Origin of the sequence: Leptolyngbya sp. FACHB-321 (assembly GCF_014695975.1) — a bacterium.
GTDB lineage: Bacteria > Cyanobacteriota > Cyanobacteriia > Leptolyngbyales > Leptolyngbyaceae > Stenomitos.
Map to the genome: position 1 here is coordinate 1 of NZ_JACJPI010000059.1, position 57,671 is coordinate 57,671.

The following is a 57,671-nucleotide window of genomic DNA, read 5'->3' on the forward strand; positions in this document are numbered from 1 at the left end:
GCCCAGCTTCAATCGGTGCCCATTGGCATTACGGGTGAACTCTACATCGGTGGCGTTAATGTTGCCAGAGGCTACCTCAACCGTCCTGCACTCACCGCAGAGCGCTTTCTTCCTGATCCATTCTTCAAACTTGGGAAAAACCACCCCACTCTCCACTCCCCACTTCCCACTCCCCACCTCTACAAAACCGGAGACCTTGCCCGCTACCGTCCCGATGGTGCCATTGACTATCTCGGTCGCATTGACCATCAAGTGAAGCTGCGCGGCTTTCGCATTGAACTCGGTGAAATTGAAGCCGTCCTCGCACAACATCTAACAGTGCAAACGGCGATCGTCATTGATCGCGAAACAGCTTTGGGTGACAAACAACTCGTTGCCTACGTAGTTGCCCTGCCGGGACAGACGATCGTGCCCCACGACTTGCAAGCCTTTCTCCATCAAAAACTGCCGGAATACATGGTTCCTACTGCCGTTGTCACGCTAAATGCACTGCCAGTCAACGCGAATGGGAAGCTCGATCGCAAGGCGTTACCAGCACCGGAACAGATGCCATCTGAACATCCGTTTGTTGCACCGCAAACGCTGACAGAGAAAGCATTAGCAGGCATCTGGCAGGACGTTTTGGACTTGGAGCAAATCAGCATCCACGACAATTTTTTGGAACTCGGCGGACATTCGCTGCTGGCAACGCAGGTCGTCTCGCGATCGCGCAGCCTCTTTCAGGTCGATGTCTCGCTGCGCCATTTGTTTGAATCTCCGACTATCGCTGCACTTGCCACGGTCATTGAACAGCTTCAAAGCAGTAGTTCCCCCGTGCCAACGATCGGCGCAATTTCTCGGAGTGCCCGACGAGTCAAACGATCGTCCTTGCAATAAATGTCTTAGTGGGCATTTGGTGAATGTGCTGGTTTGGACGATCGCAACCAATCAATTTTTTAAGTGGTATCAGGAGCATGGGCATGGTAGTTGACGTGAACAACAATTCTCACTTTGAAGCTTTGGAAGACGATTCATTGGAAGACGACGTTCTCATCTTTCCCATGTCGTTTGCTCAACAACGATTGTGGTTTTTGGATCAACTGATTCCTGATAGTGCGCTGTACAACTTGCCGTTGGTAGTACGGCTACAGGGAACGCTGGATGTCGCAGTGCTGGAAAAAAGCCTTGACGAGATTGTGCAGCGACACGAAAGCCTGCGAACAACCTTTGCCACAGTCGATAGTGAACCTGTACAGGTCATTGCGTCGATCGTGCCCTGGCAGCTTCCAATGATTGAGTTACAGCACTTGTCGGAGGACGATCGTCAAACAGAAGTACAACGCCTCGCCGCCGCAGACGCACAACAGCCATTCGACCTCAGTACTGGACCGTTGATGCGAACAACCCTGCTGCACCTGGCTTCCACCGAGCATGTGCTGTTGCTGACCATGCACCACATTGTTTCTGATCTGTGGTCGTTCAACGTGCTGTTTCAGGAATTGTCTGCCCTTTATGCGGCGTTTTCTCAAGGCAAACCCTCACCACTGCCAGAACTCTCGATTCAATACGCAGACTTTGCTCAATGGCAACGCGACTGGCTTCAGGGAGACGTGCAGAACAAGTTACTCAAGTACTGGACGCAACAGCTTGGCGGCAATTTGCCCATTCTGGAACTGCCGACCGATCGTCCTCGCCCCGCCATTCAAACCTTTCGGGGTGCAACCCATTCCTTTGTGATTGGCGATCGCCCACTCGCTGCCTTAAAAATCGTGGCACAGCGGGAAGGGGCAACCCTGTTTATGACCCTTCTAGCAGCGTTCAAAACATTGCTGTATCGCTATACGGGACAAGACGATATTTTGGTCGGTTCACCCATTGCCAACCGCGATCGGGTTGAAATTGAAAATCTCATTGGCTTCTTTGTGAATACCCTTGTGCTTCGCACCAGTCTTGCGGGTAATCCCAGTTTTCAAACGCTGCTGAGGCGCATCCAGCAAGTCACCTTAAACGCCTATGACCATCAGAGCTTGCCCTTCGAGCAATTAGTAGAAGCGCTGCATCCACAACGGAGTCTGAGCCAAAATCCGCTGTTTCAGGTGATGTTCGTCTTTCAAAATGTGTCGGTTTCAACCCTAACGTCTGATTTGACGCTCAGTTTTGACCCGATTGAAAGCCCTACATCCAAATTTGATTTGACCTTTGCTGTTGAGGAAGACGCCGACACTCTCAACATTGAGATTGAGTACAGCACAGATTTATTTGATGCCGCGACAATCGATCGCATGGCAGGACATTTTCAAACCTTGATCGAAGGAATTATCGCCAATCCCAATCAATTGCTCTCTGAACTGCCCCTACTCACCCTTGCTGAACAACAACAGTTGCAAACCTGGAACCAAACCCAGGTGGATTATCCGCTCGACATTTGTTTGCACCAGTGGGTCGAAGCCCAGGTCGAACGCACTCCAGATGCAATCGCCGTTAGCTTTGAAGGACAACAGCTTATTTACCAGGAATTGAATCAACGGGCAAACCAACTCGCTCACTATCTACAAACTCTCGGTGTGCAACCCGATGTCCTCGTCGGCCTCTGCGTCGATCGCTCCCTGGAGATGGTCATCGGACTCCTCGCCATCCTCAAAGCCGGTGGAGCGTATGTCCCCTTCGACCCCAGCTACCCATCCGAGCGTCTGGCGTTCATGCTCGACGATGCTCAAGTGCCGCTTTTATTGACGCAAGCGCATCTAGTCGATCGGCTCCCGCCCCATCAAGCACAGATGCTTTGCCTCGACATCGATTGGCATCAACTGGCTCAAAGCTCAACTGAGAATCCCGAAAGTGGCGTGACGGCTGACCATCTTGCTTATGTTATCTACACCTCGGGTTCCACGGGCAAACCCAAAGGTGCGATGAACACCCATCGGGGCATCTGCAACCGCTTGCTGTGGATGCAGGCGGAGTATCAGTTAACGGAGGGCGATCGCGTCCTGCAAAAAACGCCCTTCAGCTTTGATGTCTCGGTGTGGGAATTCTTCTGGACGCTGATGAGCGGTGCTTGCTTGGTTGTGGCGCGACCAGAGGGACACAAAGACCCTGCCTATCTGGTGCAATTGATTGCCGCACAGCAAGTTACCACCCTCCACTTTGTTCCCTCCATGCTGCGGGTGTTTCTGGAAGAACCCAACATAGAAAGCTGCTACACCATCCGACAGGTGATGTGTAGTGGTGAAGCGCTGCCAGTGGACCTCCAAACCCGCTTCTTTGAGCGCTGCCACGCGCAGTTGCACAACCTGTATGGACCCACTGAAGCGGCTGTTGATGTCACTTTCTGGCACTGTCAACCCGAAGACCAGCAGCGCTCCGTGCCCATCGGCAGACCGATCGCTAACACTCAGATGCACATCTTGGATGCCCAGCTTCAATCGGTGCCCATTGGCATTACGGGTGAACTCTACATCGGTGGCGTTAATGTTGCCAGAGGCTACCTCAACCGTCCTGCACTCACCGCAGAGCGCTTTCTTCCCGACCCCTTTGTAAGCAATTCCCCCACTCTCCACTTCCCACTCCCGACTCCCCACCTGTACAAAACTGGAGACCTTGCCCGCTATCGTCCCGATGGTGCCATTGACTATCTCGATCGCATCGACCATCAAGTGAAGTTGCGCGGCTTTCGCATTGAACTCGGTGAAATTGAAGCCGTCCTCGCACAACATCCCGATATTCAAGAAGCGGTTGTTGTCGTTCAAGAATCCTTTGGAACCAAACGTCTGATTGCCTATCTAGTGACCACACTCCTACCCGATCGCATTCCGGTGCAACTGAAGTGTCTGGCAATTGTGAATGGGCTTCCCCCCGTCAGCGTGAACACAACAGATTTATCCTTTGATGGCACCTGTTTGATGGGCATTACGGCAGATGGAAAACCCGGTCACGCGGTTCAGTTACGACTTCAGCTACCCGGAACGACGGAGGAACAACAGTTAGAGGGAACGATCGTGTGGCAGCAAGGCAACCAAGCTGGAATTAAGTTCAATCTCACCCCAGATCAGCAATGCTTACTGCGACACAGTGTTGAATTCCTTTTTGAAGCTCAAGGTTTTCTCAAAACGCTACAGCGCCGTTTGAATCGCAACTTACGAGATTTCTTGAACCAAAAATTACCGGATTATATGGTGCCTGATCGCTTTGTGCTGCTGCGATCGATGCCGCTTAATGCCAACGGTAAAATAGACCGTCGTGCCCTGCCAACACCCGAATACGACCGCAGTGAGGCAGAAGTCGCGCTCGCGCCACCTCAAACCTTGATAGAGCAGCAGTTAGCCGCCCTCTGGAGCAAGCTTCTCGGCATTGAGCAGGTGAGCATTCAGGACAACTTCTTTGAGTCAGGGGGCAACTCCCTGCTAGCTGCTCAGTTGATTGCTGCGATTCGAGAAACCTTTCAGGTGAAGCTGCCTGTGCGGTGTATATTTGAGCAGCCGACGATCGCAGGATTAGCTCAACTGATTGAAACTGTCGATCGGAACGGACTCGTATCCATTACACAGACGCTTACCTTGAAGTCTGAAGCCATCTTGCCTCCCGAGATTTCACCTAGCAGAGCGCAGGCATTTGAGATGGATCAGATCTCGCATCCCAAACACATTTTCCTTACAGGTGCAACAGGCTTTTTAGGCGCGTTTTTGCTAAAAGAGTTACTGCAACAGACTGAAGCTCATATCTATTGTCTCGTTCGGGCTGCTGATAATTCTGAAGGGTTGAGCCGCTTACAAACCACGTTGGAGAAATACCAACTATGGCATCCAGCCTTCAATCATTCTCGCATCGTTCCCATTTCAGGAGATCTTGCCCAGCCATTACTCGGTCTTGCGCCTCAAGAGTTTGCTCGATTAGCAGCCCAGATCGATACGATTTATCACAATGGCGCAGATGTCAATTTCTTTAAGTCCTACCAACAGCTCAAAGCAGCGAACGTGTTAGGAACTCAAGAAGTTCTCAGGCTAGCCTGCCAAACTAAAGTTAAACCAGTTCATCACATTTCTACCATTTCAATTTTTGGCAGTACTTACAGTGACGCAACCATTATTCGAGAAGATGAACTGATCGACGGTCATGAAAGCCATCTCGATCTGGGCTATTCTCAAAGTAAGTGGGTTGCCGAAAAGCTGGTGTGGATGGCTCAATCAAGAGGGTTGCCTGTAACGGTGTTTCGAGCAGGCGCGATCGCAGGATCAAGCCAAACCGCAGTCAGCAACAGCAAAGATTTTGAATTCAGTTTCATTCGGGGCTGTATTCAGATGGGAGTGTTCCCTGATTTGGGCACTGAACAACAGTCATTTGTGCCTGTCGATTATGTCAGTCAGGTGATCGTTCATTTGTCCAAACAGCCGCAGTTACTCAAAAAAGCCTTCCACCTGGTACATCCCTGCCCCATTCGTAAAGTAGAGTTCTTTGAACAAATCCAGGCAGATGGCTATCCCCTCAAAAAGCTTCCATATACTCAATGGCGAGAAACCCTTTTGCAGCAAGAACAAACCTCGCAAGACAACGCCCTTATCCCGTTCTTACCTCTGTACAAAGAGGAAAGTGACCAGGATCGCTCTACCTTGTCAATCTCTGATCATAGTGATCCAACGTTTGATTGCCAAAACACCTTAAACGGTTTAGCCAAGACAACTATTAACTGTTTGCCCATCAGCCAGCTTTTAAAGATATATCTGCCTACCGTAACGACTTAGAAAAAATGTGCTGAATCTCAAATTGAGTAAGCCTAGATTATTTGCCATCTATCGGTCTTGGTTCAGTGCTCGTTTGACTTCAGGCTTGCCTATTCAATCACTTGCTACTTGGTAAAGACAAACTGGAGAAGCCTCAGTTGGCAAGAGAAGTTGCTCTGCTAAGTGGGCATTCACAGATGCACCATTGACATGAAAGGCTAGAAGCGCTTGAGGGGCGATCGCCCAGAAGGTAGCAGCGTTGGGTTGGCAACCAGAACAACTGGAGCAATTCATTCAGGCGTTGTTTGAGCAGCCAGACAGGGCTCTGGCAAGAGGCGACTGGTCACTCTTGCTGTTTAAGTTGCAAAGCCAGTTGCCAGGTAAGCATTAGCGCCAGAGGTCTAAGCAGCCCCACTGGCCCATCTAGGCAGAAAGTGACGGTTTTGATATGTATGAACAGAAGGAACGCTAGACAGCGGCTCTCATGATCGGCTGAGCTATTACTGCCCCTCAACGGCTCAACGCTTGACCTCTGTACGCTTCGTTACCTGGATGAGGATGCCTGCCTGCGGGCGAAGGGTCATGGAGGGCAGCGGTGTCAGCCGTTGATCCGGCAACAGTCTGAACTGGTATTTTTGGGCAAAGGTGGCAAGTAACAAAACCGCTTCCATCAGGGCAAAATTCCGACCAATACAAACGCGGGGTCCTTCGCCAAAGGGAAAGTAGACGCCCTTCGGTAACTGCTTTTCCAGGTCGTGCTCCCACCGTTCGGGCTGAAATTGCAGTGGGTTGGTGAAATAACGCGCACTCCGATGCATCACCCAGGGGCTAAAGATAAGAATGTGCTTGGCTGGAATGTGATAGCCAGCCAACTCACAGTCTTGAATGGGAGCACGTGCCAGCGAAAAGAGGGGCGGATACAACCGCAGCGCTTCTTTAATAATCTGCTCGGTGTAGCGTAGCTGAGGCAGGTCTGCCAGAGTAGGGGTGCGATCGCCCAACACCACTTGCAACTCGCTGACCAACTTACTTTCAACAGCGGGGTGCTGTGCCAACAACATCCAGGTCCAGGACAACGCATTGGCTGTCGTTTCATGCCCTGCCAGCATCAATGTGGTCAGCTCATCACGCAACTGGCGATCACTCATCCGGTTGCCGTCCTCATCTTGAGCTTGCAGGAGCAGGGACAATAGATCGCCTGGATCGTTGCCACTCTGACGGCGTTCCTGGATCAGCGCAGCAATGGCTTGATCCATCGTCTGGAGTGCTTGCTTGTAGCGACGATTGATGGGCGTCGGCAAGCCCGTGAGGGGCAGAAACGCTTGTTTACGGCGACTAAAAAACCACTCCATCGCCACTTCTAACGTCTGAGCAATGGTTTGTGCAGCCACGCCTGTCATGTCCACATTAAACAAGGTCTTGGTGACAATGTTTAACGTCAACTGCATCATGTCTTGATGCACATCACGCACTTCGCCCTCTTGCCAGGTCTGCACCATGCGTTCAGCGTAGAACACCATCGTCTCGCCATAGGCAGCAATGCGCTGTTGATGGAACATGGGTTGCATGAGCCGACGCTGACGTGCCCAAAACGCACCTTCGCTGGTGAGCAGTCCCTCGCCCACCAGACTACGCACCGCTTGCCAGGCGGGTGTGCGTTTAGTGAACAGTTCCGGTTGCTTCAGGACTTGCTCAATGTGCTCTGCCTGGGTCAGCAGACAGGCGGAAGAGAAGAGAAACCGTAAAGGCACAATTTCCCCATAGTCGGCGGCACAAGCAGTCAAAAAGCTGAGGGGATCTTTGGCAAAGTCAAACGTATTGCCGAAGAACAGTGAGCCTTTCGGGCGAGAGAGTTGGTGTAGACCTTTGCTCATGGCAGTAGGGAAGCTTGAAGTTGTGACTCTTGCACTTTACCGTCACTGTAAGCGAACTGCTTTCCCGCTGCTAGCTGCTCTTGAAAGACTGACTGCTTAGCATAGCAGCAGAAACAAGCCAGCGTAGCAGCTGATCAATGACAGCCGACAGCAAGTCTAGCGAGCGTTGCTGTCCTCTAAGGTCTCCAACTGCTTCTGGAGCAAACCTTAGGCAAGAAGATGGTATTACCAGAGCGCAAGCCGGATAGCATCGAAGCTTTTTTTGAGCGCTTTCTAGAAGTCAAGTGAGTCATGATCGATGGGACAGAACGACCGATTCAGTGCACGCAAGACCCGCAAGCCCAAAAAGTGAATGACTCAGGGAAGAAGAGACGACATACCCGTAAACATCTCGCCGCTGTCGATGAGAACAAACGAGTCTTGATTTTGAGCCAAGTCTGTAAGGGTAAGTTGCATGATAAACGCTTCTATGATGAAGATGATATTACAGGTAATATCCCGACTGACATTCCAACTGAAGTGGCTTTAGGCTTTCTCGGCTTGCAAAAGGAGTATGACATGCAGAATAAAGTCCCATCCTACGAGCACTATCTGTAGCGGGTATTGAAGGAATTGGTATAACGCTGTTTTTTGCTGTGCTTGCACAGCAAAAAACAGCGCGAACTCAACCCAGAAGCACTTCTAGACGGTGGTTTTAGTTCCTTTGTTACGGAAACGCCAGAGTTTGCTCAATGTAAAGCGGTATACCAAGTGATCGCAGGGGAATACTTAGCTTACTATGTCACTTTTGTTGCTTAGGATGGTTGTTTGGGAGACGAGTACAATAGCAGAGCTACATCAATGCAAAGGCGTTCTGCACTAGTTATCGACTCCCGCTGTCATCCTGTGTCGCACGCCTTATACTGAGACTCTGCTATATGTGTTCCCGTACCGTTAACGTGCTTTTAGTTGAGGATGATGAAGAGGACTACCTCATCACCCGCAGTTTGCTCTCTCAAATCAAGCCGGTAACGTTTGCTCTCGATTGGGTAGCCACCTATGAAGCGGCTTTGGAGAGCATTGCCAACCATCAACATGATGTTTATCTAGTGGACTACCGTCTGGGACCGCATGACGGGTTAGAATTCTTGCAAGCCGCTCTGGCAAATGGTTGCAGAGCGCCAATCATTCTCTTGACTGGGCAGTCGAATGAAGACATCGATTTGGCGGCGATGAAGGCAGGCGCGGCAGACTATTTGGTGAAAGGTCAGATTGATGCTTCACTCCTAGAACGATCGATTCGTTATGCGATTGAACGCAACCGCACCTTAGAAGCGTTGCACAAGAGTGAAGCACAACTGGATGGCATTTTAGGATCGCTTAAAGACGTGGTCTGGTCTGCGACTGCGCCTAACTTTGAGATGCTCTATATGAGCACTGCGGTGCATACCCTTTATGGGCGATCGTCCGGTGAATTTGCGGCTAATCCCAACCTCTGGTTTGAAGTGGTGCATCCCGACGATCGCCCTTGGGTCGAGCACGAATCGCAAGCGCTCTTACACAGCGGTTCTAAAGATCTGGAATATCGCATCCTACAGCCTGATGGCACGCTTCGTTGGGTGCGCGATCGCGCTTATCTAGTCTGCGATGCCGGTTGGAAGACAACGCGCATCAATGGCATCATCACGGACATCACTGAGAGAAAACAGGCAGAGGTCGCCCTAAAGCAGGCTATGCATAAAAACAGTCAGCTTGCGGCGGCAATCTCTCACATTGGCACAGGTGTGACGCTGAGTGATCCAACGTTACCCGACAACCCGGTCATCTTTGTGAACCCTGGCTTTACAGCCATCACGGGTTATACAGCCGAAGTAGCCCTGGGAAAAAACTGTCGCTTTCTACAAGGTCCAGAGACAGACCCCAGCACGACCAATAAACTACGACAGGCGATCGCCCAACGCCAGTCCTTTACAGGCACGCTGCTCAACTATCGTCAGGATGGCACTCCGTTTTGGAACGAGTTGACGCTTAACCCAGTCTTTGGTGACGACGGCACGCTGATTAACTTTGTGGGTTTGCAAACGGATGTCACTGCCCGCAAACAGGCTGAAGCAGCCCTTGAGCGCCTGCGCCGCCAGAACGAGCTAGTCTTAAACTCGGCTGGAGAAGGCATTTATGGTCTGGATTTAGAGGGAAAGCTCACCTTTATTAACCCGGTCGCCGCCCAAATGCTGGGTTGGGACGCTGACGCACTGATTGGCAAACTTATCCCTGGTTTTGTGCATTCGTCGCAGCCGAAGGGAACGCTGCACTGGCAACCAGGTTCGATCGATTCAGCCGCTGACCAATGTTTCCTCCATCACGTTAGAGAGGAGGTGTTCTGGCGCAAGGATGGCTCCAGCTTTTTGGTGGAATACATCAGCACACCAATTCTAGAGCATGGGACGTTAATTGGAACGGTCGTGACCTTTCAGGACATTACGTATCGGCGACAGGCAGAAGCGGCGCTGCGGGAGAGCGAGGAGCGCTATGCCATTGCGGTGCAAGGTGCCAAAGATGGACTGTGGGATTGGAACTTGAAAACCAATCAGGTATATTTTTCGCCCCGATGGAAGTCAATGTTGGGCTGCGAAGAAGACCAAATCGGCAGTAGTCTAGATGACTGGTTTAACCGGATTCATCCAGAAGATTTTGAGCACGTGCAAGCGGCGTTGCTGGCTCACTTCGCGACTCAGACACCTGACTTTGAAAGTGAGCACCGGATGCTGCACCAGGATGATACTTACCGATGGGTACTCTGTCGTGGGTTAGCAGTGCACGACGACGATGGTAAAGCAGTGCGAATTGCAGGTTCCTTGACGGATATCACCAGCCGTAAGCGGACCGAAAAGCAACTACTGCATGATGCACTGCATGATGCACTAACTGACCTAGCAAACCGCGCCCTGTTTATGGATCGATTAGAACGGGCGATCGAACGGGGCAAACGCCATGAGCAGTACTTGTTCGCCGTCCTTTTTCTGGATCTAGATCGCTTCAAGCGGGTGAACGACAGCCTGGGTCACGTGATTGGTAATCAGCTTTTGATTGCGATCGCGCGGCGGCTACAACTCTGTGTGCGGTTAGAAGACACGGTAGCCCGTTTGGGCGGCGACGAGTTTGTTATTTTGCTAGAGGGCATTGAGAGTGCGAGTGATGCGACACGGGTAGCAGAGCGTATTCAAATGGAACTGGCACAACCGTTTCACTTAAGTGGGCACGAAATGTTTGCCACTACCAGCATTGGCATTGCACTAAGTGCAACAGGTTATAAGCAACCAGAAGAGATTTTGCGTGATGCCGATGTTGCAATGTATCGTGCCAAAGCATTGGGCAAGTCTCGCTATGAAATGTTTGATACAAGTATGCACGCGCAAGCAGTCGCACTCCTGCAACTTGAGACTGACCTCCGCCACGCGATCGAACGCCAGGAGTTTGAACTGCACTACCAACCGATCGTCTCGCTTAAAAACAAACAGTTGGTTGGGTTTGAGGCACTAGTGCGCTGGCGGCATCCGCAACGAGGACTGGTTTCGCCAGGAGAGTTTATTCCAGCCGCAGAAGATACTGGTTTGATCGTGCCCCTTGGGTGGTGGGTTTTACAAGAAGCCTGTCGTCAAATGCAGGTTTGGCAGCAGCAGTTTGCGGTCAAACGTTCTCTTAGTATGAGTGTGAACTTGTCTGGTAAGCAATTGACGCAACCAGATGCGGTGGAGCGCGTCAAGCAAAGCTTGCAGACAACCGGTCTTCATCCCAGCAGCTTAAAGCTGGAACTGACGGAAAGTTCCCTGATGGAGCATGCCGAATCGACAATCACCATGCTGCAACAGCTTAAAACCTTGGGCGTTCAGCTAGCGATCGATGATTTTGGGACGGGTTATTCCTCCCTCAGTTACCTCTATCGGTTTCCTGTAGACACCCTCAAAATTGATCGATCGTTTATCAACAAAATGGATGTTGAGCTGGAGAAGCTAGAACTGGTGCGAACCATTGCCACCCTTTCCTGGAATTTAAGTATGGATGTCGTCGCCGAAGGCATCGAAACCCAGCAACAACTCTCACATCTCAAAGCCTTGGGCTGTGAGTACGGTCAAGGCTATCTCTTTTCTAGACCTGTCGATGCGATCGCCACAGAAAAGCTCATTGCAGAACACGCCCAGCGCGAGCAACACGAAGCGATGAAAGCGTGCAAATTTGCTTAAAACGTCAACGGCATATCAGTCCCCTTTTGAAACCCACACAGTGAAACCCATCCAGTTCAGCACATCAGCTTCCCTCTATCTCTACCACCCAGATCTACTACCGCACACGCTTTAAAGGGAACTTCAGTGATACCTTCAAGTTCAGAGCACGACAACGCTATCCCAGCCGATCAGCAATCGCGGGCATTCTTACGAGCATCCCTAGCTTATACCCAAAGCATCTTTGAAACAGTGCGAGAACCACTCGTGGTATTGGATGCTGAGTTGCGTGTGAAAACAGTCAATCATTCGTTTTATCAGACTTTCCAAGTGTCTCCCGCTGAGACCTACGATCGCTTGTTTCACGACTTGGGTAACGGTCAGTGGAACATTCCCTCCCTGCACACTCTGCTAAAGACTGTCCTGTCAGAGAATACGCCCTTTGAAAACTTTGAAGTCGAGCATGAGTTTCAGCAGATTGGACGCAGGACAATGCTGGTCAACGCACGTCAGATTTTTCAGGACACGGCTCAAAGCTGCCTTATTCTGCTGGCGATCGAGGACATTACCGAGCGCAAACAGACCGAAGAGACGTTAAGGCAATTTACTGCCCGACTGGAGCAGAGCAATCGGGAACTGCAAGATTTTGCGTCGGTTGCCTCTCACGACCTGCAAGAGCCGCTCCGCAAAATTCAAGCCTTTGGCGATCTCCTTACCAGCGAATTTGGTTCCTGTTTACCCGAAACAGGGCAACAATACCTGCAACGTATGCAAAACGCGGCAGCTCGAATGCAAACGTTGATCAACGACTTGTTAGCTTTCTCGCGCATTACTACCAAAGCACAGCCCTTTGTCCCCGTTGCTTTAACTAAAATTGCTCAAGAAGTCTTGTCAGATTTAGAAGTACAGATTCAGCGCGTTGGCGGACATGTTGACATTGGATCACTACCCACCATTGATGCTGATCCGCTCCAAATGCGGCAACTATTGCAAAACTTGATCAGCAACTCGCTTAAGTTCCACCAGCCCGATGTGCAGCCTCTCATTACCCTTCAGGCGCAAACGCTCAAGCGACAAGATGCTGCGAACGACAAAGCACCCGTCTCTGAAATCTGTCAAATTCAGGTTTCAGATAACGGTATTGGCTTTGAAGAAAAGTATCTAGACCGCATCTTCACTGTGTTTCAACGGTTACACTACCGGAATGAATATGAAGGCACCGGAGTTGGTTTGGCTATTTGCCGTAAGATCGCTGAACGCCACGGCGGGAGTATTACCGCAACCAGTAAACTAGGAAAAGGCGCAACATTCATTGTTACCCTACCGCTACAGCAATCCCCCACACTTGTTCTACCGTGAGTAATTCTGGCAGACCGATTATTATTCTGATGGCTGATGATGATGAGGAAGACCTCATGTTGGCAAGGAGTGCTTTAGCCGCTTGTCGTTTAGCCAATGATTTACACTGCGTGAGAAACGGGGAAGAATTGCTGGATTATTTATATCGACGGGGTGAATATAGTGATCTCAAGCATTCACCGCGACCTGGTTTGATTTTGCTTGATCTAAATATGCCTCGTAAAGATGGACGTGAAGCGCTGAAAGAAATTAAAGCTGATCCAGATCTGCGGCAAATTCCGATCGTGATCTTAACAACCTCGAAAGCTGAAGAAGATATTTACCGCACCTATGATCTGGGCGCTAACTCGTACATCACAAAACCAGTCATGTTTAATTCCTTAGTAGAAGTAATGCAGAGCTTGGGCAAGTACTGGTTTGAAATTGTTGACCTACCAGTCGGTAGCTCGAACGATTAGGTGAGCAACCAAGTGGTTGAATACTCTCGCCTAAGTGCTTTGCACACGCTTTGCGAACGCAATGTCTTCAACTTCTTGGTCAATCAATTGGCTGGCTTAATCGCTTATACCGACCAAGAGAAGAAGCCCTCCTGAGATCTAGAGTACAAAGGCTTGCCTGAGCCGCCTCTTTCTAACCTCGTCGAACTCGCGTTGATCATAGTTTGATTCAGGTTCAAATCTCAGTCTGAGTCTTAATCTAAGACCGATGCTTGAAGGCTGGTGTGTGCTTTGAAACGGTTTCTCAGCAGGGTTTTGAGCTGAAGTCACCTCTTGCTGTCGATCGCCTAAAAAGGTCGATCGATGATACAATTTAGAGGTACAAGTGATCGCATCTCTACTGGTGCGACCGTCGCCTCTTGGGTTGCGTTTAGAGTCGCTCCCACAGTGGGTACCAGCTTGCGTTTTGGAGCTTTTCGCATATGACTTTTTCCCAGGATACCCCCAACGATCGGATTGTTCCTACCGACTTGCGGAACGAAATGTCACGATCGTACCTGGAATACGCGATGAGCGTCATCGTGGGTCGGGCACTTCCTGATGCGCGCGATGGTTTGAAACCAGTGCATCGTCGCATTCTTTATGCCATGCACGAGTTGGGTTTGTCGCCCGATCGTCCTTTTCGTAAGTGCGCTCGCGTTGTTGGGGATGTCATTGGTAAGTACCACCCTCACGGCGATACAGCGGTGTATGACGCATTGGTGCGGATGGCGCAAGATTTTTCGATGCGATCGCCCCTCATCAACGGGCACGGTAACTTTGGTTCTGTAGATAATGATCCGCCTGCAGCGATGCGATATACCGAGTGTCGCTTGCAGTCGCTCACGACCGATGCCCTGCTGCAAGATATTGAAGCCGAAACCGTTGACTTTGGCGCAAACTACGACGGGTCGCAGCAAGAACCGCTGGTCATGCCTGCCCGCATTCCACAACTGCTGCTGAATGGGTCGTCGGGTATTGCAGTCGGCATGGCGACTAACATTCCGCCGCATAACCTGGGCGAACTGATCGATGGTCTCACTGCGCTGATTCAAAATCCTGATCTGACGGATCTGGAGTTGATGCAGTACATCCCCGGTCCCGATTTCCCTACAGGGGCACAGATTCTCGGTAGAACTGGGATTCGTGAAGCCTATACTACTGGGCGTGGCTCCATCATCATGCGGGGTGTAGCACAGATTGAAACGATCGAGCATCGTGGTCGCCCCGATCGTGAAGCCATCATCATCACCGAGTTGCCCTATCAGACGAACAAAGCTGCGCTGATCGAAAAAATCGCTGAGATGGTGAATGAGCAGCGGCTAGAAGGCATTTCGGATATTCGGGACGAGAGCGATCGTGATGGGATGCGGATCGTCATTGAACTGAAGCGCGATGCCTATCCCCGCGTCGTACTCAACAACCTCTACAAGCAAACACCGCTACAGGCAAACTTTGGCGCGAATATGCTGGCGCTCGTTAACCGCGAGCCGCAGTTGTTGACGCTAAAACATTTCCTGGAAGTGTTTCTTGACTTCCGCATCGAAGCGATTACACGACGTACCCGCTATTACCTGCGTAAAGCCGAAGAGCGCGATCACCTCTTGCAAGGGTTGCTAATTGCACTGAGCAATCTGGATGGCATCATCAACCTGATTCGCCATGCTGCGGATGCACCGACCGCAAAGCAAGAACTGATCGACACTTACGGACTCTCAGAACCACAGGCAGATGCCATTCTGCAAATGCAGCTTCGCCGTCTGACCGCGCTAGAAGCCGAAAAAATTCAACGCGAACATGAAGATTTGCAAGTTCAGATTACCGATCTGCGCGACATTTTGGCACGGCGTGAACGCATTCTCGAGATTATCGTCACTGAAATCACTGAGATTCGTGCTAAGCACGCCACGCCACGCCGCACCATTATTGAACAATCGGAAGACGAACTGGGCGACATTGACCTCATTGCGAACGAGAGAGCCGTCATCCTGCTGACGGAGCAGGGCTACCTCAAGCGGATGCCTGTGAACACGTTTGAATCCCAAAGCCGTGCTACTCGGGGTAAAGCGGGTGCCCGCATGAAGGAAGATGACGGGGTAGAGCATTTTCTCACCTGCTGCGACCACGATAGTGTGCTGTTTTTCAGCGATCGAGGTGTTGTCTATGCCCTCAAGGCATATCAGATTCCTGTCGGGTCACGCACTTCACGGGGTACGCCAATTGTACAAATGCTGCCCATTCCCCGTGAGGAGAAAATCACTGCGTTTATCCCCGTTACCGAGTTTAGCGCTGACGAATATCTGGTAATGTTGACTCGCAACGGCTACATCAAAAAAACCGCGCTGACTGCTTTCAGTAATATTCGCGCCAATGGACTCATTGCGATCTCGCTGGAAGATGGCGATGAACTTCGCTGGGTGCGGCGTGCACGGGTTGATGACAGCATTATTATTGGCTCTAGCTTGGGACGATCGATTCATTTTCGTGCGAACCATGAGCAGTTACGTCCTTTAGGACGGGCAACGCGGGGCGTACGCTCGATGTCGCTGCGCGAGGGCGACCGCCTCATAGGAATGGACATCTTACCCAGTCAAATTGTGGCGGATCTGGCGCAAGTGCTGGAATCGGCTGTGGAGCCAGAGGTTGAGGAACTTAATAGCGAATTAAACGGCGAACTGGTTGAAACTGGCGAAGCTGGGGAAGTTGACCAACCCCTAGCAGCCAGCAGCCAAATGGGTCCTTGGATTCTAGTCGTGACAATGGGCGGCTACGGTAAGCGGGTGCCAGTAGCACAGTTCCGTCTGCAAAACCGTGCAGGCATGGGTTTAGTTGCCACTAAGTTCCGCAAAAAGGGCGATCGCCTCGCTGCACTGCATATCGTTAATGAAGGTGCAGAACTAATGATGGTCACGAATCGGGGCATCATTATTCGCCAGTCGGTTAATGCTATTTCGTCTCAATCACGATCGGCTACAGGTGTGCGAGTACAGCGGCTCGATGAGGACGACGCGATCGCAGCCGTTGCGCTTGTACCGCTTTCTACTGGGGAAGACATTGCACTTCCTGATGAAGCTGTAGATGAGGAGCAAGCAGCAGAATAGAAGCGTTGTAGCCATTAACGGAGCAAGTAAAAGACTGAGGCTGGTGAATTAAGTCATCTGTAGACCTTACAGGTTAGAAGGGCAAGGGTCTTTGGCATAGTAATGCTAAGTCAAGGCTGTGTTCTTAGATAAAATTGCCTTCACTTAATCTGTGTCCCGTTAGCCCTTTATGCCAGAATTGTCAGCGTTCTGACAGAAGCGTTGGTATTCTGAATGTTCAACTGATAGTTGCAAGCTGACTTACTCAATCCAGCATCTCAAACTTTATGCCAACGCTGTTGGTTAAGAACATTCATACTCTAGTCACGATGGATGCAGCGCGGCAGGAGCTTCGCAATGCAGCCATCTTTGTGCACGATAATGTGATTGAGCAAGTGGGGACAACAGCAGCATTACCCCAGACCGCCGACGAAGTTCTGGACTTGCAGGGGCGACACGTTGTTTTGCCTGGTTTGGTGAACACGCATCACCACTTCTACCAAACGCTGACACGGGTTGTGCCAGCGGCACAGAATTGCAGTCTTTTTAACTGGCTGCAAACGCTGTATCCCTTCTGGGCACGGCTCACAGCACAAGGGGTTTACATTAGTGCTCAGATGGCGGCAGCAGAACTCATGCTGTCGGGTTGCACTACTGCCAGTGACCATCTTTATCTGTATCCCAATGACTGCACATTGGATGATGAAATTGAGGCAATGCAGGCGATCGGGCTACGGTTTCATGCCAGCCGCGGCAGTATGAGCGTGGGCGAAAGCCTCGGAGGCTTGCCGCCTGATTCATTAGTAGAGCAAGAAGACGTCATCCTTAAAGACTCGCAGCGGTTGATTGAGCAGTATCACGACAACTCACGCCACTCAATGCTACGGTTGACGCTGGCTCCCTGTTCACCGTTTAGCGTGTCACAGGATCTCATGCGCGAATCAGCCAAACTGGCACGATCGTACGACGGTGTGCGCTTGCATACCCATCTAGCAGAAAACAAGTCGGATGTCAGCTACAGCCTGGAAAATTTTGGCATGATTCCAGGCGACTATGCAGAGTCAGTGGGCTGGCTGGGTGAGGATGTGTGGCACGCCCATTGCGTTCAACTGAGTGACGACTCTATCCAGAAATTTGGCAGAACTGGCACAGGCGTGGCGCACTGTCCCTGTAGCAATATGCGCCTTGCTAGCGGTATTGCCCCCGTCCGCAAACTGTTGGATCACAATGTCCCGGTTGGCATTGGTGCCGATGGTTCCGCTTCTAACGACACTAGCAATTTGCTGCAAGAAGCCCGCCTTGCTTTTCTGTTAGCCCGCGTCCGCGATTGCGACCCCACTGCAATGTCAGCACGGGAAATTTTAGCAGTGGCGACCCTGGGTGGTGCCAGAGTGCTGGGTCGAGATGATATTGGCGCGATCGCCCCTGGTATGTCCGCCGATTTTATTGCCGTTAATGTCGATCGACATCCTTTTGCAGGGGCACATCATGACATCGTAGCGGCACTAATTTTCTGTCAAGTTAACTCCGTAGATTACAGCTTTATCAATGGTAAAAAGGTTGTCGATCAAGGGCAACTTACGACTATTGAACTGCCCACACTGGTGGAAAAACACAACCGAATTGCCCATCAACTGTTAAACCCTACGTAAAAGTAAGTAGGTAGCGTAGGTTAGAGATCTAGCGCGCTAGCGAGCGATCGAGATGCTGAAGCAAGCCCTATACGACGTTTTACACAGTTTTAGGGGTTGCTTAAACAGTCTCTTCCTTAAAGATTGGATAAGGGAACGAGCCCTCAATGCAAAGATTGAGTGATCAAAGCTTTTAATCCGAGCGAAAAATAATTATATACCTATAAGGTAGCGGTGAGTATGCAGGACGTTCAGGCATACGTTTGTTTTTTAAGGAAAAGCAGATGTCTATCAGTCTCTTTGATGCCAACTTTTATCGTGCAGCTAATGCAGATTTAGCAACCTTCAGCAACGAGCAAGCCGCTGCTCATTTTCAAACCTATGGGTTAGGTGAAGGTCGTCGCTTTTCAGCCTTTGCAGATCTCAGCTTCTACCGCGCGAGCAATCCAGATTTAGCAGCGGCTGGCGTGAGTAGTAATCAACAATTATTTGGTCATTTACAAACTTATGGCGTTGGTGAGAACCGCCAATTTTCCCAATTTGTTGATCTCAATTTCTACCTAACACAGAACGCAGATGTTAGTCAAGCTTATGGCGGCAATCGCTTTCAAGCTTTGCAGCACCTGGAAGTCTATGGACTTAATGAAGGGCGATCGTTTTCTAAGTTTGTTGATCTCAATTTCTATCAAGCGAACAATCCAGATTTGCTTGCTGCGGACGCAGGACCAAAACAATTACTACAGCATTTAGAGATTTACGGCTTAGAAGAGGGACGACGGTTTTCTAAGCTCATTGATGTCAATTATTATCTTGCTAATAATCCTGACTTACAAGCAGCAGGCTTAAGCAAGACCCAAGTATACAATCACTTTATGCTTTATGGACAGTACGAATATCGTATTACTGTAGCAACTGCTCTTTATAATCGTTCGTTGGGAGGGCTACCTGACAGTCAGGGTTGGCTCGATTACACTACTTTACGATCGACATCGGCTTTTCCCACTACTGGAAACGGTAGCGAAACATTTACTAGCGGTGGCACCCGGTTTGTCAGCGATGCAGTCAGCTATACGGGCTACAGTAACTACACTGCGAACCTTTCTAACCCCTTTAATCCATCACTAAATCTAGTTAATTCAGCCTTTCCTACACTCGATCGCAATGATGGTTTTAGAATTAACTTTGATGTCCAAATTAATAGTGAAAGTCACAACAATGACAATCGGGCAGGTTTCAGTATTGTAGTGATTAGCGACGATTTGCAAGGTATTGAAATCGGTTTTTGGACTAATCAAATTTGGGCACAGCAAGTTAGTGGCAATGTGTCTACTCGCAGTACTGCTCCGACCGCAAACGCGAATTTAGATACAACTGTTTTCAACAACTACAACTTAGTTGTTCAAGGGAATGCTTACCAACTTTATACGAATGATTTGAAGACCTTGCTTCTGTCAGGCTTTTTGACTGACTATAGTTCCTTTAATCCTCAAGTGCCGGTACTTCCCTTTCCAGTTAACCCTCCTAACCCTTACCAAACGCCTAACCTTTTGTTCTTTGGCGATGACACAACCTCTGCCGGTGCCGATGTCACATTAGGAAATGTTGCGGTTGTACCTGTCGGATAGATTAGTGGAGCGTCTTTAAAGAATGCTTTGAAGGATTAGAGAAGAGATGCACAGTGCCGTGCAATAACTTGGCGTGGATACCTGGAAGTGCTGGCTACCCAATCATCTTTGAGGACAGATGGTACTGAGCTCAACGTTACATTAAAGTCGTTTTATTCCCGTAATTATGCTGAGGTAATCTGCAAAATTATCCTGTTTTAGCTGGTCTTTAATTGTAAGAAGAATTGAAAGGTTTGGCTGTTTGCTGCTAGTTCGATCGCTTTCTGCAACAAGGCTCTGGCTTAAGTAGAGGTAGTATGCCTTAGAACAAAGCCATAGGTGATGAGAGTGGTTGAAGACGTTTAGCGACAGCCCGATCGGAGATTCGCCAGGAGTTGGTATCTGTGAAGACTGGTCAAGGGGCGGGGCTACTGCAAGACAAGCGGCAGCAGGAGCAGGGGTTTACTCTCCTTGAGGTCACGATCGTACTGGTTATTAGCGGCATTTTGGCAGCGATCGCGCTGCCGTCGTTTCTTAATCAGGCAAGCAAAGCCAAACAGATTGAGGCAAAGATGTATCTCGGTACGCTCAATCGTGCTCAACAGAGCTATATACTGGAGCGTACTCAGTTCGCCGATACAGTGAACCACTTGGGCATAGCGTTCCCTAGCAGCCTAAACTACGGCTACTCCATCCGTCTGAATAGCGCGGGCAACCAATACGCCGTTCATGATGCTAAGTCATTAAGTGTTAGTTTGCGTCCCTATGTTGGCGTAGTGGCGATCGCTCAAAGCGGCACTGGTGACGCAAGGATAGAAGTTGTTTTGTGTGAGTCAAAAGCAGCCCAACAGGGAAAAGCGGAACAGCCTGTTATCAACGCTACTTCGGTGAAATGCGCTTCTAGCACTAAGCCTGTAGGACAGTAATGGTATAGCAAAAGGATAAAGGATAAGGGATGAATCGAAACCCTTGCTCAAAGGAAGTTTCAAGGTTTAAGTCTGTCCTAACGTTCGCTTCAACTGCTATAGCTGATTGTTATAGGTTGGTTGTTAGAAGCAAGCGTTGGCTAATAGTAAAACGTAGCGTCGAAAACTCGAAATTCAAAGCTTCGTTCTATCTGCCTCATGCCCCTAACATCTGTTCAATCCACTCGATGCCGCCAACTGCTAGGGCACCAGCGAGCGCAGACGTAAACGCCGACGACAAGGCTGTGACAAAGAGCCACCAGGCAGCGATCGCGACAGCTTTGCGGGTTTCGTTTGCCTGGTGCTGTGCCTGTTGCTGCAACGCTTCAAGGCGACGGTTAGCGGCTTGCTGAACGGTTTCGATCTGGTTGATCGCACTTAGGCGGGCGGCATCAAGGCGATCGGTAATTTGTTGTGCAAAGGTAGTAGAAAGGTCGTCACGAGTGCTAATCAGGGCAGCAAGTGTATCGCGATTTAGCGTGCTCAACTGGTCGCGCAGCGTGTCTCCCAGGGAACTGCTCAGGCTTTCTAGCCCTGCACGAGGGTCAACCAAAACTTGCTGAACGTCTTGCTTGATGCGATCGTAGTCCAGGTCAGGGAGCGGCAGGGAGGCAATCGAGTGACGCAACTGGTCAAGCGTCTTAGCGATAGTAGCCTGAGCCTGCTGCTGTAGGGTTTGGGCTTGGATGATCGCCCCTTGCACCGTCGTTTCTACTGTCTCGACAATCTGGCTAATGTCATCGTTAGCAATGTCGCCTCGCTCAGAGAGTAGTGCCACCAGGCGATCGCGGCTAAGATTTGTTAGATGCTGCCAATCTGGGGCGGTTTCAGAGATCGTTTGAACGCGATCTAACAGGCGTTGTAGAGAGTGTGGCAGGCGATCGAGGCGGAGATCGTCCGGTTCGGCATAGCGTAAATAATCAGTCAAATGGTCTTGCCAGCTTTGCACTTGCCGCTTGCTGCGGAGTGCTAAGCGACGCGGTAGTTTGCCGATGGTGTAGAGCGATCGCTGCACCTGCCGCAATAGTTGCTGTCGTTGCTCCTCTGTCAGATCCGGTCGCTGCTGCACGGATTCAAGCAGGGGTTGCCAATCCAATGAGCCGATCTGACCGAGCCAATCTACGTCTGCATAGTGCTGCTTCAGGTAGCCAAGCAACGCTTGAGGCAGGTCAGTCGCATTGAACGTAGAGAGGTCAAGGTTCTGTAGAAAGTCTTGCAGCAAAGTGAGAACCTGACTACCATCAGATACTTTGTCAGCAACCTTTTGGGGTGCCTCATGCAAGCGGCTCCAGGCTTTTTCTAGCTGCAAAAGCACTCGCTGCCGCTGCTTTTTGGTCAAGTCTGGGTGAGCGCTTAACCACTCTTCAGCCGTAGCGCGATCAAACGATGGCAGGTAGCCTTGCAAGTCAGAAAATTCAACCGCAGTGGCTTTTGTAAGGTGTTTAAGCTGACGCTGGATATCACGGGCGGTGAGCTTCTGGGTGTGATCGCTCACGTATGCGCCCAGAGCTTGCCAGAGTGCGGTTGCCTCTGTTTCTACGGCGGCTTGATGCGCTTGAACCTCTGCCAGTAAGCGATCGACACTGGTTTCAAGCGCCGTTATCAACCCGTCTAAAGCCTTTCCACTCCATTCTCGCTGTTCAGTCAGCAACGCTTCCAGGCGATCGCGGTTGAGGTGATGCAGGTAAGCGCTCCAGCGATCGACCGTAACACCTGACTGATGGAGCAGTGACCGCAGTTTTTCTTGAAGATGCTGTGGCTTTAAATCGGCTTCAGACGCTGCCTGAAGATCGGTCACAACCTGCTGGCTAAAGGCTTGTAACGGGGCTTCAGCAATAGCAGTCTCCAGCTTTTGCAACACGGCTTGTTGGGTTTCTTCTAGGCGATCGACAATTTTCTCTACCTTTTTGGACGACAGATCATCCCGTTGTTCTAGCAGCGTTACAAAAAAGTCTCGATCGATGGCTGAAAGCTGCTGCTGTACGGCAGCGGGGTTTGCTTCTGGGTCGTAAATGACATCCTGGAATTCTGCTTGTACCGTCTTGCGCGTCAGATTCCAGGGGTAAGCATTGAGCAGATAATCTTCAACATCAGCTTTGATCGTGTTGTGGAACGCTGCCTGATCAGTCGTTTCTGCTGACTTAGACGACTGTGTGAATGACTGGAACTGCTGCAAAAGACTGCCAACATCCAGATCTGACAGGTCTACACGATCACGCACAATCCGCGTCAGGCGCTTGAGCAACTGCTGCGGCTCTAGTGAAGTGCTGGTGACTGCTGCGACCTGCTGATCGTCTGCCGCTGCCTGATCATCAGTTGTGGGTGTTTGAGCCGCTAGAAGGCGCTGGAGACGATCGTTGACCGCTTCTGGTGTCAGTTGGTCTGGGTTGGCAGTTTGGAAGAAGGTGGTGAGGTCAGCGATCGCGTTAGGGGCACCCATCACCTCCTGCCATACGCTTTCAAGCTGATCCACGACATCGTTCACATCACGGGTGGAAAAATCAGAGCGACTACTGACTAGCTCTACCAGCGTTTGACGATCGATGCGATCCAGCCCTGTCGCCACGGCGGACACTCCCGAATCAGCCAGAACACTTGCTACTACCTGTCGAATGCTCTGCAAATCAGGCTTAGGCGGTTGTATGGTCTGCACATACTCTCGCAGCGTGGTTTCAAGGTTGCGATCGGTTGCTTCTACCTGATCTTGTAGGGTTGCCAGGCTGGTTTCTGTCGCTGCTATGCGCTTGGTCAAAGCGGCTGGTAGTACGTCTGCTGTTTTCTCTTTTCGCGTTAATGCAGTCGCGATCGTTGTCACTAACGTTTGTACACCCCCACTAATTGCACCAACCAACGTTTCCAATAGCGATCCAGCAGCTTTTGTACTCAGCCAAAGCACGCTCAAAAAATAGCCCGACCAGATGACGACACCGAGAACGGCTCCCAGGGTTGGGCTACTAACAAGGCTTAGTTTCACGGCTAAAAAGCACGCGATGAACAAAACAACATTGACAGTCAAGAGGGTGCTAGCCCCAATAGCAAAACCAAGCTTGCCCGCTGTATTGCTGTTTGTAGTGGTTGCTTCCGGCTCATCATTGGACTGAGTACTGGGCAGATAGCCGATCGCTGTAATGCCAGCCGCCACACCAAAGGTTGTCAACAACAACTGCACAGCAAAGGCAAGCAGCAAGCCTGTAAACAGCGTTGTGAAAACGGGGGCACTCATAGCCAAAAGTGGGGATGCAGCATACATGGTGATGGCGACCATTAGGCGCTAAATACAACAGCCTGGGTAGCACAGCGATCGCCATACCACCCAGGCTGTCAAGTCTTACTTTCAAATTAGCAACCTTAAGTACTTGACTGCCACTTTCCTAAGTAGGAGAACGCCTCAGTATGAAAACGCCTCAGTAGGAGAACGGTAGTAATCAAGCACCAAACGCCCAGTGCTTAAAGAACGCCAGCGTTACTAAGTCCTAGGATGAAACCAGCGCCCAGAATGTGCCCAAAGCTTGTCGTTGCCAACAATTCTGGTACGCCAAACCCTTCAAAGAGTCCGGGTGCTTTGACTGGTAGCGCAGGACCGACACCACGTCGTTGAATGGCAAAACGACCGATCGCGATCGCCAGCAGGTTTGCTGCAATCATGACAATGGCAACGTTGGGCGACCATTCGACGCTTCGTGCAACAGCCGCTAAAGGTGTGTAAAACATTTTGCCTCCTAAAGATTGATACGCTTATAAACAAGAAGGATTATAAAAAGCTCTCAGGAGCGAACCTCTAAAAAAGCTGATTTTGTTTCAAGAGTTAACGAACGTGTCATCTTTCGATACAAGTCATGGGTCTACGAGTCAAAATTTGCGGCATCACTAAACCGGAGCAGGGTCAGGCGATCGCCCAACTCGGCGCGACTGCCTTGGGGTTTATCTGTGCCCAGTCCTCTCCACGCTATGTCTCTCCAACGCAGATTGCCGCTATTGTCTCCACCCTTCCTTGCGATTGGGCGATCAATGAACCGCTGTGCGATCGCATCGGTGTGTTTGTCAACGCCAGCTTGGAAGTACTTTGTCAAACGGTGGCGATCGGCAACCTGAGCGGAGTGCAGCTTCATGGCTCCGAAACGCCTGAGTTTTGCGATCAACTCCGACAACAGCTTCCCAAGGTTGAAATTATCAAAGCCCTACGCATTCGTTCTGAGTCGGATCTTAGCGAGGTCGATGCTTATACTGCCTGCGTTAACACGCTGCTGCTGGATGCTTACGATCCCAGATTGCTCGGTGGCACTGGAAAAACATTGAACTGGCGATCGCTTCAGCAATTTGAGCCAGCTTGCCCCTGGTTTCTGGCAGGCGGGTTGACACCCGATAACGTGCTGGAGGCGCTACGTCAAGCCACGCCGCACGGCGTTGACCTTTCTAGCGGTGTGGAGTACAGTCCGGGCGACAAAAACCTGCCTGAGGTCGCTCGGTTGTTAAGTCAGCTCCAAAGTGGTGGTTTCTGAAGCGTCTTGAGGACAGAACGCTTTTACTGGGTATCCACTCGGCGTTCCAACACTGCTTGCACACCCACTGGCACATTGGTCAGAAAGTCGTACCCGGTTGCCGCTTCGATCGCATCGACAGAAACGCGATAGGTCTGCCAGTCGGTTTCTCTAATGCCCTCAAAGTTAGGCACACTCACCGCAATCACTCGGGTTTGCTCATTGATCGCTCGGCTACCGGCATTGAGGCGATCGAGCACGACAATCACTTTCCAGGTATACGCTGGCACCACAATGCTGCCCTTAGTCAGCACTCGTTTCTTGCCGTAGCCACCAGCCACGATATAGAGTTCCTTGCCCTGCCGCACCAAACTACGGCAGTCGCTTTCCAACTGTTGCCACGGTCCCTGATTATTTGCTTTCGACTGGGGCAGAATGTTGGTCATCAAAAAGGTGGCAGAGTTCGCGTCTGGAGTATTAGTACGATCGCCGGAAGGAGCTAAATGACCGCGATCAAAGCCGCTCCCGTTGTAGTCTGTGGGCAACACTCGATACCATTCTGCTGGCAACTGATCATCTGGGCGAAAATCGTTGCTGCGACGCACAGTGCCCAACCAGGACTCATTCAACTGCCAACTGACCCAATTGGGAATGCGCTTGCTGTTGTTGTAGGACAGCGTATACTCCGGCTTGACCATCAGGTAGTTGTCTGGGCTAAGAGGACTGGCTGTGGCATTGCTGGGGTTGCCCAACGCCAAGTGAACGCTGATAGTAGCAGGCGGTTTGAGCAGTAAGTTACAGCCCACCAGCAGCAGGAGCAGGCACCCGACTGCGGCTAGATACCAACGTGAGCGAATCCTTGCGGCGATCGCCCCTCTCTGCACTTCATAACCCATGCCTGCGTCCATCCCTTGAATCTGCGTGCATTCTACGTACCAACCTAGCTAAAACGCTGCAAGACTTCAGCCGTTGCGTGTCCGGTTTTTGCCCAACTAAACTGGCTGGCTCTAGCAAGGCTGGCTATGCGGAGTTGAGCACGTAAACTCTCATCTGTTGCCAGATCATGCATAGCATGAGCGATCGCAGCCACGTCATACGGATCGATCAAAAGGGCAGCATCACCCGTTACTTCTGGTAAAGATGACAAGTTTGATGTGATCACAGGTGTGCCACACGCCATTGCCTCCAGCGCTGGCAAGCCAAACCCTTCCCATAGACTCGGAAACACCAGTCCGATCGCCTGATTCAGCAATTTCGGCAGTGCATCATAAGCGACGTAATCTAAAAACTTGATTTGCTTGGTTAATTTCAAGGCTTCAATTTGCGCTTTCAATAGTGGCAACTGACGTAGATCGGGTGGACCTGCTAACCAAAATTCATAGTCTGAATTATTGGGCAACTGAGCAAACGCAGCGATCGCGCGTTGGACATTTTTGTACGGTGCAAAACGACCCAGATAAAGAAAGTAGTTCTGCGTTGGCAAGTCTAAAAACTGAAAGTGTTGAGCATCATACGCTAGAGGAATAGACGTAATTTGGCTCGCTGAAATGCCACAAAACTGCACAAGATCCTGAGCGGTTGCATTCGAATTGCAGATAATATGAGCAGCTTGTTTTAAGACTTGAGGAATATAGTGTCGGTTATATAGCGTTGCTGGAGAAAAGCGTTTGGGAAAGTGTAGTGGAATGAGATCATGCACCATGATGACGGAACGACAGTTTGACCATAACGGTGCTTCTGGTAAAGCCGAAAACAGTAGCGTTGAGTTTAGCTTTTGATAGAACTTAGGCAACTGAAACTGTGTCCAGAGCAGCCGCTTTAAGTGACCCTTTAAACCATAGGCAGCCGTTAAATCAGGTGGCGATCGATGCCAGGCATAGCCCTCAATTTTAAACGAACTGACGACATTGGGTTTGAGCGATCGCAACTCTTTGACGATATTAAGGCTATACGTAGAAATGCCCGTTGGCTGTGGCAAAACGGGAGATAGGTTCACCAAAATTGTCATAAGTGCAAACGATCGCTAGAGCTTTTTAACGGCATGAATCCGCTTTGATGGTGTTGGAGCATGATTAATATTTAGAATAAAGCGCAGGATTTTTAGATTAATTGGGCTAGGTGCCTTTAAAGCAGCGATCGTGAATTTAACGATTAAATAAACTCTTAAAACAACTTGTTCCCACAACGGACGATGTTTTTGATAGTAATAAATCTGACTCCAACGATATTCTAACCGCATCCGATCAGATACTTTGCCAACAGAATAACCGCCTAAATGGATGATTGCAACATCAGGGGTGTAAAGCACTTGCCAACCACGAGCGCGCGATCGCTGACATAAATCGGATTCTTCAAAGTACATAAAAAAGGTTTCATCAAACCCATTCAACGTTTCAAAGAGCGATCGACGGATAAAAAAGGCAGCGCCGATCACAATATCCACCGTTTGAACGTGCTGAAATCTCTGTTCGATCGCATCTCGTTGTTGAGGATCGGTGTACTGCTTTAGTTGTTTCAGTGTGTTATACTCGCCAACAATGCTAATTTCATCTGCCACAGAAAGCTGAAAAGTCCCATCTGCGTTTAATAGTTTTGTCCCGATAATACCAACCGATGGGTATTCTTTCATCAGCATTATCAGTGGTGGCAGCACATCGCTGGTAAGCAACGTATCTGTATTCAGCAGAAAGAGAAATTCTCCTTTTGCCTCGGTTGCACCAACGTTATTGCCTGCTCCAAAGCCTCGATTTTCGGCTTGTATAATGAGTTTCACAGTTGGGAAGTGTTGAGCAATTAAGGCAGCACTACTGTCTGTAGAGGCATTATCAACCACAATGATCTCGTAAGGAACAGTGTGAAGAAATTGCAGGAGCGATCGCAAACAGTTTAGTACAACTTCTGCGCCGTTGTAGTTGACTAAAATAATGGAAACTACAACTGGGCTCATTTGCATTCACTACTCCCTATTCCCTTATTTCCTTACCAGGTTTTGCCCAGCTTTCCTAAAAAGCCATGATACGTGCCGATGACGCACGCGATCGCTTTTTGCCCTTTGGGAGCAGCATCAAACGCTAAAATTTTGAGCACTGTCAGCAGTAAGAATTTTAGGCGCCGTAGGCAACACGTCAACCGATACCATCCTTGCGAATGCCGTAATTCAAGATAGGTATGATTGCGACAAATGTAGTAGTAGCGCAGCGGCGAATAAAGCTGAAACACTTTTTTTCGACCCAGTATCTCAAGCTGAAACGGCACTCCAAACCGATGATACATTGCCGCATCTGGCACAACCAAATTGTGAAAGCCAGCCTGTCGCAACCGTAGCCCATAATCTAAGTCAATGCCATCAATAAACAGCCCTGCATCTGGAGGCTCCACGTGCTCGACCGTCCGTAGTGACACCAATGCCCCAGACGTGATCGGCGCATCGCATTCGTAGGGCATAGTGGGGTTGGCTGGCGCGAAGCCACGAAATCGATCGCCCAGAAATAGACTTGGCTTTACCGTCTGTCCCGTACGCGCATCGATCGCTGTAGGAGCCATCATGCCAATCGCATACGCCTCCGTCGCCAGCTTCACATATGCTGCTAGCAAGTGCTCCAGACAATCAGAAGCCGGGGCGCTGTCTTGGTCAAACGTCCACAAAAAGTCGTACTGGCGCTGCCTAGCCCACCGAATCGCTAGTGCCAAACCTCCCGCAATGCCAATGTTCTCAGGGTAATGCCAGACCAAAACGCGATCGTCCGCTTGATTTTCTTCTGAAAGCCTCAACGGTTGGGCTGAGTTGTCAACAATCAGAATGTGTTGAATGCAGTAAGACTGGAATCGTAAAGCTGTCACGCAGGCGTTGAGGGCAATCGCATCCTCATAGGCTGTAATGTAGGCGGCAATAGTATATAATCGCGCCATTTTATGCGCTCACCCACATGGACATTTGCATAATAAATGTTGCTGTTCGCACAATCATGTCGCTAATATTTTAACAGCTAGACCCCAGACTCAGAAGGGCTTTTAGTCATTTTAGCAATACAAATATTTTTCGCCTGATTCATGTCGCCATCCTAGCATTCGCACGATCTATGCCGTTATGCGTCTAACAAAACTTGATAAGATATTCGCCTGATTCATGTCGCTGTTTGGATGATTTGCAATACATTTGTGCTGACAATCCACTTACCTAAATTTACAGGGTTAGTCGCGATATGAGTTCGACAAATGCTTTCTTCAACATAACTGAAACGCTAGCTGTGCTTGACAATTATGTTAGGAGCCTCAGACATATCATCCCCGTTTGTACGCTCCCTAAACACCGTAAAAATGGGTATGCAATTGCTTCTGTTGCTGCTGTGAACCAGATTCTACTCAACCGGGTTATCGAGCCTGTTACTTAGTAACCAACATCAACAGTTCAACATCCCATCGAATCTTTTAGAACGTTAGTTATCAACTTTTGTGGGATTGGCATCGCTACAGGTTCGCGTAAACGAGAGAGCTATGTTCAATTTCTTCTGCTGACATCTTGTTTCGCCTCCACGTTTGCATTTTGTAGTTGGGCAGTAGAAGAGTATTGTCAAGTTAATGCTGCGATCGAATAATTGTTCTGATTCCACCTTGTTCGCGGCTTCCGGTTCCTGTACTCCCAGCTACTGCAACAAGAGTTCGTGCCCCGGGTCAGCGTTACAGACAAATTGAAGCGTTACGAAGCGACAAAGAAACGAGTGATGCCGAGCATAGAACCTCGACAGCAAAAGGGATTGAACAACCGAGTTAAGCATTCGCATCAGCCAACACGAGTTTGAGAACGACGCATGCGGCGATTCAAATCTATGGGGCAAGCACAACGATTTCTAGCCGCCTTTGAACCGCTTCGAGGGCACTTTTACCTAAAGCAACATGAACCGAGTGCAACACGATGCCGAGAACAGCTATGCCAACGGTTGGAAGATTGGCATAGCTGTTGCTGGGCTAAATGCTGCTGCGTAACCAGAGTGATCAAGACGGCTTAGGAATAATCGTGCCTAATTTTGAATGTGGTTCGTTAAGTTGATAATGCCACCTGAATTTCTAAGAACGGGCTTTCCTGATGCCAGCACCGATTCAATGATGCTGGCTGCTTGCTGCACCCCACCAGAGCTCTGAATCGCCGCTTTTAAACGCAATGCCTGAACTCTATAGGAATCCTGAGTCAACACCTGATGAATGACTGATCGCAAACTAGCAACTGTTAAATGGGACAGGGCTATCAGCTCCCCTACGCCTGCCCAAACGATGCGAGCAGCGGTTCCAGGTTGATCATTCGCAATTGGAATCGCAACCATTGGTACTCCATGGGTTAATGATTCTAAAACTGTGTTTAAACCTGCGTGAGTGATCGTGAGGGCGGCTCTTTGAAGCAACTCTAGCTGTGGTGCATAACTAACAATCAAAGGTTGCCCAGGCAAGGATGACATTGCCTCCAACGGCATGCCGCCCCCCAAGGAAAGTACCAACTGAACATCGAGTCCGACACAAGCAGCAGCAATTGTCTCAAACACAGGGAAAATCTGATTTTGAATGGTTCCCATTGATGCATAAACCAGCGGTTGTCCAGTTAGTTGATCCCACGGAAAAGAGACTCTCTCTCGTCCAAGAGAGCTGTGATAAGGTCCAGTAAAATGAAAGTGCGGTGGCAGGGCGCGAGGAAACTCAAAGGCAGCAGGCTGCTGGCTGAGCTGAGCTAGTTTAGAATAGTTGTCGTTCGGATGAGCATGGGGCGGTAAATTCCATTTTTGCCGATACTCCGCCGTTAACTGCCTGATGGACTTCGTTAAGACGGTTGATAAGGTATAACCAAGGCGGTTCCGTACTTTAGCCCTCCAAGTGGGGCTATATGACCAAGTTGTAAAGATTGGTGGAATGCTAATGTCTCGATTTAGTGGCAAGGCGGCACACAGGCTAATAAAAGGGATTTTAAGATAATCTGCAACTGTTCCGCCAACAGGAGAGCATTGATCAACCAAGAGGGCTTCAATCTCTTGAGCTTTAACCACCGCCGGCGCATCCTGAAGAATCACTCGCATATCTTGTTCAGCAGTTTTAAGAGAATGCTTCAATGAGGCTATTCCACTTAACTTGCCTCTCTGGGTCAAGATTTCGGCTTCTGAACCAATCGGTCGCTCCGACTCACCAATGACCCTAAAGCCGAAGTCCGCGGCAAGTATCTTGTCCTGAGCATCCAAAATATTCAGAAAGGTGACACGATGCCCACGTCGCTGAAGCTCATAGCCTAAGACAAAGTGGGTAGTTAAGTGGCTACCTGTAGGAGAAATAATACCGAAATGAGTCATAAGCATTTAAGTGAATGATGGGGAAGCAAGTGAGCCTAAAGGCACATAAATTCAAGTAAGGCTAACGTTCCGAATGAGCCGCTATAAAACTATACTTCGTGACTCATAGACATCTTGCAAGTTCGCGCTCTTTGGGTTGTTAGCCTGTAGGCTATTTTCTCTATGTTTAACATACTGCTTTCAATCTCTAAGACGAATCTCTTAAGCTTATAAAATGGCGTTGCACTACCAAGCGAAAAACTAGATAAGCAAAAAGATTAGAAAGCTCAAAATAAAAATTCCATATAACCCTTGTTTTGGCATCTAGAATTTCGTATGACCACTTTCCGGCTGCAACCCGGATTAACCAAGAAAATGGTGGCTTAAAGGCTGCTCACAGCGTAACTGCTCTAGTCAAATTGCCCTTCTAGCTCAGGAAGGGGTTTTCACCTCCAACTTTCGCTGACACGTTCTCTAACTTTCGTTGATCGGTCGGAATCGTTGGTGGCGCATTAAAGGATAGTGGAATAAGTAGCTAGATCACACCAAGTCTAAGCTTGTAGTATTAATCTCGCTCGTTGAGCTGCAAGCAGTCATTTGCCTGAAAACTGCTGCATCAATTGAGTGTACCTGATGATGGAAGCATGATTGTGCTGCATTCTGAGCAGACCCAGTTAAGTTGACCGTACCGAAGTAGCGATTGGAGAGGAGCTAGCCGTGTCTAGATTTACCGACCTTACCACTAACCAGTTTTTGCAACTTACAGAAAGGACATAAAAAGTAGTACCGTCATAGGGCAACACGGAGGAGTAGCTCCGTTCTGCTCCTCACTGTAAAACAGCTACGCTTGTCCTAATCAACTGAGTGTAATAAGTTCCAATGCTCAACTAATTGTAGGTTCTTATAACAGTTTGTCACATTCTTATGATGTTTAACGAATCTGTTTTGGTGTCATTCCGGTGAATCGCTTAAAGTGCCGTGTTAAGTGACTTTGATTGGAAAAACCGACTTGTAAAGCAATATCAGCAATCGTCAAATTTGTTCTCTTTAACATTACTTTCGCCTGTTCTACTCGCTGTTGAATCACATATTGGTGGGGCGATATTCCCATCGCTTGTTTGAATAAACTGGCAAAGTATGTGGGGCTAATATTAATGACGCTTGCCAGTTCAGCGAGTGACAAATCTCGATTCAGGTAAGTGTGAATATAATCGATCGTCTGTTGCAACTGAATATGATTTAAACTTCTGTTCTCAGATGTAATGGTTTGCGTAACGGTAGAATAATGTCTTAGAAGATGGATAGCTAATACTTGAGTGAGTGATTCAACATACAATTGACCCATCATGCCACCAGACTCCAACTCAGCTAAAAGCAGCATGGCAATCTGATGCAGCTGTAAATCTTGCTTACCGGAACAGTCTACAAGACCGGTTCGTTTTGTATCCATTTCAGATGCTTCAGCGGTTTGCCTAATCATCTCCGGTTTTAAGTGCATGTGCACCGCACAGCAGATGCCTTCGCGCCGACACCAGTACTTCGGTTGTCCAGCAGGAACAAGGATGGTGTCGCCCCTCTGGATGATGGATTCATGCAAGCGATCGTCAGACTTTTGGGTTACAAGGACAGGTTGCCCTAAGGGTAAGACGAGCCAATGATCTGAGGGGGCTGGGAATTCAACTTCAAATGAATTTGAAAGATGCTGATACTGCTCAACCACAATCCCGTTCCAGCCTCTTTGCCGACTGGATAACACCGGAGTTGTATGATCAAACCGTTGACCGAGTTCGATCACTTTAGGAAGGTTCTCTGTCACAGTTTTTGTTTTCAGCATCTACCTCGGCTTAGCTTTATTGCATGAAGGGGTTGCGGGAAGGTGACGTGGTAGGGTTGAAGTACCACCAACAATCCTTCATAGCAATGAGCTACCGCATCCACAACTGCATCTGAGTATAACGCTGCACTCAAGCAACGGAAAAGCTTAACATTCTGGATGGACGAAGCCATGCTAGAGCAGTGGGTAATTCCCAACTTCAGCGGCAAGTCGGGAGCTTTAGACTTCCACAGTGATCTCGCTATCTGCACCATGACAATGCTTAAGGCAGTGTACAAGTTAGCAGGACGGCAGTGCCAAGGATTTCTAGAATCAATCCTCGAGTTAATGGAGATCGATCTGCCGGTGCTCGACCACAGCACCTGAGCGTGACGCTTGGGACGGTTCGCAGCCACCTTACCCGTACTGCCCAAGCGTGGTGCTCGGCATAGGGTGGTCGATTTTACTGGCGTCAAAGTGTATGGAGAAGGGGAGCGGAAGACCCGGCAACATGGCATCAGTAAGCGGGGCACTTGGCGGAAGTTGCACTTGGGTGTAGACGAAAAAACTGAAAAACCCTTGGCAGCAGTGGTGACAATGAACGACATTGATAGCGAAATGCGAGAGTGATATTCTCGATGAGGTCAAGGATGAGATTGAGCATAGCAAGAGAAGGGGTAAGCAAAATTACATCTGTGTCAGTTATCATCGTCAATTCCTTGATCGCTACACTTCGCCTCAAGGATACAGTGACGACATTAAGCAGCAGTGCTTACGGATGTATATCAACGGTATAGGCTTTCCAGGGATTGAACGAGTCACAGGTGTTCACCATACCACTGTCATTACCTGAGTCAAACAGGTTGGTGAACACTTGCCTGATGCATATGCTTCAGAAGTGGTGCCACAAGTCGGTAAACTCGATGAAATGGAAACCGAGTTGAAGACGAGAACACACGCTTGTGGCACTGTCTAGCACGATTACATCGCAAAACATTGTGCTATTCCAAATCAGAAGCAAGGCTGAGACATTCAATCCGCTTGTTACTTTACTACTTGCAATTTCGAGACTTTAAATTTCGAGATGTCCCGATTCCTGCTTGATTCCTCCCACTATTTAGCAACACCGCGCAACGAGCCATTCGCTGATGAATTGTTTATGAGCACGCCTGCGCCCTGGATCAGCATCTGTTGAATTTCATATTTCATGTACAGAAATAGCCCTCGCGCATTGATCGACAGAATCTTGTCAAAATCTTCGATCGATTGTTCGTGCAGTGGTTTAACAACCCGATCAATTCCAGCATTGTTAAATGCACAATCGAGGTTGTTGTAGGCGGCGATGCTTTCTGCACTAAGGCTTACACATCCGCTTCACTCGATACATCTGATTTGACAAACAAGCATTCCGCTCCCGTCTCGCGAATCAGAGTAGCAGTTGCTTCCCTTTCTACATCGGGTTTGTCGGAGAAGATCACTTATGTACCAGCAGCACCAAACGCAATTGCAGTGGCTCGACTAATACCTATTTTCCCGCCAGTAACTAAAGCCACTTTATTTTCAAGCATCATGATGGTTACCTTTTTTTGTGAAGCTTCCACCTAACGTTGTTAGGCATCGAGGTCGGACAATGGAAGTGGGCAGACTTCCATGGCTTGAATCAAGCCATCCTCAATGGTGAAACGGTGACCGACGTTTTCATCGGCAAGGACGGCTCCAGACAGATCGCGCACGACCTGATGCACCTCGACCAAGATCTGCCCAGCATCCTCTATGTGAAAGGTAACTGGCTCGACGTGTCCATTGATTTCGCTCCACTGCTCCGTCCAGTAAGCGCGAACTGCTTCAGACCCATGGACAAAACCGCCTTTGAATGCTCTTGGCCAAACCACGTCGGAAGCCATCAGGGCGAGGGCGGCATCAAGGTCACGTGCGTTGAAGGACGCATACGCTGCGCGTAGCAACTCGATTTCCGGTGCAAGTTGATTTGGCATAAAAGGTAGGTGAAGGAGATGGGACAGTGCCTAACTTGTTATTGGACGAATTTTCTCCCTTCTATTCTGCCTATCTACCCAAAATGGCAAGATTAGACAGAAGTCGAATCTGTAATACATTCCGAACTAGGAGGTTAGACAGCCCTAATTAAACGTAGGATGTGTAAAGCCTGCGGCATGGCTTCGCTAAAGGGCGTAGCCGTAACGCATCAAATCCTTGAGCAGCATGGGTGACGCTATTGCTAACCCATCCTACGAAAAGCCCTGTTTACTCATGACCATTTATTTAGAAGGTTAGACAGATTATTTTCCGTCTAAGTATTATTAACAGCGGTTCACTCCTGAGGTTGCTTCCACGTTTTATTTACTGATAGTGTAGTGAGTCCCAATACTCAACTTCTTTCACATTCTTACAATGCCTTGTCACATTCTTGTGGTGTTAGCGGACTTGCTTAAGTGCCATTACAAGGAGGTGCTAAAGTGCTCTTTCAGATGACTTTGACTAGAGGAGCCTACTTGCAAGGCAATGTTAGCTGTTTGCGAAGCAAATTTCCTTTGGACGATTGCCGAATTCGTTTTTGATAGCAACGCTAATACTGTGTCAGTCAAGTGACCTTAGTAGTGCAGAAAACTCAGGGCTGTCTCATCATGCGAACCTGACTATTTTCGAGAATTCAATTTCTAAGCTTTTTGCTGAATTCTCTGCTGCTCAGGTAGTACAGCGATCGCGTAGGGTTTTGTTGCAGCCTCGCTACCTTTGTTTCTATGGTTTAGTACGATTGCGTTACCTGAAGCGCTTGATCCAGCACTTTTTTAGCAGCTTTTTCCCGCTCTGAATCCCCGAACAGGCTTCTGAGCAAGGTCATAGGGTTGGTCAGCAGCGCCTGAATGCTGCCTTGCTCTGCTGCATCCTGTTTAGTGTAAACCTGGGCGATCGCAATCAGTGCTTGTGCTTTGTAGTTTTTATCATTCATCGCTTGCGTTACCCGAAGTGCCGAGTCGAGTTGTCCTTGTTTTGCAAAGCCACGCGCAATGGCAGGCAATATCCATTCCATCTGTTGGTTTGCCACGAGCTGCAAAGCCTGATCAGGCTGTCCTACCTTCACATAGCTGAGTGCTAGGTCTGGCACAAACCCTTTTAGGTTGCCAGTTTGAACAATTTGCAGTGCCTTTTCAGGTTGTCCTGCTTCCACAAAACCAACAGCTACCTCTGACAAAATGCCCTTTACCTGGTAAGTCTGGACAAGATTCCAGGCTTGATCAGGCTGTTTGTTGCCAAGATGATGTCTCACAACCTCTATCAGCACTGCATTGCGGTTTTTAATCGACTGCGCCAGTTTCACTCCTGCATCCAGGTTTCCTGCCTTGGCATAGGCGATCGCAATTTGCCCCAACGCAGACGTGCGCTGACTCGCAATGGGAATGGCTTGGGCGAGTTGTAGTGCCTGCTTAAAGTCACCAAGCTTGGCATAGCCCTCGGCAATTTTGGTCACGGCATACTCTCGGTTAGAGCTGCCGTCTCTGGGAATGCCTTGTACGCTTGCCAGTGCTTCAGCCAGGAGGTCACCGGACTGGCGCTTCTGCCCTAGTTCACCATACTGAAGGGCAGCATCAATCTGGTACCCAACTCGATCGAGCGGCAAGGGTTGGCTTGCTAAGGTCCGAATTTTTGGCACAACTTGATTGAGCACTTCGATGGCTTGCTGGTTCTCTCCAATGGCAGCAAAGACTCTAGCTATGCGGAGGGTTGAGGAAACTTGTAACGATTCGGCACTAAATTTGGCACTGAAAGGTGCTGGCTTGGAGTTTACTGGATTAGATGGTGCTGGCTTGGATTGTGCTGGAGCATTGAGGCTCTCTAGCGCTCGCTGCAGAACAACGGATGACTGCTCTCTGTGCTCACCCCATCGAAGCCGCTCTGCCATCACGACCAGCATTTGGGTTCTGTCTGCCTGGTGCGTCAGACTTTCAGCTCGATCGATCGCCTGGTTTAAGACCTTTGTGGCGCGCTCAGGCTGCCCTGCCGCCGAGAGATAACCGGCTAGTTCTGCCAGCGTCATGGGGTCGACTAAGCGCTGACCCAGTTCAAGTGCCAGGTCAAAGTGTCCGGCATCAGCGTACTCTTTGGCACGGTTGCCTAAGGATTCGGTTGGAGAGGTGCCACTGCGACTACAGCGCGTTGCTTCCTGGGCTACGGCAGTTTGAAGCGCCTCTGTCAGGAGCTGTTTGCCTTGCGTTTCCTGTCCTACCAGTAGATAGCCACCGCCAATTTTTGCTAAAAGATTGCCTTGGAAGCAGCGAGCAGACATCGCTTTGGTGGAGCGGAGCGCTTGCTCTAAAACTTCGGTCGAACGTTGAGAGTCTCCAAGTGCGGCATATTGAAAGCCGATGTCCGCCAGCAAGCGTGCTTTCACATCTTGCGATTCAATCGCGATTCCAGCCTTTGTTGAACCTAAAACAGTGATCAGGGCGATCGCTGAAAATTGTGCGAATTGCTTTAAGCCGTGAGCCATAGGGAGGAGCCTCAGAAGCGATTTTTCGGTGAGGTGGGTTGTGCTGGTCAAAACGATCTGGTAGGGCACCAACGGGCATCTCTATGCTAGTTCTACCCTATTAGTAAACAGAGACAAAGACGTACAGCAATTTGAGCCCTGTCCTCATGAAAGCTTTATAAAGTGCCTCCAGCCATGAACTGTAACTTGCTCTCAGCGTTTGGCTTGCAGCAGTCAGTCTGGTTAGTTGCTGTCGCTATTGGAGCAGCGCTTATGTACGGCGACTTCAAAACGAGGGCACTTGTTCCACGACCATGACTGGAATGGGACTCGACTCTAAAACGGCTTGTGAAACCGACCCAACAAGAACGGTGTCCAACGGTTGATGTCCTCGTTTACCCAGCACAATTTCGTCCACGTTGTAGTCCTGGGCAGTGCGAACGATCGCCTCTGCGGCTGTCCCTTCCACCGTCATAAATCGATAGCGGATATCTGCTAGGAGCAATTGTGTTTTTGTTCGGAGCCATTCCATCTCGGTTGGATCGTTAGTGCGGCTCACGTGCAGCACAATGACCTGACTATCGCTGCGACGCGCCAGTTCAGCCGTTTTCGTTAGCACTTGCACTGCCAGAGGAGAGGTATCGACAGCAGCCAAAATGGTAATGCGACGAGCGATCGCTACTTTAGTGGGATCGACCTCGCCACGTTCCAACAGTCGAGGAGCAAATGTCGGAATTGCCCAGGCTCCCAATGGGGCTGTCACTAAAATTGAGAGTGCCGCGATCGCCAGAATGATTTCGCCGCCTGTAATGCCATTGGCGAGAGGAATCGCGCCGATCGCTGCCTGAACCGTTGCTTTAGCCGAATTTCCGGGTAGCAAAAAGAGACGCTCTCGCCAGTGCCAATTGCTGCCAACGGTGGAGAGATACCAGCCGAGCGATCGTCCAATCAAGGTGCCAATACCCAGCAAGATCAAGCCCGGCAGCAACACAGCGCCCAAAACATTGAGTTGAATACTGGCTCCCAGTAGGACAAATAAGAAGATTTCGGCAAGTGTCCACAAACCATCGAACCCACCCCGCAAGCGTCGGGCTAAGGGTGCATCGAACTTAGTTAGAAAGAAACCCATTGACAGGACGGCAAGATAGCCAGAATAGAAGGGGAATGGCTCAGTCAAAACCACCAACAGCAGGGCAACGCTAGCGGCAACTAAAGTATCCTGTACGGCAGTCTGTGTCCAGCTTTGTTCTGCCAGCAGAGACACTAAGACGCGAGCAGCGAAGGCTCCCAGCAACACACCTAAACTAATCTGAAGTACGATTTGCAAGGGCAAGAGCTGCAAGGCACTTAGGGTGAAGCCACCGTGTAAGGTGATTCCTGTTGTTGCTCCCTGTGAGAGAACCGCCAGCAGCAGGCTAAAGATCAGGAGCAACAGCACATTTGACAGCGCACTTCCCGTCAAGATTGCATCAGGAATCCCTTTTCTGACTCCCCACCCCAAACTCTTTAACCGGAGCATGCCTGGTACAATCACCGCTGGCGACTCTGCCCCAATAATGCAGCCCAGCAGTAACCCTGTAGAAAAATCGAACCGAAAAATGACGATCGCGGCAAGGGCGATCGCGATCGCTTCGCAGATGGCGGGTAAAAACCCTAACCGCAGTGCTACTGTTCCCTGTTGCTTGAGTTTCTCGCGGTCTAGTCCCAACCCTGCCTTCATCAGGATGACCATGACTGCAATGATTCGCAAAGCATTCGCTGCATCCAAAACGCCTGGACTGATGACATTTCCGACTTGTGGACCCAAGATCACCCCAACGATGATCATCCCCACCAGGGCGGGTACCTTTAAGCGACGGGCAATCTGACCAACAAAAAAGCCCATCAAGACGATCCAGAGCAGACTTGCAAACATCACGCAATCTCCAGCGAACGAACGACTTGCCGTGACTTGCGTTGGAAGTTGACATTAACAGCTCTACTTTCCGCAGCAAGCCGGAACAGTAGGAGCGATCAGCCCTTTAGTAAAAATCAAAAAAGCCAGGGGCGGTTTAGGCGAGCGCTATCACCTTGTCCATACTGTACAGGGAATTGGTATGAGAACGTGCAGCAGCAAGCACGTCCTTATCCTCACGGCTCCATCTGGCTGGAAAGCCAAGCGAAGTAAGCGTGGGCAACCTGCTAATCTTCTGGTTTCAACAACCAGAAACCGCTGTAGGTCATACCAGAGTCGTCGGGTTGCACCAGCAAAAAATGGAGTCCCTGACTGAGCTGCTTGCGCTGTTCGTATGCTTGCCCAGCCGTAGCAACCTCAGCATCCTCAAAGGTCGTCAGAATCCAGCGATCGGCTAACCCAGCTTCCAGAATCAAGCCATCAGGAGCACCGGGAATGTAGCCTAGCGAGACAGGCTGAGACTGTTGGAGCCAGTTGGCTAACCGCATGGCTTGCCGTCCACCATCAATCACTACACCTGGAATGGGCACTGTGGATGCTAGCCCTAGCTTGAGCGGCAGCAGTGCGTCTGGCACTGACAGAATGGGAATCATGCGATCGCTAACGGTATCAATGAGGTCGACCGCAGGCAGCGAGGCAAACCGCCAGCGATCGCCCCACAGCTTTTCTGGCAACGGTACAGGCGGCAGTTTGTCTAGTATTAATGGCTGATATCCCTGCCCTGTATAGCTTGCTCCTAAAGAGTCTGCAAGCGTTGCATATTGCCGCGATCGCTCAACGAGCCAGTGTTTGAGCCGGGGCGTGCGTCGGGTTGGCTCGATCGCAATGCCCAACTGCTGCCCAGCGGTTTCGAGCAGGTGAAATGTTTGCGGTCGGAACACGAGGAGGCGATCGGGCAAGGTATGACCTGCCTCCATCCACGCTTGCAATTGTGCCTGTAATTGGGTCAGTAACCAGCTTGCGCTTGCCTGCGGCTGGGCGCAGTACGTCACAAACTGAAAAGCACCTACAGAATCACAGAGCAGCAGTTCCCAAAGCGGTTCGCTAGCCGCATTCTGTAGGGGACGACGGTAGAAATCAAGTTCCCAAACGGTCATGCGTCAAGATTAGTTGTTAGGTGTAATGCCAATTCGGTTTTTGCTGGTTACAAAGCCTTCGTAGGGGCAAGCGATCGCTTCTCTTAACAATCGTTGTATCCCAGATGGTGTGAAATTGGCATGGGTAATTAGCTACTAGAGTCTGCTAAAAGTTAGTAACTTGCAAGCACCTACCTAATCAAAGGGTCTGGCAGTGGCGATCGCCCAACTCGCCTCTCAACTGTCTACCGAGACCGCAGGCAATTACCACGACACCAACAGCGGCATATATAGTACAGTTTTGCCGTTGCCATCTTTGAAGAAGCAGAGCAACTTGGCTTCCTCCCTCAAAATCCAGCACGTTACCCCTATCACCACACCTGAATACTTCACTCCCGCTAAGAGTCTCGACGCTGTTGGGGACTTATCTTCCCTACTGGCGAGAAAGTTTGCAGGAGATGCTAAAGGAACTGAGATCGAGCCTTTAATCGCCTCTGTCAGCCTCTAAACTTCTAGCGGTCTAACGACCAAGCTCACCGGACGCAAATAACCTTGAGAACTCCCCAACTAGCTTGTAGCGTTCTGGTGCAGGGATTGGTTATGCCTGTGACCGCTCGGATGGCAACCGTGACTGAATAAAGCTGTATCCACGATCAAACCGTGGAATCATTCTGCAGTTGAGCTGTCTAAGTTCATCAGTAATATCAGGGCTATCAAAGTCCTTAGAGTTTCGATTTAAAAAACAAGCCTGTTCTGGTAAATCCCGCCGTAAATGAGTAATAACTGATGCGTATACAAGTGCATCTTGCGGTGTTAAGTCGTAAGTAGTTTCATAGGAGGCTGCTTCACACAAGATATTGACATTAAGTGCAATAATTTCTCCAACTTTAAGGAGCCGAGCGCGACACTGAACAAAACGATGTCTTTCTTCCTCGTTACTCTGAATCATCAAGCTAGCAATATCCTGAATGCTCTTGATACGACTTGTATAAGGGGCTGTACGTGAAAGCTGCCGCAACTCAGCATCTAACGACTGCTGCAGCTCTCGACGACTTCGCGCTTGGCGGCTCAGTTTTTCATGAGGTTCAGCAAGGCTATAAGCTGGAACGATGAGCTTTGCTTTTCCTGCTTCACAAAGTTGCAAAATCTGTTCACAACTTGAACACTGCTCTTGCTCAAAGGTTAGTTCTAAAACAAAGTTTGTCTCAACATAAATATTCACGCAGCCGCCTCATGCTCAAGCTTCCCTCCAATTAAGGCAGCATAAAGCCCTGACTCAATTAACCATTGTTGAGAAGCATCAATGTTCTCAGGCAATTGATCTGAATGAATTATTTCTCCAAGCCAAGATGTAATGATGAGTTCTAGGCTCGCTCCACTAATTTGGTCAGCAGCTACTCCTGCTCTCTCAAAATAAGGTTGAAGAATTGGGGATGCATCAATAATGTAGGTAGGTTCGCTCTGATCCTGATACGCCTCAGCATTAGACCATAGATAAAATTTATCTGGAAAAACCATCAAAAAATACGGAGCTTTCGGAAAAGTTCTGTGTGCAAAGATATTTCGACGTAGCTTTATTGTCCACTCCGGCGATACATTGGTTTTACGCTTGATCTCAACGGCAAGAGCCAATTGACCGTTACGATTGTCAACTGACAAGTCCCAACCAGAATCAGGTCTCATAGCCATAATCCGCTTCTCCTGTAAAACTGCTACCTACTATAAAGACTTGCACCATCCTAATGCTAACTTCTAGCTAACAGGCTTTTGGGTAAGTCCTCACCCAGATTAAGGGATATAACTATTAATAGACCTAATAGGACAGAAGTTTTCCATTTAAGATCCCCTAATGTATGAATAGGCGGAACGCTTCGGCACAACACCTCAGATTTAGTACTTAGATAGAATCTTTCCGCATAATATCTAATTGATGGTGGATAGACAGAATTCTTGCGTATGTTTCTAGATTTCTGTGGCTATGAGCGGTCTGCGCTGGATGATCGCAGTATCTGCAACGTTGCTGACAGAGCGGGAGACGATCGCACAGATGGTCGGCGATTTTAAAACTGTAATCTTTACTTGTGCAGCGGCACTATGAAAAAGCGACCCTTTTTAAAAACCCCTTCTAGACGAGCAGTAATTGCTGTTGTGGAAGATCTTTCGATCGCAGCCTTTGCTACTTGTTTTTTGACACCCTTGAACGGCCCCTTTAGCAAGCGCTGTAACATAGAGCTTGGGTTCCTAAAAGGATAGCGAGATGAGCGAAGCCAGCCAGCCACTGCAAAACTTGGAGACGCAAATCGAAGCTAGAGTGCAAGCCATTCGGGCTGATCGAGACTGGTGGCCTTGCCGTCGTGGCTGTGACGCTTGTTGTCGTCACCTCGCCCATCCACCTGAGTTAAGCGCAGCCGAATGGGTCAGAGTGGATACTGCTGTGGCTAGTCTGCCCGCTCCTATTCAAGCGGTGGTGGAGCAAAAGATCGAGGCACTGCTGCAGCAAAGCATAGAGCAGATGTTAAGTGCGGCGGTGGTGTGTCCCTATCTCGATGAACAAGCAGGAGCCTGCCGGATCTATGACGCTCGCCCGCTCGCCTGCCGGACTTACGGCTTCTTTGTGGCGCGTGACCATGACCAATACTGTAAGCAGATTGAGTCCGAGGTGAACGACCGTGGCGATGACGCGATCGTCTGGGGTAATGCAGAGGCAATACGCCAGGACAGCGTACGCCTGAGTGGTCAACCGATCGCCTTTGAAACGCACTATCGCGATCGCATCAAGCTATAAGGACATTGCCGAAAAAGAAGATTGAGTCAGCGCTTGTAGTGTCGCCCCAAGCCCTGCTAATGCTGGAGCACTAAAAGATTCGTTCGGTGAAATGGCAAGGCTCTTCAAAAAGTTTCCCATAATCATCTTCCTTGAAGGGGTTGGTTTTGTTGTGATAAAAACTGCAAAACTCGTCGGTTGAACTTCTCTGAATTCTCAATGAACATGAAATGTCCGCCACCTTTCTCTTCAAAGATTTTCAGTTCAGAGTTTGGAATGCTTTGATGGATCCAGACTTGCGATCGCCACGGAATCATACTTTTTCTGCCGCTCACAATCAGAGTGGGTTGACGAATCCTGATACTGGAGCGTTAACTGCTCTGTCCCATGACACATTCTGTTTGAGCAGGGTTATTGATGCGTTCAGAGCAGAATGCAGGAATGCGGCAATCTGCTGTTGTCGGGTTTCAGCATTGGCATTCTCAGCCAATTGGGACGATCGCAGTACAGCCCCAACCCAGTGTTGGGTATGCCAAAAAGCCTGACCATCTAGGATAGGAAGATTAGCGGTGTCCGGATACGGATACGGATATATATACCAGTAGGGTTCTGGATAGCTGGTGTCTCCAGGCGACAACCCAATCCCGATCGTCAATGGATGCCCGTTTTTGGTGCCGGGAAGTGTAATCAGCATTGCGATATCAAGGTGGTGGGGCCAAATGTGGATCGCTGAAGCATTCTTGTTAGTAGTAGCGATCACCTGAAGTAGCCGATCGGTCGTGATGTAATAATCTGCTAATTCACGCAATGCCAACGCTTGACTGGCATCAAAAGCTGCACCATGAGCCAGGGGATGATCGGGAAAGTCATTCGGTGGATAGTCTAAGGACACAATCTTGCTGGCGTCTGCACCAAGTTTAGAAACCTCTTGCTGGAGCCACTCTAAGCCTTCTCGCATGGTCTTTCCATGTAATGGCAAAGAGGCGATCGCATCATTCTGATCATCTACCACGATTAATGTGAGGCTGACGGGTTCGAGTGCAACTTGAAAGGGCTGAGTTGCTGGAATCATTGAGCCAACAAACACCTTTAAAGCTGGATTCCATCCAAAGCTGGTGTGGCTGTTGTCTGGTAACGGTTCTGCCAATGCCGCAGCCGTTGCGGCAATATATTGAACGGCATAATGCAATTTCAGTCTGCTTTCAATCAGTGCTTGAGGGTTGATTGTTGCTGGTGTCATCATGCTCATCTTGTTCTCCGGTAGGCGGGTGAGCTTGCTGCCCACTTGGTATACATTTCATTCTTCAGCTATCGCCTTATTCAGACCACTCAAGTTCTTTGATTTAAGACACCATTTATTACCAGCAACATGATTTGAGTCGCTGGAATCTCAGCAACAAGTTACTCCATCGGACGGACTGCCAAATTTTCTGCACTGCTGCGATCGCTGTTTCGTTTTGAAGTAGTGCGTCAGGCGGCAGAGCCATTGGCACATAACCATTTCGTCTGTTGCGAGTGGATTTGTTTCAGCAAGTCAGCCGCTAATTGCAGATCTCGTACCATCAAATAGTCATAAGTCGATCGTGCAGTCCGGCTCATCCTTGGCTGCACTATTTAGTGCAGGTTGTTTGGCTCGATCAACGGCTCCCGTAGCTTCAGTGGTTCAGGAATGGCACGAGCAGCCGCTGAATTCAACTCTGTAGACTGTATGTTTTCGAGACAATCCCCATGCTTAAGTTTCCCCTCGTTTTGAACCTATCTCTGCTCGGCTTGGCGACTATTGCCACTTTCAACCTTGCTGGTACACCGACGAGCGCGGCTCCCCAGCTTGAGGCAGCTGCTACCCGCTCACAGCCAGTCCAAGTCTTTCTGCCCAAAAAGCCTGGGTCACAACAGGATTTCAGCTATGTCGAACCGGTTTGGCGGCAGGCACAAACAGCCAGTGTGGCTCAGTTTGCGATCGCGCAAGTCATTGCAGGACCCACGCGTCAGGAACAACAACGAGGCTTTACGGCTCCTATCACTCTACGAGGCACTTCTAACTGTGGTAGAGACTTTACGCTCGCCGTAGTCTCCAATGTCGCCAGACTTCAGTTTTGTCGGCAGGTGCTTTCCAGTGGCGTGGGCGACGATGCCCGAATGACCAGTGCCCTCAAAGCCACCCTTAAGCAATTTCCTACCATTCGCTCGGTAGTGCTGCTAGACCAAAACGGCAATTGTTTGGGTGATCTAAGTGGCGACAATCGCTGCCTGCGTCGCTAAAGGGTGCTTAGCATCACTCTCTAAAACGATAGCTTCCACAACTAGCTGGCTGAACGTTAACTCGTTACATGTATTTCGACAGTTGAGATTATCTGCTCACCTTCATGCTGCAAGAGCTAGACATCCCGTCAAATACCAGCCGATTTTCCATACTGAGAATTGCTGAGGTGTTACCCTCAACCTTGCTCCATAAATTGGGCAACCATAGCTAGCGGAATCGCCTTTATCAAGCTTTAGAACTGGTGATCCGCATGCTCTTTCTCCTTCGCTATCCTTTTAATGTGAGCTTACGCCGTCAGATCACGACTTGTACCAATGTTGTCAAGGACTATAACCGTTTTGCGGACTTACTCTTCTTTGGTAAGCAAGGGGTGATTACGGATAATGACCTAGAGGGGCAGGAGCAACGACTGAAGCATCTGAACTTGGTCGTCAATGCAGTAAATCTTTCATCAGCCACCTGAGCTTTAAGTGCAGAGGAGATGCACTTGAACCGAGCAGTGCTATGGAAAAGGCGCAATAGTTTACTTGGGTTACTGCCACCGCCTAAAGGACATGATGGACAAGACGCAGCAGTTTGTCAGGCTTAAACCTTTAACGACGGCTTTGGAAAACTGCTTTAAGCAACTCTAAACTAAGACAGATTAGTGACTGCGAACTTCTTTCTTTTTTGCTTAATGTTGAGGTGTTGCAATCAAGTTTTAAGAGGCTGCGTGTTTGATGCGATCGCAGCCTCTTAAACTCTGCCAGATTCATCAATAATGTGACTTCGTTTTCTTGCTAGGCGTACCTTCAAACGGTTGTACACCTGTCTCTGGGTAGGAATCATCGCTGGGTCCGAAGATACGTACCAACGCACCTGAAAAATATTGAACCACGTTATCAAACTGCTTGAAAAGAGACATAGCGGTTACCTCAAAAAGACAGATTTTGATGCAAGCTCAACAGTGATAAATCTTTGCTTTTAGCACTATGTATGCCAATGTCTTCATTATGATATAGCTAACAAAAAAGCAACGTTCTTTGCATTAATTGTTTAAGTTTACTCCACTTGCCAGGCGTGGGGGTTCTGCTACTTGCCACGGCATAAAAGCTGGACGCGCTTAAAACACTGACTGGAACTTGCACAACCTCGCGTCCAATCGATCGACGACAGTTTCTGCTAGCGCGGTGAGTTCAGGCACCTCCACTATGCTCTACAACAGTTGTCCTCTATAGCGGTAGAGAATCACACGGAATTCGTGCTTGCTCCGTTGCGAAGTGAGCAACTATACAAGGGGGTGAAGGAAGAGGGGGTTAAGCCAACATAAGGGCAAAAAGGTGCAAGTAAAAATTTCACCTGCCCTTCATTTGACCACTGGACAGCTTTTGGACTAAATGCTCCCAGTGGCACAGGGCTCAAAGGTCGATTCTTTCGTTGCGAGGCACCTCTAGAACCCTCATGCTGCCGCTGCCCTGCTGCTGTACAAGCAATGTGCTGCTTTGAAGACAACAGATCATTGCTTTTTTCAAACTCAGTCCAGGTAAAGCTTCTAGGTCATCTGACACCTTCTTGCCCTTATGTTGGCTCAACCCCTAAAACGTCACAGCATCAAGGCTGATCAACGTGATGCCACAACGCTGGCACTTGCTTCGTTAAGGCTTCCAATAACAGAATGACTGATGCCAGGTCTAATTCAAATGACGACAGCAATAGTGCAACCCTTCTAAACAGCAGCATGGCAATGAGCGTACGGCTTCCTTCTTTCATCAGCGGGTTGTTGAGTTTGCTCTTGGCGCTAGTGCTGCTGGGACAATCCACTGTTGTTGTAGCAGCCCCCGATCACGTTCTTTATGAACAAGCACAGAAAGCCCAAAGTAGTTTGCTCAAGACACTGGAAACCCTTGTCAATATTGATTCTGGTACAGGTAATCAAAAGGGGCTCACGCAGGTTGAAGACCTGGTCATTGAGCAACTCAAAGCGGTAGGCGCAGATGTTCGGACCATTGCTGCTATGCCCAGTGCTGGACGGACAATTCTGGCTACAGTGCGAGGCACTGGCAAGGGCAAGATTCTCCTCCTTGCCCACACCGATACTGTCTTCAAGGCAGGCACAGCCGCGCAACGTCCCTTCACTATTGTGGCTGGTAAAGCCTACGGTCCTGGAGTGATGGACGACAAAGGCGGCATCCTTTTCGGCATTGAGGCGCTTAAACTTTTACAAGCACGGCATTTTAAGGGCTTTCACACCATCACCTTTTTGATTAATCCCGATGAAGAGAAAGGCTCGTTTGGTTCCCGCGCTTTGATCAAAGAAACGGCTAAAAAACATGATGTGGCTCTAGTGCTGGAGTTTGGGTCTCCACAAGACAAGGTCACCGCATGGCGCAAGGGCATCGGTTACTACGGCATTGAGGTCCGAGGTCGAGCCGCCCATGCGGGAGCGGCACCAGAGAAAGGTTGTAATGCCCTACTAGAAGCAGCGTATCAAACCTTGAAACTCAGCAAACTGAGCGATCCGAACAAACAGACAACGGTTAATGTGACGGTTTTCCAGGCAGGTGAGCGTGCGAATACCATTCCAGACTTCGCCAACGTGCAAGCTGACGTGCGGGTACTGGAAGCCCAAGAATACCTTCGCCTCGAACGTGACTTTGTGCGGTTAACCCAAAACAAACTGCTGCCTTGTACAGCCATTAAGGTGCGGGCAGAACAAGGTCGTCCACCCTTTCCACCCAATCCCCAAACCGATGCGTTAGTGAAAAAAGCGCAAGCCATCTATCAAACCATTGGTCTTAAGCTTGGCGTGGAAGGCAGCGGTGGTGGTACTGATGGCAACTACGCAGCTTCGGTGGGCACACCCACCCTAGATGCACTCGGACCCGGCGGCGGCGGGGCACATGGTCTAGAGGAATATATCGACTTGGATCGCCTTACACCGCGTCTTTACCTCCTTACCAAACTCTTAATCGCTTTGGGCAGTGCAACCTGAGGCTCGAAACCTGTGTTTTCGAGTGTTGAGAAGGTAATCTGGACCCGCGTGCGCATTTGAACAGAAAGTTACGGTTTTGAATTCGGGTATTACCGAAAGCCTTGGCATGTAGGATTTATAGCTATAGGTGGCATCGTGCCGAGATCCGTGTAAAAGTTTATCATATGGGTATCAAAGCCCTACGCAGAGGAAGTTTCGCCATTTGCCTCCAAACAGGGCTTATTGGGTTGGTTAGTTGCCGTGCCAGCAGAAGGGCAACGGTAGAATGCGGCTTTCAGGCGACGCATAGAGAAGAAATCAGGTGCTGTACTAGCTGTTTCCCAGTAGTACAGCGTCCAAAAGTAGTCCAAACCTGTACTAATCAGAGCTTTCAGCGATCACGACTAAATGTCAAAAGGCTAGAGCGTCTATCCAGTCTACGTTTCAAGGCGATATGATAAAAAATCACACGTATCCTGATGTGCGATTCGTTTCTGCCCAAGTCAAGCCCCTCCATCAGGTTTGGAATAAAGCAGAGTCAGGGGCTTCACCCTTGATAACTCAACTTCTGTGTGGTGCGTCCAACTCGGACAATTCCATCTCCCCTAGTGCTGGGGTAACAGCGTAGCCCTCAGGTGTGCGACTGACTCTCAAGCGTCTGAAGCAGGGCTAAAAGGCGGTTACTCAGAACCCGACTGAGAATCCCGTCGAGCAGAGCTGCATACGGCTAACGCAAGTGAATCCATGTCTGAACCATCGTCAACGTGAACAAGCCCACGCGGGTTCATGGGCTTGCCCAAAAGGGAATAGATCAGAGGCGGATCGTTTGTCGGGACGATCTGTTAGCACTCTCAAAGATCTCGGTGGAAAGTGGGAGCCTAAGTGCAGCACAAAACGGAAGGTGGGAACGAAGTAACCGCCCCAATTGCTCTCTGGATCGGTCGATACCAGAGTAGGTAGTCAACCGCATGGATTGGAGAGGCGGGATTGTCTCAGAAGCCAACGCCTTTGGGAAAGCCAGGGGATATGCAGACGGAGACACAACAATTGGGAAAGTAGAATTGTCAATCGCAATGCACACGTCATGAGCGAGTTAACGACTACGTATGAATGGAGCACCCTGCCCTGGCGTAAGCTAGAGCGCCAGGTGTTTAAGTTGCAAAAGCAAATCTACCAAGCCGCTTGTCGTGGTCAACGGGCAAAAGTTCGCAGGCTTCAACGACTCCTGATTCACTCTTGGGCAGCGAGAGTTCTGGCCGTTCGACGAGTGACGCAAGACAATGCGGGCAGGAAGACAGCAGGCATCGACGGCTTAAAGTCGCTTCCACCGAATCAACGGCTGTCCCTCGCTCAACATCTCAAGTCTGGTTGGGGCAAAGCCTCTCCCATGCGTCGGGTCTGGATTCCCAAACCGGGCAACTGAGAAGAACTCAGACCGTTGCAGATTCCAACTTTAGAGGATAGGGCAAGACAAACCCTGTTCAAGCTAACGTTGGAACCGCAATGGGAAGCCAAGTTCAAGCCACACTCGTTCGGCTTTCGCCCTGGGCGCTCCTGTCACGATGCAATCGTGGCGATCTACCTCCAGGTTTGTCATCAACCGAAATGGATTTTAGATGCCGATCTAGCAAAGTGTTTTGGCACGATTGCGCGACAACCCTTATTGAAGAAACTGAACGCCAGTCCGTTTGTCACTCGGCAAATCCGAGCTTGGTTGCGGGCAGGGGTAATGGACAACTTCCAATACTGTGAAACGCCACAAGGCGTACCACAAGGCGGAAGTCTTTCACCCCTACTGCGAATGTGGCGTTGCATGGCATGGAGAAATACATCGCCCGTTATTGCAAAGGGGCAAGGGTGATTCGCTATGCCGACGATTTGGTGGTCATTCATCCAGAACGCCAAGTCATTGAGCGTGCCCAACAGTTACTCTCTAAGTGGTTAGAGAAGATGGGATTGGTATTCAAACCGAACAAAACCCGCATTCGCCACACACTTAATGCAGTGGATGGACAGATTGGGTTTGACTTCCTGGGTTTCTCCATTCGGCAATACCGAATGAGCAAATATAAATCTGGGCGGTCAATGAAAGGATACAAGACGATTATCCAGCCCAGTCAAGCAGCTATGCAGAGTCACCTTCAGCGATTGCAGGCGGTGATTAGAAGCCACAAAGCCGCCCCACAAGCTGCTTTGATTCAACACCTCAACCCGATCATTCGGGGATGGTCAGCTTACTTCTCTGCTGAGTGTAGTAAGAAGGCTTACGCCAAGCTGGATTACTTGCTCTATCAAAAGCTGCGAGCCTGGGCATATCGGCGTCATCCCAACAAGAGTGGATATTGGCGAGCCAGTCGCTATTGGTTGGTTAATCAGAGAGCCGGATGGGTCTTTGCTGCCAAGCAGGGAGAATCTGGGGTGCAGCTCCGGCCTCATGTTGAAACCCCAATTGTGCAGCATGTTAAGGTTCAGGGCAATCGCAGTCCTTTTGATGGGGATTGGAGCTACTGGGCAATGCGGATGGGCAAACACCCAGAGCTACCGAAGCAAATTGCCCAACTGTTGAAGCAACAACGCGGACAATGTTCGTACTGCAAATTGTACTTTAAATCAGAGGATCTCATGGAAGTCCACCAGGTGGATGGAAACCACCAAAATCATAAAAGGGGAAATCTGACGTTATTACATCAGCACTGCCACGACCAAGTTCATTCAGGTATGCATGACAAGCACCCAGTTGTTGAGGAGCCGGATGAACCTAACGGTTCACGTCCGGTTTTGCAGACAAGTCGGGCAGGCGACTGTCCGGCTTAGTCTAACTACACCCCTCGATCGCGGTCCTTAGCGCCAGTGTGTCATGGATCGACGGCAGCGTAATCATGGTGAAGCCGTCGTACTTGCACTGCAACATGAAGGCAACCTCACGGGCTGCCTCTGGGGTTTCAAAGAGTAAGCGCATTGATCGCATTCCATGATGCTACCTCAAGGAAGGCTGTACTTAACCGTGGTGGAGATCGCCCAGGGGTGTCAAAAAAGGGGTATAAACTGTAGGCTGCTAGAACCCTTTAGCAGTAGCAGTTGCTGCTGAACTGGAAAGGGTGTCAAAAAAGGGCCCTTTGTTGCCGTGGGCAACTAGCCAAGCACTAGAGTGTTAGACAACGATCCCAAGGTGAGTTTCAAGAGTATGAGGGAGAAGGATAGCACTGAGGGTGTTTCACAGCCAGAGTTCAAATTAACCCGATAAGCTCAACTATTGCCAGCCTGAAATTCTCTCAAACTCCGTTTGGTAAATTTGTAGCGTCTTTTCATCGATACAGACTAACAGAACTTGTCCAATGGCAGTCGACTGAAACAAAAAACGTCCAATCGTCTCGAAGGCAGTGCGAGCAGCCAGCTCGACTGGAAAGCCTAAAGTGCCTGTGCCAATTGCAGGGAAAGCGATCGAGCGGATGCCTTCTAGCAGTGCCATCTTCAAACAACTTTCATAGCATTGAGCTAACACTTGAATTTCTGCCTGCTTTCCGCCCTGCCACATGGGACAAACGGTATGAATAATCCATTGGGCTGGCAGATTAAAGCCAGGTGTGCTTTTTGCATCCCCTGCCGCACACCCGTTCAGCTGCTGACACGCGACTTCTAATGCGGGTCCAGCCACTCGATGAATGGCACACGAAATGGCACCTCGATCCGATAGGGATTGATCGGTTGAATTGACGATCGCCTCAACTTGTTGTTGGGTAATGTCGCCCAATATCGGACCTCTACCAAAGGCATAGCGGAGGTTAGTGTGCCCGCTACTACGCCTGCTGCTCCGGGAATACGCTTGCTGCCCAGACATCTTGCGATAGCTGGCAACTCGACGCTGCTTTAATGCTTGCTCCAGGTCGTCCAGTGCGGCGGCTTCTGGGGCTGACATCGGCAAATTAAAGCTTAATATGTCTGCTTTCGCCTGCTGTAACACTTGACTAGCAGCACCCATCTCGCCACGATCAACTAATTGCACTGCTTCTTTCTTCGCCCGTGCTGTCATCATTAACGCAACCTGTTGCTGCACCTCCTGATTGAGGCGGAACGACTCCAATTGATGGAAAGGCACTACGGGCAATTGGAAAGAACCTCCTACCGCTTGAAGTTGCTTGGCTTTGTCCTGCCAACTCAGACGCACCCTTAATAGCTCACTCGCTTGCGCCATTGCTGGCACCTTAAGCCGCAGCACAATTTCTTGCGGACTTCCTGCCACCAAATTCGGTAACTGAAATCGTCCCTGACTATCTACAGTCAAGTCATTCAAAACGTCTGCAACCACAACGTCTCCCTGAGGCTCCAGGCTTAAGCAAACGCTCGTGCCGAGGGTCGCTGCCAATCCCTGTAACTTTTGTTCAAAAATGATGGGCAACTGTTCGGGGGAGGCAATGTAGTAGTAGTTGCCATCGCCACTGGTTGCCATCGCAGTGAGAAGATCTTCGTCGTAGTCATCCCCTACCCCCATTGTCGATGTGCTCACTCCACGTTTTGCCAAACCATGCACATCACTAGCGATGGTGTCTGGATTCGTTTCTCCCACATTGGCTAAACCATCCGAGAGCAGAATGACTCGATTCAGTTGAGCGCTCAAATTGTGACTGGTTTGGATGCTGCCCTGTACCCACCCCCCGTGTAACGCCGTACTCCCTCCTGGCTGTACCTATTGTACCATCCGCAGTAGGCTGGCTTTGTTATTGGCGGTCGTGTTGGCAACCAGGGGCTGCACCTGGTCATCAAAGATCGTGATGCTGATGTGATCGCTCGCCAAGAGTTGCTCAATGGCATAGCACACCGCCTGTCGAGCATAATCAATCTTTTTGCCTGCCATTGAACCCGAGCGATCAATGACAAAGCCAAGATTCAGGCTGGGGCGTGTTTGCTTCACCTCAAGTTGGGGTGGCGTGATCCGCAGCAGCACATCCAGGGTGGTTGCCCGATCCGAACAAACTACAGGACGCAGGGGCAGAAATTCAATCTGGGGTAAGGTCATTTTGAGGCTCTCCGTTTGGGGCCGAAGGTAAACAGAATTTGGCGAATCAGTTGCAACAGGCTTTGTTGCTCTTGCCCACTGCTGGGGTAAACAAAATTGTGTCGAATATGAAGTTCTAAGCCAGGTAACACTTCCACTCTTGTCCACTGGGTAGAGGAGGGTGGTGCCAGCGCTGAGGGCGGAACAGGGACGGGCGCAACGGGAGGGGGGGGTGTAGAGGGGAGGGAGGGCAGCGACTGCATAGGTGGGGTCTGCCGTTGCTGCACTTGTTGCAAGAAAGCCAGGGCTAGATTGGCTGGGGTGATCGTTAATTGCACTCCGCCCTGCAGTAATTCCTCCAGTTCTTGATTGGTTTTAGAGATTGCCAGTTTGTCGATCGCGCTGGCTCCATAACCTTCAGCCAGCAAACGCCGCACCAGCAGTAGTTGTAGAAGATGACGATAGAGATAACGCGCTTCTCGTCCTGCTTTCAGTGGCTCATCCAGCATCCTCTGACTGGCATAGTGCCGAATCAAGCGGGGAGTCACATCCTCACGCACACGGGTATGGGCTTTCTCCTCTGGTAGAAACTGGGGCAGTTGCTCGTTTGCCACTTGTACCAGTTCCTCTAAAGACCAATGAGGGTCTTCTAGAGCAAGCGCTTGTAGGGGTTTCATCTTCAGATGCTAACTCTGACAAGTTTGATTGTCAATGACAATGAGAACTGAAATTGTTTTGGATGAATTTGAGGTGGACAACTAGGGCTTGAGATGCAGTCAAGTAGGACATCAACTTGCAAAGCGGCATCAAGCTCGTCAGTCATGCCAAAGGTGCCGGGTTGCTTACCCCCATTAAAGCACTAGCTTTTTTGCTTGGAGGGGTAGCTGGGAAAACCTTAATTCATGTATGGCAATGATTGAATCGTTGCCATACATCATCTTGAAAGCTGCGGTGCGATCGCCTAGAGGGGTGTCAAGAAAGGTCCATTTTTCATCATGTCAGTGCAGCAACCTTACGAGCGCACGTTCCAAAAGTTCCCCTCCTTCTACTCATTAACTTCTTATCGATAGTTAATGAGTGGGGAAAGCTAAACGCGGGGCGAGCGTACGGGTTGTGCACTGGCACTATGCAATAGCGACCCTTTTTTGATACCCCTTTTAGACCAGAAGCAACTGCTGTTGTGAGGAGCTTTCAGACCACGGTTTTTGCTACCCGTTTTTTGACACCCTTGCACTGACCCTTTAGCGAGCGCTGTAACATAAAGCTTGAGTGCCCAAAGGGAGAGCGAGATGAGCGAAGTTAGCCAGCCACTGCAGCACTTGGAGTCATGGATCGAAGCCAGAGTGCAAGCCATTCGAGCTGACCGGGACTGGTGGCCTTGCCGTCGTGGCTGTGACGCTTGTTGTCGTCACCTGGTCCACCCACCGGAGTTAAGTGCAGCCGAATGGACCAGAGTCGATGTGGCTGTGGCCAGTTTTCCTACTCCCATCCAAACGGTGGTTGAGCAAAAGATCGAGGCACTGCTGCGGCAAAGCGTAGAACAGACGTTAAGTGTGGCGGTGGTATGTCCCTATCTTGATGAACAAGCAGGAGCCTGCCGGATCTATAACGCTCGCCCTCTTGCCTGCCGGACTTACGGCTTCTTTGTGACGCGTAACCATGACCAATACTGTAAGCAGATTGAGACCGAGGTAAACGACCGTGGCGAGGCGGCGATCGTTTGGGGCCATGCAGAAGCGATCCGCCATGACATCGAACGGCTGAGTGGTCAATCGATCACCTTTGCCACGCACTATCGTGATCGCATCAAGCTATAAAGACATGGCTGCACAAGACCATTGAGTCAGCGTTTGTAGATCGCCCAAAACCCTGCTAATGTTACAGGACCAAAGGACCGCTTGACCACTTGGAAGCCTGTTCGCCAAAGCTACGAACGTTAAGCTTTAACGTGAGCGCACCAAACTGGGGGCGGTTTGCTCAAGGGCAGGGTGAGCCGTAAGGCGTGGCAGCACTACTCACCGCAGGAGCCCTCCTCGACCCAAGCGGCGTAGGGCGCGAAGCTGTGTTCAATGGCTACGGCATAAAGAGCGGGCAACTCGTAGGTGTGCAGGTCGCGAACCGCAGCCTCGACGGCAGGATACTGTGCGGCGGTGGTCTTGAACAGCACGCGCCACTCTGGTGCGTCCTGGGCGGCACCGTTCCAAGCGTAAAAGCTTTCAATTGCGGTGATCTGAGCGCACGCAGCCAGTTTGCGCTCGACAAGCGCCTTGGCGAGGCGGCGGGCGTCTTCCAGTGTGGCCACCGTTGTGTAGACTGCGATCAGTTTCATGGCTAAGGAAGTAAGTCCCTTTTGACCCAGCAAGCCTACAACGATGGCTCTCTGGCACAGGGTATAGCTGTATATGGGATTGAGTTTAACTCATCCCAAGTCGGCTTCGTTTTAGCAACGGTCTTTGTTGACTTAAACCGTCCGAGCTTCAGCCCTCAAGGGAACAGTTCAAACCAAAAACAATGATTTTGCGCCATCACAGACTGCTTAAGTGGAATCGGGCAGGCATTCTAAAGGTCCTTGTCTGTGAATCGTTCATCTAGAGCTACATGGTAAAGTAACGGTGGCTGGTTTTCCTTTAGTTGTTCTTGAGTGACGAATACTGCTTGCTGTAGATTTACGCCAAGCAATATAGCACCGCTGAGGTTGGCGTACTGTAAATTTATCGTTCCAAGGTTAGCACCGCTGAGGTTAGTACCGCTGAGGTTGGTACCAATGAGCATGGCACTTCTGAGGTCGGCATTACGGAGGTCGGCACCACTGAGGTTGGCATTCCAGAAGGCGGAAACTCTGAGGTCGGCACCTCTAAGGTCGGCATATCTGAGGTCAACACGTTCGAGTCCTGTATTAAAGAGAACGGCATCGTTGAGCTTAGCACCGCTGAGGTTAGCACCGTTAAGCTTAACACCGCTGAGGTTAGCACGTTCGAGATTAGCACCGCTGAGGTCGGCACGTTCGAGGTTGGCATCACGAAGGTTAAGTCTTAATTTGCTGATGATATCTGCTTCGATCAAAAAACGAATAACGCTAGTTTTACGTGCGCTGTCGTTTTGAAACCTCCGTAGGATTGATAACGTCCTGGCTCGAATAATATCAACTGCCGAATCTAATAGCTCTTGATCTTCAGTTGCCACTTTAGATTGTGACTGATTTTCCGTTCCCAGGGTCTCCGGGTGCTTTACCTTGACTGCGATCGCCAGCAGATTCTTATCAATCAAAAGTACTGATAAGCGGTCAAAGTAGCCTTGCAGAACCTCTTCCCTATTTTCTTCTTCTGCTAGCTCATGCTGCTCTTTAGTCTCTGCCTCAGTGCGTTTCTGCTGTATCTGCTGGAGCCAATACCCCAGAATTGCTAAAGATAATGGCACTCCTAGCAGACTCAGTAAATCCCAGAGAGTTTTCCCATCATCAATTTTAGTTGCTTCAATAGACTTGGTAATCTTCCCGTGTTTATCTTTCTCAATGCTGATGGTGGTGACAGATTGCTCCTTTCCAAAGCCTAGTCCTCCAGGCTAGAGGTAGGGTTGGGAACCCCATACAACTCCCAAAGCAAGCACAGCGAAGCACAGCCACCCTACTGGGAGCTTCCGCTTTTTACTCCAACCTTTCCCCTCCCAGAGGCTGCCAAAAAGTTGAAGGAGCTGTTGTTTCGGCAGCAG

47 protein-coding genes, 5 pseudogenes and 1 riboswitch are annotated in these 57,671 nt (G+C 49.8%); of the genes and pseudogenes, 24 read left to right on the top strand and 28 right to left on the bottom strand.

The features are described 5' to 3' along the window. Window positions 1-876: phosphopantetheine-binding protein (locus H6F76_RS13980; protein WP_190509051.1), on the top strand; the 876-nt coding region annotated here is incomplete at its 5' end. Window positions 877-959: 83 nt separating this feature from the next. Next, window positions 960-5,714, top strand: coding sequence for a non-ribosomal peptide synthetase (locus H6F76_RS13985; RefSeq protein WP_199322108.1), 4,755 nt, complete (start codon window positions 960-962; stop codon window positions 5,712-5,714). 93 nt (window positions 5,715-5,807) lie between these two features. Here H6F76_RS13985 and H6F76_RS13990 read toward each other — a convergent pair whose 3' ends face one another. Together H6F76_RS13990 and H6F76_RS13995 are read right to left on the bottom strand one after the other, a co-directional pair. Next, the gene (locus tag H6F76_RS13990) at window positions 5,808-5,987 is read right to left on the bottom strand and encodes a hypothetical protein (protein ID WP_190509053.1); all 180 of its coding nucleotides are present in this window, start codon (window positions 5,985-5,987) and stop codon (window positions 5,808-5,810) included. A 224-nt stretch (window positions 5,988-6,211) separates the two neighbouring features. Beyond that, window positions 6,212-7,567, bottom strand: coding sequence for a cytochrome P450 (locus tag H6F76_RS13995; protein WP_190509054.1), 1,356 nt, complete (start codon window positions 7,565-7,567; stop codon window positions 6,212-6,214). 291 nt (window positions 7,568-7,858) lie between these two features. Here H6F76_RS13995 and H6F76_RS14000 point away from each other — a divergent pair, with 291 nt between their 5' ends. The 9 genes and pseudogenes from H6F76_RS14000 to H6F76_RS14035 all read left to right on the top strand — a co-directional run bounded on the left by H6F76_RS14000 (window position 7,859) and on the right by H6F76_RS14035 (window position 20,842). Then, window positions 7,859-8,164 (top strand): transposase family protein, encoded by a 306-nt coding sequence (locus tag H6F76_RS14000; RefSeq protein ID WP_190509055.1) that lies wholly within the window; start codon window positions 7,859-7,861, stop codon window positions 8,162-8,164. Window positions 8,165-8,484: 320 nt separating this feature from the next. Next, the gene (locus H6F76_RS14005) at window positions 8,485-11,787 is read left to right on the top strand and encodes an EAL domain-containing protein (protein WP_190509056.1); all 3,303 of its coding nucleotides are present in this window, start codon (window positions 8,485-8,487) and stop codon (window positions 11,785-11,787) included. 126 nt (window positions 11,788-11,913) lie between these two features. Next, a pseudogene (locus H6F76_RS31490) lies at window positions 11,914-12,351 on the top strand (PAS domain-containing protein); the annotation flags it as partial. A 30-nt stretch (window positions 12,352-12,381) separates the two neighbouring features. After that, window positions 12,382-13,125 (top strand): annotated as a pseudogene (locus tag H6F76_RS31495) (ATP-binding protein); the annotation flags it as partial. A gap of 29 nt (window positions 13,126-13,154) precedes the next feature. Then, window positions 13,155-13,583 carry a response regulator gene (locus tag H6F76_RS14015; protein WP_190449893.1) on the top strand — a complete coding sequence of 143 codons (429 nt, stop codon included), beginning with the start codon at window positions 13,155-13,157 and terminating at the stop codon, window positions 13,581-13,583. 461 nt (window positions 13,584-14,044) lie between these two features. Beyond that, the gene (gene gyrA / locus H6F76_RS14020) at window positions 14,045-16,702 is read left to right on the top strand and encodes a DNA topoisomerase (ATP-hydrolyzing) subunit A (RefSeq protein ID WP_190509058.1); all 2,658 of its coding nucleotides are present in this window, start codon (window positions 14,045-14,047) and stop codon (window positions 16,700-16,702) included. 266 nt (window positions 16,703-16,968) lie between these two features. After that, window positions 16,969-18,333 (top strand): 8-oxoguanine deaminase, encoded by a 1,365-nt coding sequence (locus H6F76_RS14025; protein ID WP_190509059.1) that lies wholly within the window; start codon window positions 16,969-16,971, stop codon window positions 18,331-18,333. A gap of 263 nt (window positions 18,334-18,596) precedes the next feature. Continuing rightward, the gene (locus H6F76_RS14030) at window positions 18,597-19,937 is read left to right on the top strand and encodes a hypothetical protein (protein ID WP_190509060.1); all 1,341 of its coding nucleotides are present in this window, start codon (window positions 18,597-18,599) and stop codon (window positions 19,935-19,937) included. 383 nt (window positions 19,938-20,320) lie between these two features. Then, window positions 20,321-20,842, top strand: a complete 522-nt coding sequence (locus H6F76_RS14035; RefSeq protein WP_199322109.1) for a type IV pilin-like G/H family protein — start codon at window positions 20,321-20,323, stop codon at window positions 20,840-20,842. A gap of 196 nt (window positions 20,843-21,038) precedes the next feature. On the opposite strand, the gene H6F76_RS14040 is transcribed toward H6F76_RS14035, so the two are convergent. Both H6F76_RS14040 and psaK read right to left on the bottom strand, forming a co-directional pair. Next, the gene (locus H6F76_RS14040; protein ID WP_190509062.1) at window positions 21,039-24,104 is read right to left on the bottom strand and encodes a hypothetical protein; all 3,066 of its coding nucleotides are present in this window, start codon (window positions 24,102-24,104) and stop codon (window positions 21,039-21,041) included. A gap of 224 nt (window positions 24,105-24,328) precedes the next feature. Continuing rightward, window positions 24,329-24,592 carry a photosystem I reaction center subunit PsaK gene (psaK, locus tag H6F76_RS14045; RefSeq protein WP_190448468.1) on the bottom strand — a complete coding sequence of 88 codons (264 nt, stop codon included), beginning with the start codon at window positions 24,590-24,592 and terminating at the stop codon, window positions 24,329-24,331. Window positions 24,593-24,717: 125 nt separating this feature from the next. Between psaK and H6F76_RS14050 the strand changes: the two genes are divergently transcribed. Next, the gene (locus tag H6F76_RS14050; RefSeq protein ID WP_190509063.1) at window positions 24,718-25,380 is read left to right on the top strand and encodes a phosphoribosylanthranilate isomerase; all 663 of its coding nucleotides are present in this window, start codon (window positions 24,718-24,720) and stop codon (window positions 25,378-25,380) included. Window positions 25,381-25,403: 23 nt separating this feature from the next. Here H6F76_RS14050 and H6F76_RS14055 read toward each other — a convergent pair whose 3' ends face one another. From H6F76_RS14055 to H6F76_RS14080, 6 genes are all read right to left on the bottom strand, one after another. Next, on the bottom strand, window positions 25,404-26,255 hold the full coding sequence (locus H6F76_RS14055; RefSeq protein ID WP_190509131.1) for a DNA/RNA non-specific endonuclease: 852 nt from the start codon (window positions 26,253-26,255) through the stop codon (window positions 25,404-25,406). 44 nt (window positions 26,256-26,299) lie between these two features. Next, window positions 26,300-27,367: a glycosyltransferase family 1 protein gene (locus H6F76_RS14060; RefSeq protein ID WP_190509065.1), complete on the bottom strand. Its 1,068-nt coding sequence runs from the start codon at window positions 27,365-27,367 to the stop codon at window positions 26,300-26,302. A gap of 15 nt (window positions 27,368-27,382) precedes the next feature. Continuing rightward, window positions 27,383-28,306 carry a glycosyltransferase family 2 protein gene (locus H6F76_RS14065; RefSeq protein ID WP_190509133.1) on the bottom strand — a complete coding sequence of 308 codons (924 nt, stop codon included), beginning with the start codon at window positions 28,304-28,306 and terminating at the stop codon, window positions 27,383-27,385. Window positions 28,307-28,338: 32 nt separating this feature from the next. Beyond that, on the bottom strand, window positions 28,339-29,268 hold the full coding sequence (locus H6F76_RS14070) for a glycosyltransferase family 2 protein (RefSeq protein WP_190509067.1): 930 nt from the start codon (window positions 29,266-29,268) through the stop codon (window positions 28,339-28,341). Window positions 29,269-30,377: 1,109 nt separating this feature from the next. Next, window positions 30,378-31,685: a glycosyltransferase gene (locus H6F76_RS14075; RefSeq protein WP_190509069.1), complete on the bottom strand. Its 1,308-nt coding sequence runs from the start codon at window positions 31,683-31,685 to the stop codon at window positions 30,378-30,380. Between the two features lie 910 nt (window positions 31,686-32,595). Beyond that, on the bottom strand, window positions 32,596-33,498 hold the full coding sequence (locus H6F76_RS14080; protein ID WP_190509070.1) for an AraC family transcriptional regulator: 903 nt from the start codon (window positions 33,496-33,498) through the stop codon (window positions 32,596-32,598). Between the two features lie 171 nt (window positions 33,499-33,669). Between H6F76_RS14080 and H6F76_RS14085 the strand changes: the two genes are divergently transcribed. From H6F76_RS14085 to H6F76_RS14095, 3 genes and pseudogenes are all read left to right on the top strand, one after another. Next, window positions 33,670-33,864 carry a transposase gene (locus H6F76_RS14085; protein WP_242036658.1) on the top strand — a complete coding sequence of 65 codons (195 nt, stop codon included), beginning with the start codon at window positions 33,670-33,672 and terminating at the stop codon, window positions 33,862-33,864. 9 nt (window positions 33,865-33,873) lie between these two features. Then, on the top strand, window positions 33,874-34,107 hold the full coding sequence (locus tag H6F76_RS14090; protein ID WP_190509074.1) for a transposase: 234 nt from the start codon (window positions 33,874-33,876) through the stop codon (window positions 34,105-34,107). 1 nt (window position 34,108) lies between these two features. Continuing rightward, window positions 34,109-34,581: pseudogene (locus tag H6F76_RS14095) on the top strand (hypothetical protein). Window positions 34,582-34,590: 9 nt separating this feature from the next. Here H6F76_RS14095 and H6F76_RS31500 read toward each other — a convergent pair. The 6 genes from H6F76_RS31500 to H6F76_RS14120 all read right to left on the bottom strand — a co-directional run bounded on the left by H6F76_RS31500 (window position 34,591) and on the right by H6F76_RS14120 (window position 41,014). After that, the gene (locus H6F76_RS31500; RefSeq protein ID WP_347276028.1) at window positions 34,591-34,821 is read right to left on the bottom strand and encodes an SDR family NAD(P)-dependent oxidoreductase; all 231 of its coding nucleotides are present in this window, start codon (window positions 34,819-34,821) and stop codon (window positions 34,591-34,593) included. Between the two features lie 134 nt (window positions 34,822-34,955). Continuing rightward, window positions 34,956-35,078 carry a hypothetical protein gene (locus tag H6F76_RS31060; protein ID WP_277881232.1) on the bottom strand — a complete coding sequence of 41 codons (123 nt, stop codon included), beginning with the start codon at window positions 35,076-35,078 and terminating at the stop codon, window positions 34,956-34,958. 9 nt (window positions 35,079-35,087) lie between these two features. Next, a complete protein-coding gene (locus H6F76_RS14105; RefSeq protein WP_190509076.1) occupies window positions 35,088-35,471 on the bottom strand; it encodes a nuclear transport factor 2 family protein in 384 nt (127 codons plus the stop codon). 770 nt (window positions 35,472-36,241) lie between these two features. Further along, window positions 36,242-37,984, bottom strand: coding sequence for a hypothetical protein (locus tag H6F76_RS14110; protein ID WP_190509078.1), 1,743 nt, complete (start codon window positions 37,982-37,984; stop codon window positions 36,242-36,244). A 265-nt stretch (window positions 37,985-38,249) separates the two neighbouring features. Then, window positions 38,250-39,878: a cation:proton antiporter gene (locus tag H6F76_RS14115; RefSeq protein WP_190509081.1), complete on the bottom strand. Its 1,629-nt coding sequence runs from the start codon at window positions 39,876-39,878 to the stop codon at window positions 38,250-38,252. 82 nt (window positions 39,879-39,960) lie between these two features. Then, window positions 39,961-40,042, bottom strand: a riboswitch (Fluoride riboswitch). A gap of 102 nt (window positions 40,043-40,144) precedes the next feature. After that, complete coding sequence (locus H6F76_RS14120) at window positions 40,145-41,014, bottom strand: Tab2/Atab2 family RNA-binding protein (RefSeq protein ID WP_190509083.1); 870 nt, start codon at window positions 41,012-41,014, stop codon at window positions 40,145-40,147. 193 nt (window positions 41,015-41,207) lie between these two features. Here H6F76_RS14120 and H6F76_RS14125 point away from each other — a divergent pair, with 193 nt between their 5' ends. Then, window positions 41,208-41,501, top strand: coding sequence for a hypothetical protein (locus tag H6F76_RS14125; RefSeq protein WP_190509085.1), 294 nt, complete (start codon window positions 41,208-41,210; stop codon window positions 41,499-41,501). Between the two features lie 90 nt (window positions 41,502-41,591). On the opposite strand, the gene H6F76_RS14130 is transcribed toward H6F76_RS14125, so the two are convergent. Continuing rightward, window positions 41,592-42,215, bottom strand: coding sequence for a PIN domain-containing protein (locus H6F76_RS14130; RefSeq protein WP_190509087.1), 624 nt, complete (start codon window positions 42,213-42,215; stop codon window positions 41,592-41,594). Next, window positions 42,212-42,682, bottom strand: coding sequence for a hypothetical protein (locus H6F76_RS14135; protein ID WP_190446844.1), 471 nt, complete (start codon window positions 42,680-42,682; stop codon window positions 42,212-42,214). The genes H6F76_RS14130 and H6F76_RS14135 overlap by 4 nt, the downstream gene beginning before the upstream one ends. A gap of 568 nt (window positions 42,683-43,250) precedes the next feature. On the opposite strand from H6F76_RS14135, the gene H6F76_RS14140 reads away from it, so the two are divergent. Then, window positions 43,251-43,778 (top strand): YkgJ family cysteine cluster protein, encoded by a 528-nt coding sequence (locus tag H6F76_RS14140; RefSeq protein ID WP_190509089.1) that lies wholly within the window; start codon window positions 43,251-43,253, stop codon window positions 43,776-43,778. A gap of 316 nt (window positions 43,779-44,094) precedes the next feature. Here the strand turns inward: H6F76_RS14140 and H6F76_RS14145 are convergent, their stop codons facing one another. Continuing rightward, window positions 44,095-45,006 carry a hypothetical protein gene (locus H6F76_RS14145; protein ID WP_190509091.1) on the bottom strand — a complete coding sequence of 304 codons (912 nt, stop codon included), beginning with the start codon at window positions 45,004-45,006 and terminating at the stop codon, window positions 44,095-44,097. A gap of 221 nt (window positions 45,007-45,227) precedes the next feature. Continuing rightward, window positions 45,228-45,356, bottom strand: a complete 129-nt coding sequence (locus H6F76_RS31065; protein ID WP_277881233.1) for a hypothetical protein — start codon at window positions 45,354-45,356, stop codon at window positions 45,228-45,230. A 129-nt stretch (window positions 45,357-45,485) separates the two neighbouring features. Here H6F76_RS31065 and H6F76_RS14150 point away from each other — a divergent pair, with 129 nt between their 5' ends. Both H6F76_RS14150 and H6F76_RS14155 read left to right on the top strand, forming a co-directional pair. Further along, window positions 45,486-46,019 (top strand): GerMN domain-containing protein, encoded by a 534-nt coding sequence (locus tag H6F76_RS14150; RefSeq protein WP_190509093.1) that lies wholly within the window; start codon window positions 45,486-45,488, stop codon window positions 46,017-46,019. A 227-nt stretch (window positions 46,020-46,246) separates the two neighbouring features. Further along, window positions 46,247-46,483, top strand: a pseudogene (locus tag H6F76_RS14155) (Tn3 family transposase); the annotation flags it as partial. 291 nt (window positions 46,484-46,774) lie between these two features. On the opposite strand, the gene H6F76_RS14160 reads toward H6F76_RS14155, so the two are convergent. Further along, window positions 46,775-46,924, bottom strand: a complete 150-nt coding sequence (locus H6F76_RS14160; protein WP_190509097.1) for an isochorismate synthase — start codon at window positions 46,922-46,924, stop codon at window positions 46,775-46,777. A gap of 819 nt (window positions 46,925-47,743) precedes the next feature. Between H6F76_RS14160 and H6F76_RS14165 the strand changes: the two genes are divergently transcribed. Further along, window positions 47,744-48,991 carry a glutamate carboxypeptidase gene (locus tag H6F76_RS14165; RefSeq protein WP_190509100.1) on the top strand — a complete coding sequence of 416 codons (1,248 nt, stop codon included), beginning with the start codon at window positions 47,744-47,746 and terminating at the stop codon, window positions 48,989-48,991. Window positions 48,992-49,170: 179 nt separating this feature from the next. Here the strand turns inward: H6F76_RS14165 and H6F76_RS14170 are convergent, their stop codons facing one another. Beyond that, window positions 49,171-49,341, bottom strand: coding sequence for a hypothetical protein (locus H6F76_RS14170; RefSeq protein ID WP_190509102.1), 171 nt, complete (start codon window positions 49,339-49,341; stop codon window positions 49,171-49,173). Window positions 49,342-50,054: 713 nt separating this feature from the next. Here H6F76_RS14170 and H6F76_RS30480 point away from each other — a divergent pair. The 3 genes and pseudogenes from H6F76_RS30480 (at window position 50,055) to H6F76_RS30490 (ending at window position 51,784) form a co-directional block, all read left to right on the top strand. Continuing rightward, complete coding sequence (locus tag H6F76_RS30480) at window positions 50,055-50,393, top strand: reverse transcriptase N-terminal domain-containing protein (RefSeq protein WP_242036654.1); 339 nt, start codon at window positions 50,055-50,057, stop codon at window positions 50,391-50,393. Between the two features lie 15 nt (window positions 50,394-50,408). Continuing rightward, a pseudogene (locus H6F76_RS30485) lies at window positions 50,409-50,956 on the top strand (reverse transcriptase/maturase family protein); the annotation flags it as partial. A 141-nt stretch (window positions 50,957-51,097) separates the two neighbouring features. Further along, window positions 51,098-51,784, top strand: a complete 687-nt coding sequence (locus H6F76_RS30490; protein ID WP_242036659.1) for a group II intron maturase-specific domain-containing protein — start codon at window positions 51,098-51,100, stop codon at window positions 51,782-51,784. 1 nt (window position 51,785) lies between these two features. Here H6F76_RS30490 and H6F76_RS14180 read toward each other — a convergent pair whose 3' ends face one another. From H6F76_RS14180 to H6F76_RS14190, 4 genes are all read right to left on the bottom strand, one after another. Continuing rightward, a complete protein-coding gene (locus H6F76_RS14180; RefSeq protein WP_190509104.1) occupies window positions 51,786-51,929 on the bottom strand; it encodes a hypothetical protein in 144 nt (47 codons plus the stop codon). Window positions 51,930-52,220: 291 nt separating this feature from the next. Continuing rightward, window positions 52,221-53,585 (bottom strand): macro domain-containing protein, encoded by a 1,365-nt coding sequence (locus tag H6F76_RS31505; protein WP_347276026.1) that lies wholly within the window; start codon window positions 53,583-53,585, stop codon window positions 52,221-52,223. A gap of 69 nt (window positions 53,586-53,654) precedes the next feature. Continuing rightward, window positions 53,655-53,984: a VWA domain-containing protein gene (locus H6F76_RS31510; protein ID WP_347276027.1), complete on the bottom strand. Its 330-nt coding sequence runs from the start codon at window positions 53,982-53,984 to the stop codon at window positions 53,655-53,657. Then, entirely contained in the window at window positions 53,981-54,640 is a 660-nt protein-coding gene (locus H6F76_RS14190; RefSeq protein WP_190509106.1) for a MerR family transcriptional regulator, read from the bottom strand. The genes H6F76_RS31510 and H6F76_RS14190 overlap by 4 nt, the downstream gene beginning before the upstream one ends. 612 nt (window positions 54,641-55,252) lie before the next feature. On the opposite strand from H6F76_RS14190, the gene H6F76_RS14195 reads away from it, so the two are divergent. Next, window positions 55,253-55,780 carry a YkgJ family cysteine cluster protein gene (locus H6F76_RS14195; protein WP_190509109.1) on the top strand — a complete coding sequence of 176 codons (528 nt, stop codon included), beginning with the start codon at window positions 55,253-55,255 and terminating at the stop codon, window positions 55,778-55,780. A gap of 194 nt (window positions 55,781-55,974) precedes the next feature. Here the strand turns inward: H6F76_RS14195 and cutA are convergent, their stop codons facing one another. Together cutA and H6F76_RS31515 are read right to left on the bottom strand one after the other, a co-directional pair. Continuing rightward, on the bottom strand, window positions 55,975-56,292 hold the full coding sequence (cutA, locus tag H6F76_RS14200; RefSeq protein WP_190509111.1) for a divalent-cation tolerance protein CutA: 318 nt from the start codon (window positions 56,290-56,292) through the stop codon (window positions 55,975-55,977). Between the two features lie 230 nt (window positions 56,293-56,522). Further along, entirely contained in the window at window positions 56,523-57,380 is an 858-nt protein-coding gene (locus tag H6F76_RS31515) for a pentapeptide repeat-containing protein (RefSeq protein WP_199322112.1), read from the bottom strand. Between the last annotated feature and the right edge of the window lie 291 nt (window positions 57,381-57,671).

Coding starts and splice junctions, on each gene's coding strand:
- H6F76_RS13985 (WP_199322108.1), top strand. CDS start 960: ATGGTAGTTGACGTGAACAACAATTCTCACTTTGAAGCTTTGGAAGAC.
- H6F76_RS13990 (WP_190509053.1), bottom strand. CDS start 5,987: ATGAATTGCTCCAGTTGTTCTGGTTGCCAACCCAACGCTGCTACCTTC.
- H6F76_RS13995 (WP_190509054.1), bottom strand. CDS start 7,567: ATGAGCAAAGGTCTACACCAACTCTCTCGCCCGAAAGGCTCACTGTTC.
- H6F76_RS14000 (WP_190509055.1), top strand. CDS start 7,859: ATGATCGATGGGACAGAACGACCGATTCAGTGCACGCAAGACCCGCAA.
- H6F76_RS14005 (WP_190509056.1), top strand. CDS start 8,485: ATGTGTTCCCGTACCGTTAACGTGCTTTTAGTTGAGGATGATGAAGAG.
- H6F76_RS14015 (WP_190449893.1), top strand. CDS start 13,155: ATGGCTGATGATGATGAGGAAGACCTCATGTTGGCAAGGAGTGCTTTA.
- gyrA (WP_190509058.1), top strand. CDS start 14,045: ATGACTTTTTCCCAGGATACCCCCAACGATCGGATTGTTCCTACCGAC.
- H6F76_RS14025 (WP_190509059.1), top strand. CDS start 16,969: ATGCCAACGCTGTTGGTTAAGAACATTCATACTCTAGTCACGATGGAT.
- H6F76_RS14030 (WP_190509060.1), top strand. CDS start 18,597: ATGTCTATCAGTCTCTTTGATGCCAACTTTTATCGTGCAGCTAATGCA.
- H6F76_RS14040 (WP_190509062.1), bottom strand. CDS start 24,104: ATGAGTGCCCCCGTTTTCACAACGCTGTTTACAGGCTTGCTGCTTGCC.
- psaK (WP_190448468.1), bottom strand. CDS start 24,592: ATGTTTTACACACCTTTAGCGGCTGTTGCACGAAGCGTCGAATGGTCG.
- H6F76_RS14050 (WP_190509063.1), top strand. CDS start 24,718: ATGGGTCTACGAGTCAAAATTTGCGGCATCACTAAACCGGAGCAGGGT.
- H6F76_RS14055 (WP_190509131.1), bottom strand. CDS start 26,255: ATGGGTTATGAAGTGCAGAGAGGGGCGATCGCCGCAAGGATTCGCTCA.
- H6F76_RS14060 (WP_190509065.1), bottom strand. CDS start 27,367: ATGACAATTTTGGTGAACCTATCTCCCGTTTTGCCACAGCCAACGGGC.
- H6F76_RS14065 (WP_190509133.1), bottom strand. CDS start 28,306: ATGAGCCCAGTTGTAGTTTCCATTATTTTAGTCAACTACAACGGCGCA.
- H6F76_RS14070 (WP_190509067.1), bottom strand. CDS start 29,268: ATGGCGCGATTATATACTATTGCCGCCTACATTACAGCCTATGAGGAT.
- H6F76_RS14075 (WP_190509069.1), bottom strand. CDS start 31,685: ATGACTCATTTCGGTATTATTTCTCCTACAGGTAGCCACTTAACTACC.
- H6F76_RS14080 (WP_190509070.1), bottom strand. CDS start 33,498: ATGCTGAAAACAAAAACTGTGACAGAGAACCTTCCTAAAGTGATCGAA.
- H6F76_RS14085 (WP_242036658.1), top strand. CDS start 33,670: ATGCTAGAGCAGTGGGTAATTCCCAACTTCAGCGGCAAGTCGGGAGCT.
- H6F76_RS14105 (WP_190509076.1), bottom strand. CDS start 35,471: ATGCCAAATCAACTTGCACCGGAAATCGAGTTGCTACGCGCAGCGTAT.
- H6F76_RS14110 (WP_190509078.1), bottom strand. CDS start 37,984: ATGGCTCACGGCTTAAAGCAATTCGCACAATTTTCAGCGATCGCCCTG.
- H6F76_RS14115 (WP_190509081.1), bottom strand. CDS start 39,878: ATGTTTGCAAGTCTGCTCTGGATCGTCTTGATGGGCTTTTTTGTTGGT.
- H6F76_RS14120 (WP_190509083.1), bottom strand. CDS start 41,014: ATGACCGTTTGGGAACTTGATTTCTACCGTCGTCCCCTACAGAATGCG.
- H6F76_RS14135 (WP_190446844.1), bottom strand. CDS start 42,682: ATGGCTATGAGACCTGATTCTGGTTGGGACTTGTCAGTTGACAATCGT.
- H6F76_RS14140 (WP_190509089.1), top strand. CDS start 43,251: ATGAGCGAAGCCAGCCAGCCACTGCAAAACTTGGAGACGCAAATCGAA.
- H6F76_RS14145 (WP_190509091.1), bottom strand. CDS start 45,006: ATGAGCATGATGACACCAGCAACAATCAACCCTCAAGCACTGATTGAA.
- H6F76_RS31065 (WP_277881233.1), bottom strand. CDS start 45,356: ATGAGCCGGACTGCACGATCGACTTATGACTATTTGATGGTACGAGAT.
- H6F76_RS14150 (WP_190509093.1), top strand. CDS start 45,486: ATGCTTAAGTTTCCCCTCGTTTTGAACCTATCTCTGCTCGGCTTGGCG.
- H6F76_RS14160 (WP_190509097.1), bottom strand. CDS start 46,924: ATGTCTCTTTTCAAGCAGTTTGATAACGTGGTTCAATATTTTTCAGGT.
- H6F76_RS14165 (WP_190509100.1), top strand. CDS start 47,744: ATGAGCGTACGGCTTCCTTCTTTCATCAGCGGGTTGTTGAGTTTGCTC.
- H6F76_RS30480 (WP_242036654.1), top strand. CDS start 50,055: ATGAGCGAGTTAACGACTACGTATGAATGGAGCACCCTGCCCTGGCGT.
- H6F76_RS30490 (WP_242036659.1), top strand. CDS start 51,098: ATGCAGAGTCACCTTCAGCGATTGCAGGCGGTGATTAGAAGCCACAAA.
- H6F76_RS14180 (WP_190509104.1), bottom strand. CDS start 51,929: ATGCGCTTACTCTTTGAAACCCCAGAGGCAGCCCGTGAGGTTGCCTTC.
- H6F76_RS31510 (WP_347276027.1), bottom strand. CDS start 53,984: ATGACCTTACCCCAGATTGAATTTCTGCCCCTGCGTCCTGTAGTTTGT.
- H6F76_RS14190 (WP_190509106.1), bottom strand. CDS start 54,640: ATGAAACCCCTACAAGCGCTTGCTCTAGAAGACCCTCATTGGTCTTTA.
- H6F76_RS14195 (WP_190509109.1), top strand. CDS start 55,253: ATGAGCGAAGTTAGCCAGCCACTGCAGCACTTGGAGTCATGGATCGAA.
- cutA (WP_190509111.1), bottom strand. CDS start 56,292: ATGAAACTGATCGCAGTCTACACAACGGTGGCCACACTGGAAGACGCC.